This is a genomic window from Microbacterium sp. MAH-37 (assembly GCF_009758255.1).
Classification (GTDB): domain Bacteria; phylum Actinomycetota; class Actinomycetes; order Actinomycetales; family Microbacteriaceae; genus Microbacterium.
The window spans coordinates 341,610-397,030 of the sequence record NZ_WSEN01000010.1 but is presented as its reverse complement, the minus strand read 5'-3'; the positions used below and the strand labels follow the sequence as shown (position 1 = coordinate 397,030).

Genomic DNA, 55,421 nt, shown 5'->3' with positions numbered 1-55,421 from the left:
TCGTCGAACAGCGCCTCGACGTCACCGTGATCGTCGTCGACAACGGCGGCTACGCCGAGATCCGCCAGAACGAGGCGGATGCCGGGATCGCGCCGATCGGCGTCGACCTGGTGCAGCCCGACTGGGCCGCGCTCGGCACCGCGTTCGGCGGCACGGGGCGTCACGTCGCCTCAGCCGCAGAACTCGTCGAGGCCGTGCAGCAGGCGCAGGCCGACGGCGGCCTGCAGGTCATCCACCTCGACCAGTCCACCTTCGCCCTCTGAGACAGGAACACCCATGAGCAGCACACCGATCGGGCCGGCGGACGCCTCGAAGACCCCGCGCTACGCGGGCCTGTCCACCTTCGCCCGCCTGCCTCGCATCGAGGATGTCGGCGACACGGACATCGCCGTGGTCGGCATCCCGTTCGACAGCGGCGTCAGCTTCCGCCCCGGCGCCCGGTTCGGCCCGGAGCACGTGCGCGCGTCCAGCCGCCTGCTGCGGCCGTACAACCCGGCGCAGGACTTCTCCGGCTGGGAGGCTGTGCAGATGGCGGATGCCGGCGACATCGCCGCGAACCCGTTCAACATCCACACCGCCGTCGAGCAGATCGCCGAGGCCGCGACGGAGCTCGGAGAACGCGTCGACCGGATCCTCTCGATAGGCGGCGACCACACGATCGCCTACCCGCTGCTCAAGGCGATCAGCGCCAAGCACGGTCCCGTCGCCGTGGTGCACTTCGACGCGCACCTCGACACCTGGGACACGTACTTCGACGAGCCGATCACGCACGGCACGCCGTTCCGCCGCGCCTCCGAGGACGGCTTCATCGACCGCACCGCGTCGATGCACGTCGGCACCCGCGGCCCGCTGTACGGCAAGGGCGATCTCGAGGACGACGAGCGCTTGGGCTTCTCGATCATCACCAGCGAGTACGTGGAGGAGCACGGCGTGCCCGCGGCGATGGAGCGCCTGCGACAGCGCATCGGCGACAGGCCGCTCTACGTGTCGGTGGACATCGACGTGCTCGACCCTGCTCACGCGCCCGGAACCGGCACCCCCGAGGCGGGCGGACTCACCAGCAGGGAGCTGCTGCGCATCATCCGCGGCCTGGCCGATCTGAACATCGTCGGCGCCGACGTCGTGGAGGTCGCTCCGGCCTACGACCACGCGCAGATCACCGGCATCGCCGCCAGCCACGTGTCCTACGAGATCCTCACCGCCATGGCGCGCGCGATCGTGCGCGGACGCGGCGAATGAGTTCCGGGAGAGAAAAGCAGATGACCACCGCACGACCGCTCGCCGTCTACACCGATGTCGAGGACACGGATCCCGCGCCCGGGATCGCGCTGCTCGAGGCGCACGGCTTCGAGGTGCGTGTGCTCGGAACGCGTGATGCCCAGGAGATCGTCGAGGGCGCGCGCGACGCCGTCGCGCTGCTGCCCGGCTACGCCTCCGTCACGCGCGAGATGATCGAGCAGCTGCCGAACCTCGAGATCATCGCCCTGATGTCGATGGGCTTCGACTACGTCGACCTCGACGCCGCCACCGAGCACGGGGTGTGGGTGACGAACGTGCCGGGCGCCGCGACCGAGGAGGTCGCGACCCATGCGCTGGCGATCATGCTGCACAGCCTGCGCCAGCTGCGCTTCTATCTCGCCAGCGCGAACCCCGCGGACTGGAACGAGAGGGCGCCGAAGGCGCCGCCGCGGCTGAGCGAGAGGACGCTCGGGGTCATCGGCCTCGGAAAGATCGGCCGCGAGCTCGTCCGTCAGGCGGGACCGCTGTTCGGCCGGGTGCTGGGCTACGACCCGCTGATGCCGGACACCGCGGAGGTGCGGGCCGACCTCGACGCGCTCGGCGTGCGGCGCACGAGCCTCGAAGAGGTGCGGGGTGCCTCCGACGTGCTGTCGCTGCACCTGCCGCTCACGCCCGAGACCGAGCACATGGTCGACGCGGAGTTCCTCGCCGGGATGCCACAGGGGTCGCTGCTGGTGAACGTGTCCCGCGGTGCGCTCATCGACGACGACGCGCTCGCCGCATCGCTCGACGCCGGGCATCTCGGCGGCGCCGCCCTGGACGTGCTCGCCACCGAGCCACCGCAGCCTGGCCATCCGCTCGTCGGCCGCGACGACGTCGTGCTGACGCCGCACATCGCCTACTTCTCGGAGCGCACCGAGATCGAGTACGTGCGCATCCAGGCGCAGAACGCGGTGACGCTGCGCGAGACGGGCGCGCCGGACTCGCCGGTCAACCACCCGGAGGACGCCCGCGTCAGCCGGTGACGGTGATCACGGCCTGTTCGCTGCCGCCGTCCTCCGCCCAGCGCAGGGACGCGGTGAGGATGTCGCGCAGCACGTCGAGGTCGACCTCCTCGAGGTCCTTGATGTACAGGCATCCGACGCCAGTGGAGTGCGGGCCGAGGCGGGCGAGGTCGTCTGCGTGCGCCGTGGTCGACTCCAGGTAGATCGTCGACGCCGTCTTGCGCGGCGCGAACGCGAGCAGAGGCATGTCGCCCTCGGTGCCGGTCGGATAGCGGTAGTGACAGCCGCCGAAGCCGACGATCGTGCCCCACAGCTCGGGTTCGCGGCCGGAGATCTCCTGCAGCAGAGCCGTCAGCGTCTCGGCATCCCTCCGCCGCTTCACCGGGGTGACGCCCGCGACGAAGGTCGCGACGCTGCCGCCGGTCGGTCTCACTTCGCGGCCTTGGCGGCGGCCTTCATCGCGCGCTTGTGCTCGCGCACCTTGGTCAGCGACTCGGGCGAGACGATGTCGGCGACGCTGCGGAACGAGCCGTCCTCGCCGTACGGGGCGGATGCCTCGCGCCAGCCCTCACCGGTGAACCCGTACTGCTTGCCCAGCAGCGCCAGGAAGATCTTCGCCTTCTGCTCGCCGAATCCGGGCAGGGCCTTGAGCCGCTTCAGCACCGTGGGGCCGTCTGGCCCGGTTCCTGAGCCCGACGAAGGGGCAGTCCACAGCGCCGACGCGTCGCCGCCCCAGTCGTCGACCAGCGTCTGGCAGAGCGACTGCACGCGCGTCGCCATCGAGCCGGGGAAGCGGTGCACGGAGGGGGACTGCTTGAACGCGGCGAGGAAGTCGTCGGGATCCATCGACGCGATCGTCGCCGCATCCGCGGCTCCCGTGCGCTGCTCGATCTTGAGCGGACCGGCGAACGCGGTCTCCATCGCGACCTGCTGATCCAGCAGCATCCCCACCAGCAGGGCGAGCGGGTTGTCGGTCAGCAGTTCGTCTGCGGCGGTGTCTCCGGTGATGTGAAGGGCCATGCCCTCAGTATCGCAGGGCCGCCGCGGTATCTCAGGGCCATCTCAGCGCGCCCGAGGGTGTCAGGAAGGCCACGAGCGCGGCGATGACGAGTGCGATCGCGATCACCGTCGAGAGCAGCCCGATGACGATGCCGTGCCAGCGCGAGCGCTTCAGGAACAACCCGTTGAGCAGCGCCCCGATCGCCACCGTGACGAGCAGTGCGGGAAGCCCGAAGAGGAAGCCGAACAGCAGCAGGCCGTCGTGCGGAGAGGGGGTGCAGCCGAACCCGATACCCGTGCACGAGCCGTCCGCGTGCACCGTCGGCGCGGCGTTCACGGCGATCGCGAACGCGACGATGGGAAGGGCGAGGAGGACGAGCATCGTGAGGAACGCCGTCAGACCGCGATGGCTCGGCCCGGTTCGCTGCGCTTCCGATGCGTCCATGGTCATCGCCCACTATGAGCACGCGTGTGGGGAGCGAGTCAAGCCTGCATCCCAGGGGTTCCGTCGGGAGTGCCTGCGCGAGAGGATCGTCGGGACGAGAGGAGCGCGACCATGGGCCGACTCATCTACTCGATGATCACCTCGCTGGACGGATATGCGGAGGCGGAGGAGGGCGGGCTCGGCAGGGCGGCCGACGACCCCGAGGTGCACACGTTCGTGAACGACCTGTTCCGTCCGGTGGGCACGTACCTGTACGGGCGGCGGATGTACGAGACGATGGTGTTCTGGGAGACGGTCGAACCAGGCCCGGACGTGCCGGCGCACATCCTGCAGTACGCCGAGGACTGGCGGGCAGCCCAGAAGGTGGTCTATTCGACGACGCTGCCCGCGCCGTCGAGCGATCGCACCCGCATCGAGCGGTCCTTCGACCCGGATGCGGTGCGGCGCCTCAAGGAGGCGTCCGATCACGACCTCACGGTGGACGGTCCGAACCTCGCCGCACAGGCGATCCGCGCCGGATTGGTCGACGACTACCACCTCTTCATCACGACCAGCGTCGTCGGTGGCGGCAAGAGGTTCTTCCCCGACGGCGTGCGGCTCGACCTGGACCTGGTCGAAGAGCGCTCGTTCTCGGACAGCGGCGTGCTCTACGCGCGCTATCGGGCGCGGGCCTAGCCTGCGGCATCCGTTCAGATCGCAGTTCGTCCCGCTCTCAGCGCGCGAGAGCGGGACGGACTGCGACCTGGGCTCAGCCGGCTCAGGCGGTGTCCGGCGGAGTCCGAGGCGTTCCGTTCGATCCTGTCGCGCATCGGCGACAAGTGGAGCGTCATGCTCATCGGCATGCTGCACGAGGGTCCGCTCCGTTTCACCGAACTCAAGCAGATGACGCCGGGCATCTCCGGTCGGATGCTGACGCACACGCTGCGCCAGCTGGAGCGCGACGGACTGGTCGAGCGGGAGGTCTTCGCAGAGATCCCGCCGCGCGTCGAGTACCGGTCGACACCGCTGGGCAAGGGCCTCGCCGGCCCCGTGCTGGCGATCGCGGAATGGGCATCGGCCCACCAGGGTGAGATCACGGCGAACCGCGACCGGTACGACGAGGCTGCCGACTAGTTGAGGATCTCGCCGCCACCTTCGGCGCGCATACGGGCGAGGTTGTCGCGCCAGGTCTGCAGGGCCTCCGGCGTCAGCCGTGTCCAGTCCTCGACCACGGCGAGCACACGCAGCGGCTCAGTGCTGCGATAGGAGCGGGTCGGGTTGCCGGGGAACTTCTTGTCGGTGACGTTCGGGTCGTTCTCGAAGTCGCCGGTCGGCTCGACGCGGTAGACCCGCGGCTCGCCGTCGCCGGCCGCGAGCTCGGCGGCGAGTCCGGCGCCGTCGCGCAGCGCCGTGAAGTAGATGTGGTTCATCACGATCTCGGGCCGGTAGTTCGAACGGAATCCGGCAGTGAGCAGGTCCCCCGGCTGCAGGTCTGCCTTCGTACCGTGGAAGAACGGTCCGTCGTCCAGCGTCTCGGTCATCGGTTCAGGCTACCGACAGGCCATCCGCTCCGCTCGGGTCGCAGTTCGTCCCGCTCTGGTGCGACGTAAGCGTGACGAAGCGCGACCTGAGCGGGGGAGGCGGCACCGTTCCGGGACGAAATGCGACCGGGCGGGAGGGAAACGTCAGGCGGTGGCGGATCCGGATGCCTCGGATGCCGGAGCATCCGGCGTCAGGCCGTAGAGCGTCTCGAGGGCGTCGAGGAACTCATGCGCCCGACCGGCGTCGGCCAGGTCGTGCGCACGGGTCGTGGGCGTGTGCAGCAGCACACCGGCGAGGTGGCGCATCGCCTGCTCGACGCGGCCGTCCTCGTCGCCTCGGCGGCGAGCGCGCTCGATCTCGTCCTCGAGCAGGCCGAAGATGTGCGAGCGCAGGGCGACCACGGCGGGCGTGACGCTCTGCCTTGCGCCGACCACGTGGAAGTCCGCGGCGGCGGCGCGCACGATCGAGCGTGCGGCATCCGTCGCCTGCAGCTCCTCCAGCGGGGCGTGCAGCCGGATCGTCTCGAGGTCGAGCAGGGCGACGCCCTCGAGCTGCGCGACGGCCGGGTCGACGTTGCGCGGCATCCCGAGGTCGATCACGAGCTGGCCGGCCGCCTGGTGCCCGACGGGGCAGCCGGCGGCCGAGGCGGATGCGGGCCGCTGCAGCTGCTCGGGTCCGAGCACCGGCTCGGCGGCGGCGGTGCAGGTGATCAGCAGCGTGGACCTTCTCGCGACGTCGGCGTACTCGTCGGCGGTGATCGCACGGATGTCGTGCTTCTTCGCGAAGGCTGCGGCGCGGCCGGAGGGGGAGTGCACGGCGATGTCGGTCGCGCCGCGCTCGCGGAGGGTCGCGAGGGTCACGGCGGCGTAGGCTCCCGTGCCGACCAGCAGCACGCGCTCCGCACCCCAGTCCGCGATGCGGCTGTCGGCCAGATCGAGGGCGAGGCGCACCAGCGAGCGGCCGGCACGCGACAGCGCGGTGTCGTTCTTGACCTTGCGCTGCGCCTGGCTGGCGCGCTGGAACAGCCGCTCGAGCTCGGGGGAGGTGGTGCCGCTCTTGCGGGCGGTGGTGAGCGCGCGCCGCACCTGGCCGGCGATCTCGCCCTCACCCGAAACGACCGACTCCAGACCGGAGGCGACGGCGAACAGATGCTCCGGCACGCGACGGTCGCTGAGCACCTGGTACGAGCCGTCCAGGTCCTCCGCGGGGATGCCGGTGGCTGCCACCACTGCATCGCGCACGGCGCCTGCGGCATCCGCCGGCTCGGCGTCGATCTCGACGTACGCCTCGAAGCGGTTGCACGTCGCCAGGACGACCGCACCCTCCGCGCCGCCGGCCATCAGAGCGGGGGCGACGGAGTCGGGAGTGCGGCTGAGGCGTTCGAGCAACTCGAAGGAGGCGGTTCGATGACTCGCCGAGACGCAGACCAGCACGGGGGGATTCTACGCCGCGCTCCTATGTGACCCCTGACGCCCGTCACGATCCGCCCTCCGCTCAGCCGAACGACTCCGCGACCAGTTCGGCGATCAGCTCGTCGGCGTCGGCCTCGACACCCCGCCGCGCGAACCACTCGCACACGTTCACGCAGTCGCGGTGCAGCAGATCCCAGGCCTGCGGATTCGCGGCCAGATCGACGATCTGCGGCAGGTCGATCACCACCACGTGGCCGTCGTGCACGAGCAGGTTGTACGCGGAGAGATCGCCGTGCACGAGGCCCGCCCGAGCGAAGATCCGCAGGATCTCGGCGACCTGCGCGAAGCAGTCGTCGAGCCCGTCGCGCACCTGCGCGAGGCGCGGAGCGGCGATGCCGTCGTGGCCGATGAACTCCATCAGCACCTCGGTGCCGTCCACCTGCACCGGATAGGGGACAGGGGCGCCGAGCTCATACATGCGGCAGAGGGCCTCGAACTCGGTGAACGACCACTGCGCGGCGGCGACCGCGCGGCCATGTGCGGATTTCTTGGCGAGCGCCCGGGTGTCGCGGGTGTTCCGGGTGCTCCGCCCCTCGGTGTACACAGCGGAGCGGTGGAAGCTGCGGTGTTCTGTGGACCGGTACCGCTTCGCGGCGAGCAGCGAGCGCTGCGACGGATCGAAGGGCACGGCGCGCTCGATGAGGAAGACATCGGCCTCCTTGCCCGTCTTGAGGATGCCGAGCTCGGTGTCGACGGCGTCGGCCGAGGTGACCACCCAGTCGGGGCGCGGCTCGGGGCCGCGCTCGGAGGGCGTCACCGCCTGCCATGTGCTCCAGCGCTGGTTCTCGACCAGGCTCGTGTCGGCGAAGGAGAGTGTGATGTCGAAGGGGGATGCGTCGAAGGACGGCTTGTTCACGGTGATGTGCTCCAGGGGAGGAGGCCACCGCGGGGTGTCAGTGGCGGGCGGCCTCAGATGAGTGGATGTCGAGGGAAGGCACGACGACAGAGACGTTCATCAGGCTCTCCTTCCCTCAGGCATCCGGGTCGCTCCCGGCGCGCATCCGAGACTAGGGGGTTCCCGGCGCCATGTCCAGCATCCGTCCCGGGCGCACTCATAGGCGCCGGTGCCAGGATGGCCGCATGAGTGACCTGCTGCGTGCGCTGGCCGGAGAGACCGTCGACCGAACCCCCGTCTGGTTCATGCGACAGGCGGGACGCTCGCTTCCCGAGTACCGGGAGCTGCGCGTCGGTACGCGGATGCTGGACGCCTGCCTGACTCCTGACCTCGCGGCCGAGATCACGCTGCAGCCCGTGCGCAGGCACGGCGTCGACGCGGCGGTGTTCTTCAGCGACATCGTCATCCCGCTGCGGCTGGCCGGCGTCGAGGTCGAGATCGTGCCCGGTCGCGGGCCCGTCTTCGCGAACCCGGTGCGCACGGCCGACGACGTCGAGAAACTGATCGCCATCGATCCCGCATCTCTCGACGGCGACGCGATCGCTGCAGCCGTGCGCATCGTCACGGCCGAGCTCGGCGAGACGCCGCTGATCGGCTTCGCAGGGGCGCCGTTCACCCTCGCCGCCTACCTCGTCGAAGGCGGACCGTCCAAGGAGCACCTGCGCGCCCGCGCCATGATGCACGCCGACCCCGTGTCGTGGCATCGGCTGGCCGGCTGGCTCGCCGCCGTGTCGCGGCGCTTCCTCGAGACCCAGCGCGACGCCGGAGCCTCCGTCGTGCAGCTCTTCGACTCCTGGGCAGGATCCCTGTCCACCGACGACTACCGCACCTACGTCGCGCCGCACTCGCGCGAGGTCATCGACGGCATCGGCGTGCCCGCCATCCACTTCGGCGTCGGCACGGGCCCGTTCCTCACGGACATGCGCCTGGACGGCGCCGCCTCGGCGGTCGGCGTCGACTGGCGGATGCCGCTCGACGAGGCCATCGGCATCCTCGGCACGGACGTCGCCGTGCAGGGCAACATCGACCCCGCGCTGCTGCAGGCGCCGTGGCCGGTGCTCGAGGCGCATGTGCGCGACGTGATCTCGCGCGGCCGGGGTGCGAAGGGCCACATCCTCAACCTCGGCCATGGTGTCCCGCCGGAGACCGACCCCGACCAGCTGACCCGCATCGTCGCCCTCGCGCACGGCGAGCTGTGAGGTGACGCCCATGGGGAGTTCTCCCCATGGGCGTGCACCCACCGGTCGGCTACCGTGACAGGGAGTTGAATCCGGGGGAGTGCCGAATGGTCGCCGAAAAGGTCAAGATCGACTACGACCTGCTGAGCAGTGTCCGCGAGTCGATCACGCAGATCATCGCGGAACTGGAGGACGCGCCGGAGCGCACCGGTGATGTGGCGGGTGCCATCGGCGCGCCGTACGAGCGTCCGCAGCTCGGCTCGCTGGCATCCGACTTCCGCGGCTCATGGGAGCCGAAGCGCGACGACCTGATCGCAACGCTCGACGGCATCGGCACGCACCTCGACGTCGTGATCGAGTCGTACAGCGACCTGGACGAGGGGGCCTGACCATGGCGCACGAGCAGGTGGACGCCGGCACTGCAGGCGAGGCGTTCGGCGTCGGCGAGCAGATCCGCACCATGACCGGTGAGCCGCAGACCGTGCGAGCGAACGGGCATCGGATGGAGACCTACGGCAGCCTGATGGGCTCGGTCAGCGCTCAGCTGAAGATGCTCGCCGAGGCCGAGATGTCGCAGTGGGCTGTATCGGGCGAAGCGGTGGACAAGCTGCGTTCCGCGATCGGCGACTCCGCCCAGATGCTCGCCGTCGCCGGTGCGATCTACTGGCCGGTCGGCGCTGCCCTGCGCGCCTATGGCGAGGCGACGGAGGATCACCAGAACGCCCTCAACGCGCTGGCCGTGTCGTGCAAGGAGGCCTGGCAGGCGAAGAACGCCGCCGTGGCGGCGGCGAGGGGTGCGGATGAACCCGACCCGGCAGCCGAGGACTACGACGACCAGAACGCCGCCTATAACAGGCTGCTCTCGGCCTCCCAGGATGCGCAGTCGGAGTGGGACGCCGTCGCCGTGCAGTGGAACAACCGCTTCGTCGACTGGCGTGACTGCTACGACACGGCGGTCGCTTCGCTGACCGACCCGCGTCTCGGGAGGATCCGCGATGGCGAGGAGCTTCCGCCGGTCGGCGACCCGGCGCTCTATCCGAACGGCTTCCCGTGCCCCGATGATGTGCGTCAGGGCGGCATCGGGGACTGCTACCTGCTCGCGACCCTGGCCGGCATCGCGAACGTCGACCCCGACAAGATCATGGAGATGATCACAGACAACGGTGACGGCACGTACACCGTGCACTTCGCCGACGGGGACGTGGTCGTCACGCAGGACCAGATCTCCGACACCGATCAGGCGCTGTGGGTGCGGATCATGGAGGGCGCCTACGAGAACAGGATCGGCTACGAAGACCTGAACGACGGCGGCTGGGCGCGCGACGTCATGGAGGACATCTACGGCGAGGACGCCGACGTGAAAGACCACGACGGCGGCATGTGGGACTGGCTCACCGGCGGGAACGATGTCGCCGACAGCTACGAAGACATCGACGAGGCGCTGGACGACGGACGCCCTGTGGTCGCGAGCGCGCAGCACGGGCAGCTCGGCTTCGAAGACGGCGGACACGCCCTCACCGTGCTGGACGCCTACGAGGTGAACGGCGAGAAGATGGTCGTCATCCGCAATCCGTGGGGTCACAACAATCAGCACGAAGCCGAGATCCGCGCCGCGGGCGGCGAGCTGGCCGACCCGCCGGACGGCACGTTCACCATGAGCATGGACGAGTTCACGAAGTCGTTCAATGTCGTCGAGGTCGGGAAGAGATGATCGCGAAGAGAGCGGGCCTCGTCGTCGTGGCGTCCGTCGCCCTGACGCTGACCGCGTGCAGTGCCGTCCCAGAGGAGGATCCGATGCCCACCCCCCGTTCGTCGTCCACTGCAGAGGTGCAGGATCCGAATCCGTCAGAGCCGATCGGCCAGCTGGTGTCCGACGCCGACCTCATCGTGTACGGCGAGGTCGAGTCCGTCGACCCCCAGATCACGGACGTCGACCAGGATGCCTTCCCCGAGCAGACGGCCACGGTGCGCGTCAGCAAGGTCATGAAGGGCGATGCGCCGGAGAGCATCACCGTCACGAAGCCCGAGGGCACCTATTACGCCCTCGTTGATGAGGTGAACGACTCCTACGACGCCAAGCACGAGGGAGTCCTCGTGCTGAAGAGCACCGGTGAGGGCTACGAGCTGCTGGGGCATGTCGGCCTGCACGACGACTCCGGTGCCCAGCGGGCCTTCGCGCGCGTGCTGGCCGGGCAGTCGGACCGCATCCCGAACGCGACCAGGGCGCAGCTCGCGGAGTGGGCCGATGAAGCCGACATCATCGTGTTCGCCGGCGTCGAAGGCGATCCGGATGCGGTGATCTGGCGGACGCCGCGGGTCGACTTCTCCTCGGCAGCCACCCTGACGCCCATCGAGGTGATCAAGGGGCAGATGCCGGAGCCCCTCGACGTGGTGCAGGGCCCGCAGCCGGATGTGCCGGGCGGCACCTGGGCGTTCCCGATCAGCGAGGGCCAGACCGGGGTGTTCTTCATCGACACCTCGAGCGGGACGCCGACGGTCATCAACACCACCGAACCGAGTCAGATCAACCGCCGCCAGATCCCGAAGGGCGACTGAGCGCCGGCATCCGCCCTTTCTCCCGGCTCGTGCATCGGATGCGGGTGTGAGGATGGATGCATGACCGACCACACTCCTGAACTCGCGGCCCGCGCGGCCGAGCAGCACGTCGTCGTGATCGGTGGCGGCATCGGCGGGCTGGTGGCCGCCCGCGAGTGCGCGAAGGTCGGGATGTCCGTCACACTGCTCGAGGCCTCCGAGCAGCTCGGCGGTGCGATCCGCCGCGCCGAGGTCGAGGGGCTCGTCGTCGACGCCGGCGCGGAGAGCTACGCGACCCGTGGCGGACACGTGCGCGCCCTCGTGACCGAGCTCGGCCTCGGCGGCAGCATCGTCACGCCCGAGGGCGGCGGAGCCTGGATCGACGGCATCCCCGGCGTGGGAGCCGCACCGATACCGAAGGGCGGCATGCTCGGCATCCCCGAGAACCCGTTCCAGGAGGGCGTGCGGCGGGTCATCGGCACCCGGGGGGTGTGGCGCGCCTACGTCGACCGGCTTCGGCCGCCGCTCACGATCGGGCATGAGAAGAGCCTCGGCAAGCTCGTCGCCACGCGGATGGGGGAGAGGGTGCGCGACCGGCTGGTCGCGCCCGTCACCGCGGGCGTGTACTCCGCGCATCCGGACGACGTCGACGTCGAGGCCGTCGCTCCGGGCCTGAGCGCCGCGCTCACACGCGCCGGATCGCTCTCTGGAGCCGTGGCGCTGCTGCGTGCCGACCGGGAGGAGAAGGGAAAGGCGCCCGGTTCCGCCGTCGAGGGACTCGTCGGCGGGATGAGCACGCTGGTCGACGCGCTGCGTGCCGATCTGGAGGACCTGGGGGTCCGGATCCGCACCGGCGTGCACGCCGAGCAGCTCACTCGCGACGGCAAGGCCTGGACCGTGCGGGGGGAGAGCTTCGCGGAGGACGACGAGTCGGCCACCGAGGAACTGCGCGCGGATGCCGTGATCGTCGCGACCTCAGAGCCCGCTGCGCGCACACTGCTCACAGGGCACGCTGACCTGGGCGCGCCGGCCGTCGCGCCGGAGATCGAGATCGTCACGCTGGTGCTGGACGCTCCCGAGCTCGACGCCGCTCCGCGCGGCACCGGAGTGCTCACGGTGCCCGGCAGCCGCGTGGCGAAGGCGCTGACGCACTCGACGGTCAAGTGGGGCTGGCTGCGCGAGGCGGCGGCCGGCCGGCACGTCGTGCGGGTGTCGTTCGGAAGCCAGGGCGAGACCCCGGCGACCGCCGCACTGGACGACGCGGATGCCGCGCAGCTGGCGCTCGCCGAGGCATCCGCGATGCTCGGGATGACGCTGCGCCCTGAGCAGCTCGTCGGCGCGCATCGCGCGCGCCATGTGCAGGCGCAGCCGGCATCCGTCATCGGCTCCGCCCAGCGGCGCACCGCGGCGCGGGCGGCCGTGCGCGCCGTCCCCGGTGTGGCGGCAGTGGGCGCGTGGCTCGCCGGGACCGGACTCGCACAGGTCGTTCCGGACGCCGTCTCCGAGACCGACAGGCTGCGACGGGCGCTGCTGTTCGGCTGATGTGACGTCAGTGTGACGCGGGTAGATGCCGAAAACGGAATACAGCGTTACGCTGGGAGTCCTGGTCGGCCGCCGCCGCCAGCCGCAACAACAGTCAGGAGGCCCCCGATGAAGGGGAAGATCGGACTCGTCGTCGGACTCGGCGTGGGTTATGTGCTCGGCACTCGTGCGGGGCGGGAGCGCTATGAGCAGATCAAGACGCAGTGGCTGAAGGTCTGGCACCTCGACCCCGTGCAGCAGCAGGTCACCAGGGTGCAGGACTTCGCCAAGGCGAAGGCCGCGGCGGTGCCGCAGGCGCTGTGGGACGGTGCGGTGCGCGTGGTGCGCTCCGCGTCGACCTCGGGCACGCCCGGCCAGAAGCTCGACTCCGTGATCGACACCGCGAAGGATGCGGTCGACGACGTCGCCGATGCCGCGGAGGATGCGGTGCGCCGTGCTGAGCGAGCGGAGCGAGACGAAGTGAAGCAGGCGAAGGCCGCCAAGCCTGCCGCCAGGAGCAAGGGCGACTGAGATGGCCCGGGGGTATCGGGATCGCGCCGACGACAGCCTGCTGACGCTGCTCGGCGACATGCCGGACCTGGTGTCGAACCTGGTCAAGGCCGAGATCGACGCCGGCAAGGCGTGGGTGCGTAAGACCTCCAAGGACGCCGGCATGGGCGGCCTCTGGTTCGTCGTCGCGCTGTTCTTCCTGTTCTGGGCGATCCCGGTCATCCTGACGTTCGCGATCGCCGGTATCGCCTCGTGGATGCCCGTGTGGGCCTCGGCGCTCGTCGTGTTCGGCATCCTGATCCTGGCCGTCCTCGTCTTCGGACTGCTGGGCGTGCTGCGATTCCGCAAGCTGACGAAGCGCGAGAACCCTGCGCAGGCCGTGTCCGAAGACATCCGCCTCGTCCGCGAGGCCGGCGATGAGCGCCCCCGGGAGGTCGCTGATGACGAATTCTGATCAGACTCCGCTGCCCCGCACGGCCGTGGCCTACGGCATCACCGACCCGGTGGCATCGGCTCGCGCCGAGCTGAAGGCGGCCTTGGCCGCGATCGAGGTGAAGGCCAATGTGCCGCGCCGGGTCGAGCAGGCCTCGCAACGCGGCATCGCCAAGGCGCGCGTGTTCGCGAAGAAGAACCCCGTCGGAGCCGTCGCCGCCGTGATCGGCGTCGCAGTGACCGTGGGCGGCATCGTCTGGGTGATCGCGCGCGCGGCATCCAAGTAGCGGGTTCGCCGTCTCCGCCCCGAAGGGGCAGACTGGATGCATGTCCGATGAGACCGAATCCTCCCCTTCCGGCTTCACCCTCTGGGCGGTGTGGGGTCGCAACCCCGACGCTCCGCAGGCAGACCCCGACTCGACCGAGCTCGAGACCATCGTCGGCCACATCGAGGACTCCGGCGTCACCGTCCGCGGCTTCTACGACGTCAGCGGGCTGAAGGCCGAGGCCGACCTCATGGTGTGGCTGCACGGCCCCACCGCGGAAGAGCTGCAGCGCGCACTGCGCCGCCTGCGCCGCACCGAGCTGCTCCGGCCGCTGCTGCCGGTGTGGAACGTGATGGGCGTGCACCGCGACGCCGAGTTCAATCGTCAGCACGTGCCCGGCTTCCTGCGTGGCATCGAGCCGAAGCAGTGGCTGTGTCTCTACCCGTTCGTGCGCACGCCCGAGTGGTACCTGGCCGACGAGGCCGAGCGTCGCAAGATGCTCGCCGACCATGGCCGGAAGGGCGCGGCGTTCACCGGCGTCATCGCGAACACCGTGGCGGCGTTCGCGCTCGGCGACTACGAGTGGCTGCTGCCGCTCGAGGCTGACGACGTCACCGAGCTCGTCGACCTGATGCGCGACCTGCGCTACACCGACGCTCGACGGTACGTGAAGGAGGAAGTGCCGTTCTACACCGGTCGCCGACTCCGCCTCGACGAGATCGCCGACGTGCTGCAGTGATCCGATGAGCACCGTCATCCGTCTCGGAACCCGCCGTAGTGCGCTGGCCCAGGCCCAGTCGGGTCACGTCGCCGCAGCGCTGCAGAAGATCTCCGGGCATCCGGTCGAGCTGGTCCCCGTCGTCTCCGAGGGCGACACCAACCGGGCGTCCCTCTCCGAGATCGGCGGGCAGGGGGTGTTCGCCACCCGGCTGCGCGAGGCGCTGCTGCGGGGCGAGTGCGACCTGCTGGTGCACTCGCTGAAGGATCTGCCGACCGCGCAGCCGGCCGGCCTGGTGATCGCGGCGACGCCGGCGCGGGTCGACGCCCGCGACGTCGTCATCACGCGCGACGGCACTCCGCTGGCCGAGCTGCCGGCCGGAAGCAGGGTCGGCACCGGCGCCCCGCGCCGGATCGCGCAGGTGCGCCGCCGCAACCCGGGCGCTGAGGTCGTGGACATCCGCGGCAATGTCGACTCGCGGCTGGAGCGCGTGGCATCCGGCGAGCTGGATGCCGTGATCCTGGCCGCCGCCGGCCTCTCCCGCCTCGGCGCAGACAGCCCGCTGCACCGCGAGGACCTCGAGCTGGCGGACTGGCCCACCGCGCCGGGGCAGGGCGCCCTCGCGGTCGAGACCACGGAGATCGCGCCGGATGACCTGCGGGGCTGGCTGGCCGAGCTCGACGATGAGGCCACCCGTATCGCGGTCACCGCGGAGCGCGCGGTTCTCGCGGGGCTCGACGCCGGATGCCAGGCGCCGATGGCCGCGCACGCCGTGCAGACCGATGCCGGACTGCACCTGCGGGCAGCGGTGTTCGCACCCGACGGCGGGCGCCGGTTGGACATCGACGTCACAGAGATCCTGGACGAGGGGTATATTCGTCGGAACGGCAGCGGCAACGGCGCGGATGCTGCCGATGGTGCAGACCCGATGCACGCGGCGCGCGTGTTCGGCATGTCTGCGGCTCATCGGCTGCTCGAACAGGGGGCGGCCGACCTCCTCCCGCGAGAGTGATGCTGAATGACTTCTACCGATTCGATCCCGGCCCCGCCGGACAAGCCCCTGAGCGGCTGGCGCGTCCTCGTGCCCCGCGGCGGTCCCTGGGGTGACGGGGTCGCGGCGAGTCTGCGGGCGCAGGGCGCCGTCCCGGTGGTCGCGCCGCTGATCAACTTCGCCCCGACGACCGACCAGCAGGCGCTGGACGACGCACTGGCCCGTCTCGAAGCCGGCGAGTACGACTGGCTGACGATCACCAGTGCGACGACCGTCGATGTGCTCTTCGCCCATCGCGTCACGATCCCTCGCAGCACCAAGGTCGCGGCGGTCGGAGAGACCACGGCGACCGCTCTGCAGGCGGTCGGCTACGAGGTCGAGATGATCCCCGAGTCGGACAACTCCGCCGCCGGCATGGCCGAGCAGATCATCTCGCTCGAGGCCGAGCCCCGCCGCATCCTGACGCTGCGCAGCGAGATCGCCAAGCCGGTGCTCACCGACATGCTGGCGGACGCGGGGCATCTGGTCGACAGCATCGTCGCCTACCGCACCGTGGGCGTCCCGGTCACGGATCGCATCCACCGCGACGTGCTGAACGGTCGCATCAATGCCATCCTCATCACCAGCGGTTCCGTGGCACGGCAGGTGCGAGAGCAGTTCCCCGAGATCCCCGACACCACCCTGCTCGCAGCGATCGGACCGCGCACCGCGACCGACGCGCGCAAGGTCGGTCTGCCGATCTGGGCGATCGCCGACAAGCAGACGGTGGACGCCCTGATCGAGGTGGTCTCGCACTTCACCCTGCCGCACGCCGCCGACGAGTTCGCGCCGTGATCCTCCCGGCCGTCCACGGTGGGAGGATTTCGCGGGTACGAAGGGGAGCGGACCCGAGTTCGGCTCCCACGCCCCGGTTCGATGAGGTGATGAGATGAGCTTTCCCGAGACCCGTCTGAGGCGGCTGCGGCAGTCCGCGCCCGTGCGCGCGCTGGTGCGCGAGACCTCGCTGGAGCGGCGGCAACTCGTGCTGCCGATGTTCGTGCGCGAAGGGCTGACCGATGCCGCCCCGATCGGCTCCATGCCCGGGGTCGTGCAGCACTCGCTCGACTCGCTGCGCGCGGCAGCCTCGGAGGCGGCGGAGGTGGGCGTCGGCGGCGTCATGCTGTTCGGCGTGCCCGCTGTGCGCGACGCCACCGGATCAGGGGCGGACGATCCGCGCGGCATCCTCAACGTGGCGACCGAGGCGATCGCCGCCGAGGTCGGCGACGCCCTGGTCGTGCAGACCGACCTGTGCCTGGACGAGTTCACCGATCACGGCCACTGCGGCGTCCTGGCCGCCGACGGCTCGGTCGACAACGACGCGACGCTCGACCGGTACGCGGCGATGGCGCTGGCACAGGCCCGCGCCGGATCGCAGCTGCTGGGACTCAGCGGCATGATGGACGGCCAGGTCGCGCACCTGCGCGCCGCGCTCGACGCCGAGGGATTCCAGGACGTGCTGCTGCTGGCGTATGCGGCCAAGTACGCCAGCGCCTTCTACGGACCGTTCCGCGAAGCCGTCGACTCGCAGTTGCAGGGCGGCGACCGCCGTACCTACCAGCTCGACCCCGGCAACCGCCGCGAGGGTGTGCGCGAGGCCGTCGTCGACCAGCAGGAGGGCGCGGACATCGTCATGGTCAAGCCGGCGATGGCGTTCCTCGACGTGCTGCGCGAGGTGCGCGACGCCGTCGACATTCCGGTGTGGGCATACCAGGTGTCCGGCGAGTACGCGATGATCGAGGCGGCCGCGGGGAACGGCTGGATCGACCGGCGGGCCGCCGTGCTGGAGTCGCTGCTGTCGATCCGTCGCGCGGGGGCGGACGCAGTGCTGACGTACTGGGCGGTGGAAGCCGCGCGCTGGCTGCGTCCCGGGTCCTGAGTTTTTCCGGGTCCTGAGCGAGCGGAGCGAGACGAAGGACGTCTCCTGCGTGGGTCGCTCCGCGATGCCGTTCTGCAGGTGGGTCGCTCCGCGATGGGCACATCCGGGGAGACATGCCCCCGCCCTCCGCTGGCGCTCCGGGCTCCCGCCAGACCCGATGCCAGCTCCCCGGATGTGCCCATCGCTGCGCTCGGGTGAGTGCGCCGGGTCGCCTTGGGAGGTCAGGATGCGTTCGGCATCCCATCGAGGGATGCTGAACGCACTGCCGAGGGAAGTCTGACTCTCTTCCGGTCGTTGATCGAGCGACGAAGGAGCGAGACGAAGCGCCTTCAGATCCGCTCATAGGTCGACGGCGTAGCCTTGATCGGCAGCATCCGCGACCGGAGGAGAACACTGTGACCGACCGCAACGACGACCTGTTCGACGCCGCACGCGCGGTGATCCCCGGAGGGGTGAACTCGCCGGTGCGGGCGTACGGCTCGGTCGGGGGAACACCGCGCTTCCTCGCATCCGCCCGCGGCGCGCGCGTGACGGACGCTGCCGGCACCGAGTACGTCGACCTCGTCGCGTCGTGGGGGCCCGCACTGCTCGGGCACACGCATCCGATCGTCGTCGAGGCCGTGCAGGAGGCCGCCACCCGCGGCCTGTCCTTCGGCGCTCCGACCGAGGGCGAGGTCGAGCTCGCCGAGCTGATCGCCGACCGCGTGCGCTTCGGCGAGACGCGACCCGTCGAGCGCGTGCGTCTGGTGTCCACCGGCACCGAGGCGACCATGACCGCCATCCGCCTCGCTCGCGGCGCCACCGGTCGCGACCTGCTGGTGAAGTTCGCCGGCCACTACCACGGCCACTCCGACGGTCTGCTCGCCGCCGCGGGCTCCGGCGTCGCGACGCTGGCGCTGCCCGGCTCGGCCGGCGTGCCCGCGCCGATCGCCGCGCAGACCCTGGTGATCGACTACAACGACCCCGACGCGCTCGCGACGGTCTTCGCCGAGCACGGCGAGCGCATCGCCGCGGTGATCGTCGAGGCGGCATCCGCGAACATGGGCGTCGTCCCGCCGCTTCCCGGGTTCAACGCGCTGATCGCCGAGACCGCGCACGCGCACGGCGCGCTGATGATCCTCGACGAGGTGCTCACCGGTTTCCGGGTGCACCCCGCCGGCTTCTGGGGACTGCAGCAGGCCGCCGGCGAACACTACCTGCCCGACATCATCACGTTCGGCAAGGTCGTCGGCGGCGGGATGCCGCTGGCCGCGCTCGGCGGCCGCGCCGAGGTCATGGACCTGCTGGCGCCGCTCGGCCCGGTGTACCAGGCGGGCACGCTGTCGGGGAACCCGCTCTCGGTCGCCGCCGGACTCGCCACCCTGCGGCTCGCGACCCCCGAGGCCTACGCGCTGGTGGACGGCGCCGCCGACCGCATCGCGACCGCGCTCGACCGTGCCCTGACGGATGCCGGTGTCGTGCACGTGGTGCCGCGCGCGGGCAGCCTCTTCGGCGTCGCGTTCGCTCCTGAGGTGCCGCGCGACTACGCGCAGGCTCAGGCTCAGGAGTCGTTCCGGTACGCGCCGTTCTTCCACGCCATGCGCGAGCAGGGCGTGGCGCTGCCGCCGAGCGTGTTCGAGGCCTGGTTCCTCACCGCGGCGCACACCGACGACGACCTCGCGGTGATCGAGCGGGCCCTTCCCGCGGCGGCGGCCGCCGCGGCATCCGCCACTGCCTGAGCGAAGCGCGGACGCCGCGGCCGGAACAGGACGACAGAGGATTTCGCCCTGTCCTCGTCGGATCTCCTGTCGTCGTTCACGGCGTGTCGGCTGATCAAACGCGGGGAACGCGGCGACACGCCGCGTTCTCCCGGCGAAGCGCTGGCAGACTGTACGTCATGGTGACGTTGCTTCTCGATCAGTCTCAGCTCGAGATCGTGCTGTCACCGATCGAACGCGCGGTGACGTTCCACCGTGAGAACCTGCGCGTCGAGCGTTCGACGATCCGGCGGGTGCAGCTGACCGAGGACGTCTGGACCTGGCTGCGGGGAGTGCCCGGGCCGGGTACGCATATCCCCGGTGTGCTCGCCGCCGGCACCTGGAAGGGTGCCGCGACGACCGACTTCGTGATGATCCGCCGGCATCGCCCCGGTGTCGTGATCGATCTCGAGGGTGACGAGCAGTTCCAGCGCCTGATCCTGACGACCAAGCACGGTCCCGCGCTCACGCAGGCGCTGCGCCTGGAGGTCAGCGAGGAGCAGGCCGACGTCGTCGAGATCGCCTCCACCGCCCCGGTGCCGGTGCCGAAGGGCAGCAAGCGCCCGGTCATCCGCCCGCGTCCCGCCTGACCTGCGCCTCGCGCGCAGGGCGTGCCTCAGCTCACGTGAGGCAGCGGCCTGTTCACCTGCGCATGCCCACGCCTCAGGGGAGGAGAGGGCGAGGAGCGTCAGGCCTTCTCGTCGGGGTCCTCGGCGGCCTCGGATGATTCGGGCTCGGGTGCCTTGCCGTAGGGCCAGGCCGGAGCCGGGTCCTCGAAGTAGGCACGGCGCGCGGCGGCCAGCGAGTTCCGCATCGACGAGAGACGCGGATCCTCATCGTCGTCAGCGGCAGCACCCGTCGGCGCGCCCTCCGCAGGCTGTCCCTCGGGAGCATCGTCGATGTCACGGCTCAGCAGCGGAGCGAACACCTCGTGCGCCTCGACCGGCACATCGTCGACGGCGTCGTCCACGGCATCGTCGATCTCCTCCTCGTGGCCGAGGTCGATCGCGCCCGTCGCCGGCAGGCCGGTGATCAACTCGGTGAACGTCGGCTCGATCGTCTCACCGGGAAGGGAGATCGCCGAGGTCGCGAACGGCAGCGGAACGTGCGAGATGGGTGCCCGGCTCGAGATCTCGGGCTCCGCGTCCTCGAGCATGTCGGCGTCGTCGTTCAGCCCGGTGTCGGCAGGCACGTGGTCGGCCGCCGAGCCGGATGCCGGCTGAGCGGCGCCCTCGGCGTTCGCGTCCTGATCCGCGTCAGCGTCCGTGGCCGCGCCGGTCGCGGCCTCGTCGTCGGATGCCCGGTCATCGGCGTCCTCGGAACCTGTGGCCGGCTCGACGCCGGCCTCGGCGGCCGCCGACTCGGCGGCCGAGTGGTCAGTCGCGGCTTCCGCCGCACCCGCCTGCTCGGCGTTCTCCTGCGCGGCGTCGTCGGATGCCGGAGCGACATCCTCCGTGGCGTCGGTGTCCTGCGGGGCGTCGAGGCTCTCGTCGGAGGTCGCGTCCTCGGCAGCGCCGTCGGTCGCACCCTCGGCGGCCGCATCTTCGGCAGCATCGGATCCCTCGGCCTCCGTCGACGGTGCTGCCGCATCGGGGGCATCCTGTCTGGGCTCGAACGCCTCCGCCTCCAGCGCGGCCGTCGCGGCGAGGGCCGTGTCGGGACCTGCGTTCTCGGCCGTGTCCGCCTCGCCGGATGCGTCGTGCGGAGCGTCCGCACCGGCCTCGGCTTCGGCGCCGGCGTCCTGCGTCACGTCAGCATCATCGGCGCCGGCGTCCTGGCTCAGCTCCGCGTTCGCCGCGTCGGGGTCCTGCGTCATGTCAGCAGCGGCATCGCCGTCGGCGCTCGCGTCCCGGTCCGCATCCGTGTCTCCACCCGCGTGAGCGTCGTCCGAGTCGGTATCGGCGTCGCCACCCGCGCCAGCGTCATCCGCATCCGCATCCGCATCAGCGTCGTCCGGAGCCGCTTCCGCATCCGCATCGTCAGCGGCGCCCGCGTCCTGCGCAGCATCCGCGTCGACGTTCGCGTCATCGCCCGCATCATCCCGCAGAGGCGCCTCGGCGCTGTCGCCCGTGGCGATGACCGCGGCCGCCGCGCCGGCGGCCGCGACTGCGGTCTCACCGGGAGCGCCGAAGGCCGGCGCCGCGGCGATCGCCGCGCCGAACTCATCGACGGGAGTCTCTTCCGCGGCCTCCGCCGGAGCCTCGTCCGTGCCGTCGCTGTCATCGTCGTTCCCGGCGGTCTCAGCGGCGACGGCGGCGGCGACCTCGAGCTCCTCGGCATCCGAGTCGCCGACGACGGGCTCCGCGAGGTCCGAGAGCAGCACCGGTTCGGTGCGGCGGCCGTACACGAGGTCGAGGAAGACCTCCTCAAGGCTCGGACCGCGCTGCTGCAGCACGGTCAGGGCGACGCCGGCACCCGCGGCGAGGGCGCCGATCGCGGCGGCATCCGATCCGCGCACGGTGACACCGGAGCGGAGCACGTCGAATTCGAGGCCGGCGGCAGCCAGCGCTGCGGTGAGAGGAGCGCGGTCCTCGGCGTCCACGATCACCGCACCCGTCGTCGGGTCGGAGAGGGCGTCGATGCCGCCGGTGTACACGGCCTGGCCCTTCGAGAGCACCACGACGTCGTCGGCGACCTGCTCGACCTCGCTGAGGACATGCGACGAGACCAGCACGGTGCGTCCCTCGTCGGCCAGGCGGCGCATGAGCAGGCGCATCCAGCGGATGCCCTCGGGGTCGAGTCCGTTGGCTGGCTCGTCGAGCACGAGCACACCGGGGTCGCCGAGCAGTGCGGTCGCCAGGCTCAGGCGCTGACGCATGCCGAGCGAGAAGGTGCCGATGCGGGTGTCCGCGTCGCCGTGCAGGCCGACCAGGTCGAGCACCTCGGTCACGCGCGTGAGGGGGATGCCGTTGGCCTTCGCCGCGATCTGCAGTTGACGAGCCGCCGTACGACGCGGCCGGTATGCGGTCTCCTCGAGCACGCTGCCGACGGTGCGCAGCGGCTGACGCATGTCGAAGTACGGAACGCCGCCGATCGTGGCGGTTCCCGACGTGGCGCGCACCTGACCGAGCAGGATGCGCAGCGACGTGGTCTTGCCGGCGCCGTTCGGGCCGAGCAGACCGGTGACGGCGCCCGGCTCGATGCGAGCCGAGAAGTCGGACAGCGCCGTGACGTCACCGAATCGTTTCGTCACGTGCGCGAACTCGAGCACCTGTCCTTCGGGCATAGCAAGGCCCCTCTCCTACGACTACCCCTCCATTCTGTCTGAAAAGCCGGTTCCGCCCCACATTTCGCGCATCCCGGCGGGCCTCGGAGGCGCTCTGCGGCGGAGTACGCTGACAGTCGTGACAGCGTCGCCCGAAGCATCCCGTGTCCTCGTCCGCACCGAATACTCCCTCGGGCGGATCACCCTGAACCGGCCGGAGGCGATCAACGCCCTCGATCTGGGCATGGTCCGGCAGGTGCTCGCGGCGCTGAACGCCTGGCGCGACGACACCGACATCCAGACGGTGCTGATCGACGGCGCCGGTGACCGGGGGCTGTGCGCGGGAGGAGACGTGCGATCGCTCTACGACGCGATCGTCTCCGGCGACCCGGGCCACGCCGGCGAGTTCTTCCGCGCCGAGTACGAGATGAACGCGGCGATCGCGGAGTACCCCAAGCCGATCGTCGCCTTCGCCGACGGCATCACGATGGGTGGCGGCATCGGCCTCGCCGGGCATGCGGCCATCCGCGTCGTCACCGAGCGCTCGCGGCTGGCGATGCCCGAGACGCGGATCGGCTTCACGCCTGACGTCGGGGGCACCCTGCTGCTGGGCCGAGCACCGGCCCGGCTGGGGGAGTACTTCGGCCTGACGGGCACGCAGATGGATGCCGCCGACGCGATCCACAACGGCTTCGCCGACTACTACGTGCCCTCCGATCGGCTCGACGCGCTGCGCGACGCTCTCGCCTACCGCGCGGACCCCGGCAGCCCCAGCGAGCTGGTGATGCTGTTCGACGAGACCCCGGAGCCGTCCGCCCTGGCCGGCATCCGGTCGTGGGTGGACGATGCGTTCTCCGCGCCCACCGTCGGCGAGATCGTGCAGCGGCTGCAGGACTCCGGCGATCCGGATGCCGCGGCCGCGGCATCCGTGCTGGCGGGACTCGCGCCGACCGGCCTGGCCGTCACCCTCGACGCCGTGCGCGAAGCGCGCGAGATGGGCTCTGTGCGCGAGGCGCTCGAGGGCGAGTACCGCCGCGTGCTGTGGTTCGTGCACCACCACCCGGACCTGGTCGAGGGCATCCGCGCGCAGCTGGTCGACAAGGACCGCAACCCGCGCTGGAACCCTGCGACGATCGCCGACCTGCCCGCGGATGCCGGACGTCCGGCGCGGGAGTACGTGCCGGACGTGCCGCTGTTCGGTTAGTCGGTGCCGGGTCGCAGTTCGTCACGTAACGACTGTGCCTCCGGCATCCACGTCGCGGTTCGCCACGCTCGCGGTGGGCGAGAGCGGGACGATTCGCGACCTGAGCGGTGCGGGCGATGCCGTTGCCGGACGAATCGAGACCTGAGCGGGGTGCCGCACCGCGCGGCCGGGTCGCGAGTACCCTGAGCGCATGACCGGGATGCCGGGTTCGCCCGCGTCGGCGGAGGATCCGTCGGCGCCCGATGACGACCTCGCGCGGCGGATGGCCGATGCGCAGCGGCAGGACGCCGCGATCGGCCCGCGCGACTGGGCGGCCTGGCCTGCGGAGGCGGAGCACACCACAGTCGACGCTCCGAGCGGACCGCTCGCTCACGTCGCGATGGGACCACCGGACGGTGCGCGCGTGCTGCTCGTACCGGGGATGACCGGGTCGAAGGAGGACTTCGCGCTGATGCTGCCGTTGTTCGCGGCATCCGGGTATCGAGCCTCGTCCTACGATCTCGCCGGGCAGTACGAGTCGTTCCGCGCCGGACCAGAGCGACTCCGTCCGCCGCAGGCGCGCTATTCGCTCGAGCTGTTCGTCGCCGACCTCATCGCCGTGCTGGAGCGCGGAAGCACGCCGGTGCACGTACTCGGATACTCGTTCGCGGGCACCGTCGCATCCGCCGCCCTCGCCGCGCGACCGGAGCTCTTCTCGAGCCTGACGCTGCTGTCCGCCCCGCCGCTCGCCGGGCAGGCGCTGCGCGGATTCAAGATACTGGGCCCGGTCAGCTGGGTGGTTCCGGGACGTGCGCTCGGCCCGGTGTTCATCACGGCGCTGCGGCGCAACGTGCACGGCGCCGCCGCCGATCGCGCCGCGTTCGTCACCGCGCGCTTCGCGCTGACGCGACGCAGCAGCGTCGGCGACATCCTCGCGCTGATGAAGGCGACTCCCGACCTCGACGAGCGGCTGCGCGCATCCGGCATCCCGATGCTGGTGGCGGCCGGCGCGCGGGATGTCTGGCCGGATGCCGCGCACCGCGCGTTCGCGGAACGCATCGGCGCGCGGGCGCTGCTCCTGCCCACCGGGCACAGCCCCTGCGAGACCGCGCCGCATCAGCTGACCGTCGCCATGCTGGATCTGTTCGGCGACGGTCGGTGAGGAAGCTCAGCCGCCGGAGCGCGAGCGCCGCCGCATCCGCCGGCCACGGGCGCACGTGATGATCCGGTGCCCCCAGCCGATCTCGCGCAGGTTGACCGCGAGCATGTGGAAGGCCCACGTCGCCCGGCGGCGGAAGCCGGCGAAGTCGTCGAACGGGCGGGCGGACACGCGCACCCGCAGCCCGTGGTCGAAGTCGACGCCGGTCTCGGGGGAGAGCACGGCGGTGATGTCGAGATCGTCGTGCGCGCGCGGATCATCCAGGTGGAGCCGCGGACGGAGCTCCTGCCACACCTCGCGGCGCAGTGCGAAGTTCGAGCCGAACAGGGGCAGCCTGCCGAGCACGAGACGCATCGTCAGGAAGTAGCCGCCCAGGTAGACGTACCGCCCGATGAACCGCCACACCGGTCCGCGCCCGTAGAACTCGCCGGTGCCGGTCAGCCCGCCGAGCGTCGGATCGGCGTCGAAGCGCCGCACGACGCGCGCCGCCCAGTCCGGCGCCGGTCTCGAGTCCGCGTCCAGCCGGCCGAGGATCGAGCCGGATGCCGCATCGAAGCCCGCCGTCGTCGCGTGCAGCACTCCGCGCTGGGGCTCGACGACGACGGTCGCGCCGAACTCCTGCGCGACGGCCGCCGTGTCATCGTGCGATCCGTTGTCGACCACGATCAGCTCATCGGGCTGCCGGGTCTGCCCGGCGAGTGCGCGCAGGCATCCGCGCAGCAGCACGGCGTCGTCGTAGGACGGGACGATGACGCTCAGCACGATCGGCGGGTCTGGGCTCATGGCGCGCCCAGCCTATGACGCACGGTGCGGTGCACCGGCGAGGCGCGCTTCCCGCATCCGCGTCGCAGTTCGTTATGGTCTGAGCGAGGCACTGCGTGGCGAATCACGACCTGAGCGACGGGGACGGAGCCACAGCGTGACGAACCGCGACCGGTCGGCGTGCCCGTGACCGCCAGGGTCAGCGCGCAGAGGCGATGATCTCCTGCAGCTTCGCCACGTGCGCAGCGGGCTGACGGTCGCGCGCGTAGGCGAGCGCCGCCTCGCGGTGCGGGGCGAGGATGCCGCGGTCGGCGGCGAGCTCGCGCACCAGGGCGGCCAGCCCTGCGGCATCCGGGGTCGGGGTGAGCAGAGCGGCATCGCCGAACTCGCCGGCCAGCACCGGGTCGCTGACGATGACGGGGCGCCCGTGCGAGAACGCCTCGAGTGCGACCATCGGCTGGTTGTCGAAGCCGAGCGAGGTGATGAGCACCGCGTCGGCGGCGTCCATCAGCTCGCCGACGCGCTCGCCGGGCACCGAGCCGTGGAATGTCACGCCCGGCACGGGGCGCGCGGTGCCGCCGGCGACATCGAGGTGCACCCTGTCGCCGAGGGATGCCGCGACCTGACGCATCGCGTCGAGTGCGACATCCACGCGCTTCTCGGGTGCGAAGCGCGCCACCCAGAGCAGCCGCAGCGGGCCCTCCGTCACCGCCGGAGCCTCGGCGAGCGGCTGCGCGACGTTCGAGAACGCCTCCACACGGCCCGCGCCCGCGGCTCGCAGCGCGTCGGCCTGGTGGCGCGACGGCGAGAGCACCACGTCGGCGCGCTCGGCGATGCGCAGCGTCATGGTGCGCAGGGCGTTGTTCAGCGCATGGCTGCCGGTCGCGCGGCCGCCGTCCCGGATGCCGGTCAGCGAACGGTGCACGCGCCCGACGACTGGCGCGAACGGGGCAAGCGGGGCCGGCGCCGTCCAGAAGAAGGTGTGCACCGTGTGCAGCACGGGGATGCCGAGGTCGCGGCCCACTGCGAGGGATGCCGCCGCGAGGGCGAACTCCGAGTGCGCGACGATCGCACCGACGCCGTGCCGGCGGACCGTCGCGGCGACCAGCGGCTCGAGGTTCTTCGCACTGCCGAGCAGCGGCAGATCGAGCACCGGGATCGTGCCGCGGCGCGGCGGGGCGACGAGGGTGATGCCCGGCACCTCGGCGACCTGATCGGCGTCCGGCGCCAGCACGATCACCCGCACGCCCTGCGATGCGAGCGCCTCGGCCTGCCGGAGGAATGCGGTCTGCGCCCCGCCGAGGTAGCGGAGCGAGTAGTCGCAGACCAGCAGCACGGCGTCGTCTCGCATGGGGTCCCTTCGGCGGCGGATCGTCCCTGAAAGTCTAGGAGGGGGCATCTCGCCGATTCTTCGATGGCGTCCAGAAAGCGGGCGTCACCCGGCATTCGTTTCGCTGTCAGCGAAGGTTCCGGCACTCGCCTACCGATTGTCGGAGGCCCGTGGCACGCTTTCATGTGGCCGATTATCGATCGACCCCAACACCTTAAGGATTCCGCCTGTGCTGGGAAAGCTCCTCTTCCGATATCTCAAGAAGTACAAGTGGCTTCTGCTCGGCGTGCTGGTCTTCCAGTTCGCCAGCGCGCTGGCCACTCTCTACCTGCCCACACTGAACGCCGACATCATCAACTACGGTGTGGCCAAGGCCGACACCGGCTACATCTGGACGCACGGCGCGTTCATGCTGCTCGTCTCGCTCGGGCAGATCCTGTGCGCGATCATCGCGACGTTCTTCGCCGCCCGAGCGGCCATGTCGCTGGGCCGTGACATCCGCGCCGACGTGTTCGCGCGCGTGAGCGGCTTCTCCGAGCGCGAGGTGTCGCAGTTCGGCGCCGGTTCGCTCATCACCCGCAACACCAACGACGTGCAGCAGGTGCAGATGCTGGCGATGATGGGCGCGACCATGTTCGTCACCGCCCCGCTGCTGGCGATCGGCGGCGTCATCATGGCCGTCCGGCAGGACGTCGGCCTCAGCTGGCTGATCGCCGTGGCCGTGCCAGTGCTGCTGGTGGTGGCCGTGCTGATCATCGGCCGCATGGTGCCGCTGTTCCGCACCTATCAGGGCCGGCTCGACACGATCAACCGCGTCATGCGCGAGCAGCTCACCGGCGTGCGTGTCGTGCGGGCGTTCGTGCGCGAGCCCATCGAGGCGGAGCGGTTCCGCGCCGCGAACACCGACATCATGACGGTCGGCCGCAACGTCGGCTCGCTGTTCGTGCTGCTGTTCCCGCTGTTCATGCTCATCCTGAACGTGACCGTGGTCGGCGTGATCTGGTTCGGCGGCGTCGAGGTCAACGCCGGCAACGTCGAGATCGGCACGCTGTTCGCGTTCATGCAGTACGTCGGACAGATCATGGGCGGCGTCATCATGTCCAGCTTCATGGCGATGATGATCCCGCGCGCCGCGGTCTCGGCCGATCGCGTCGGCGAGGTGCTCGACGCCGAGTCGAGCATGACCCGTCCCGAGAACGGCGTGACCGAGTTCGCCGCCCCCGGACAGGTCGTCTTCGACGGCGTCGAGTTCACCTACCCCGGAGCGGATGCCCCGGTGCTGACCGGCATCGACTTCCGCGCAGAGCCGGGCGAGACCGTCGCGATCGTCGGTTCGACCGGTGCGGGCAAGACGACGCTCGTGTCGCTGATCCCGCGCCTGTTCGACGTCACCGGCGGTTCCGTCCAGGTCGGCGGCGTCGACGTCCGCGAGGCCGATGTCGACGAGCTGTGGAAGGGCATCGGCCTGGTGCCGCAGCGCCCGTTCCTGTTCACCGGAACCGTCGCATCCAACCTGCGCTACGGCCGTGAGGATGCCACGGACGAAGACCTGTGGAAGGCGCTCGAGATCGCGCAGGGCAAGGACTTCGTGTCCGAGATGCCCGACGGCCTCGAGTCGCACATCGCCCAGGGCGGCACCAACGTCTCCGGCGGGCAGCGGCAGCGTCTCGCGATCGCCCGTGCGATCGTGCACCAGCCGCGGATCCTCGTCTTCGACGACTCGTTCTCGGCCCTCGACCTCACGACGGATGCGAGGCTGCGGCAGGCCCTCTGGAGAGAGCTGCCGGATGTGACGAAGATCGTGGTCGCGCAGCGCGTGTCCACGATCACCGACGCGGACCGCATCGTGGTGCTGGACGGCGGCACGATGGTCGGCGTCGGCACGCACGACGAGCTGCTCGCATCGAACGACACCTACCGCGAGATCGTCGAGTCGCAGCTGGGGGTGGACGCATGAGCGAGCAGAACGCACCCCAGACCCGGCGCGAGCGCGCCCTGGCCGCCCGCGCCGCCAAGGGCGGAGCCGCTGTGGCCGAGCCCGAACTGACCGAGGCGCAGAAGGCCGAGGAAGAGGCCGCAGAGAAGGCGCGCCTCGCCGGCGGCGGCATGTTCGACGGCCCCGCCCCGGGTAAGGCCGACCACTTCGGGCCCAGCTTCAAGCGCATGATCGGACTGCTCAAGCCGTCCGCGCTGTGGTTCGTGCTGGTGTCGCTCTTCGGCGCCATCGGCGTCGTCCTCGCCGTGATCGCGCCGAAGGTGCTCGGCGAGGCGACCAACGTCGTCTACGAGGGCTTCATCTCGAAGATGCTCGGCGACAACGGCTTCCCGCAGGGCATGCCGCAGGATCAGGTGGTCGAGGCGCTGCGCGCCGCCGACCAGGGAACCTTCGCCGACATGGTCGCCGCGATGGACACCTTCACCGTCGGCGCCGGCGTCGACTTCGATCGGCTGCGGTACATCATCGTCGCCGTGCTGGCGATCTACGTGGCATCCGCGTTCCTCAGCTGGATCCAGGGCTACGTCATCAACGTCATCATGGTGCGCACGATGTGGCGCCTGCGTGAGGACGTCGAGGCGAAGATCAACCGCCTGCCGCTGTCGTACTTTGACAAGGTGCAGCGCGGTGAGCTGATCTCGCGGGTCACCAACGACATCGACAACATCACCCAGACCATGCAGCAGTCGCTGTCCGGAGCGCTCACCTCGGTGCTCACCGTGGTCGGCGTGCTGGTGATGATGTTCTCGATCTCGTGGCAGCTGGCCCTCGTCGCCCTCGTCGCGCTGCCCCTGATGGGTGTCATCTTCGGCGTCATCGGCCCGCGCTCGCAGAAGGCCTTCGGCATCCAGTGGCGCAAGGTCGGCAGGCTCAACGCCCGCGTCGAGGAGGCCTTCTCGGGCCACGCTCTGGTCAAGGTGTTCGGTCGCGAGAAGGACGCTCTGGACAGCTTCCAGGAGGAGAACGAAGAGCTCTTCCAGGCCAGCTTCAAAGCGCAGTTCCTGTCCGGTGTGATCATGCCGGCGATGCAGTTCATCGGCAGCCTCACCTACGTCGGCATCGCGGTGCTCGGCGGCCTGATGGTCGCCAACGGCAGCCTGCGACTCGGCGACGTGCAGGCGTTCATCCAGTACTCGCAGCAGTTCACTCAGCCGCTCAGCGAGCTGGGCGGCATGGCCGCGGTCGTCCAGTCCGGCACCGCATCGGCGGAGCGCGTGTTCGAGTTCCTCGACGCCGACGAGCAGGATCCGGATGCCGAGGACGCACCGACCGTGCAGGACGGCAAGGGCGTCATCGAGTTCGAGCACGTCGCGTTCTCGTACACGCCGGATCGTCCGCTGATCACCGACCTGTCGTTCCGGGTGGAGCCGGGGCAGACCGTCGCGATCGTCGGCCCGACCGGTGCGGGCAAGACGACGCTGGTGAACCTCATCATGCGGTTCTACGAGCTCAGCGGCGGGCGCATCCTGCTCGACGGCCAGGACATCGCGGAGATGACCCGCGAAGACCTGCGGTCGCGCACCGGCATGGTGCTGCAGGACCCGTGGCTGTTCGCCGGGAGCATCCTGGAGAACATCCGCTACGGTCAGGCATCCGCCACCGACGAAGAGGTGCTCGCAGCGGCCAAGGCCACCTACGTCGACCGCTTCGTGCACGCCCTCCCCGAGGGCTACGAGACGGTCCTCGACGAGGACGCCTCGAACGTGTCGGCCGGTGAGCGCCAGCTGATCACGATCGCCCGTGCGTTCGTGTCCCAGCCGTCGATCCTCATCCTCGACGAGGCGACGTCGGCGGTCGACACCCGCACCGAGCTGCTGCTGCAGCACGCGATGGCCGCGCTGCGCGAGGGACGCACGTCCTTCGTGATCGCGCACCGTCTGTCCACGATCCGTGACGCCGACCTCATCCTGGTGATGGAGCACGGTGACATCGTCGAGAAGGGCAACCACGACGAGCTGATCGCGGCGCAGGGCGCCTACTGGCGGCTGTACCAGTCGCAGTTCGAGCAGGCAGCGTCCGACATCGACGCCGAGGAGGCCCTCACCGACTCCACTCCGGTGATCGTCACCGGCGAGGCGGAAGAGGTCCCGGTCCCCGGCACGGGCGCAGCTCCTGTGCTGCCGGTGTCCGAGTTCGTCGCCGAGGTGGCCGAGGGGGAGGCCGGCCCGGCATCCGAACCCGACGACCGGGTCTGACCCGCGAAGCGAAGAGCGCCCGTCCCCGGAAGGGGGCGGGCGCTCTCGCATTGCGGAGGCTCAGGCCGCCGCGCGGGTCGTGTTCAGCCGTCGAGGCCGAACAGCTCCAGCGGATGCGTCAACCGCCACCACGCGGACGGTGCGGACATCGAACTCTTCAGCGAGACGTCGGTCTTCGCCGTGTCGATGGCACCTGCGACGGAGAGCGAGCCCACCTTCGTGCCCGCCTTCTGCGCGTCGCCCAGATCGAGCGACGACGTGGCCTCGGCGGTCGAGCCGTTCCACATCACGACCTTGGCGTCGGAATCGGTGATGACGTCGCTGCTCTCGCCCCAGATCGTGTCGACCGTGCCCACCACGGTGCCCTTCGGAACCGTCGCCGCCTGGTCGGCCAGGGTCTTCTCGACCTGGGCGTAGAGCGCACGGTTCGCATCGACACGTTCCTCGTTGCTCTCCTGACCGAGCGCGACCGCGTACAGGTGCACGGTGGCGTCGCCGACCTTCACGTCCTTCGCGGTGAGCAGGTTGTAGTCCTCACCGAGGGTGCCGGTCTTCAGGCCGGTCACACCCGGGTCCTCATGAAGCATCGTGTTCGAGTTCTTCACGACACCCGCGCCGGGGATGTCGGCCGACTTCGTGCCGACGATCTCGGCGAACACGGGGTTGCGCATCGCCAGCTCCGCGAGGTCGATCATGTCGGAGCTGGTCGACCTGTTGCGATCGTCGCGTCCGGACGGCGAGATGATCGTGGTGTCGTCCAGTCCCTGCGCCGAGAGCCACTGCGCCGCGGCGTCGGCGAACTCGCTCTTCGACCCCCAGATCTCGTCGGCGAGCCGGTCGATGTAGTTGTTGGCGGAGCCCAGCAGGATGCCCTGGAGCATCTGGTACTCGGTGAGCGATCCGCCGACGGGCACGTCGAGCGCCGACTGGTTCGATCGCACGTACTGCCAGTACTCGCGCCCGTCGCTGCGGTCGAAGTCGAACGACGGACCCTGTTCGCCGAGTTCCAGTGGCATCTTCTCGAGCACCATCAGCACGGAGGCGACCTTCGAGACGCTCGCGATCGGGATCCTCTCGCCGCTCGAGGTCGCGGTCGCGAAGCCCAGCACATCCACCGCCGAGGTGCCGTTCTCCGGCCAGGTGACCGCCGCCACCGGAGCAGGAGCGATCTGCACGGCCACCGGTTCGATCGTCGGAGCGACGTTGTCGAGCGGCGCGAGCAGTGTCGAGGCGCAGTACGTGCCGACGAGGGCGACGACGACACCGCAGGGGATCAGCACGCGCGGGCGCAGCCAGGCACGCGTCCTGCGCATTCCGCTCAGCAGATCGGGCTCGTCATCGGCGAGCGTGCGCACCTGGAGCGTCGAGGGCCGCGTGCGCGCCTGCACGGCAGCGGTGTCGACCCAGGTCAGAGCGGTCGCCGGGCGCGTGCTGTCGGCCCAGGCGACATGCGTCCCGATCGCCGGCTCGACGTCGATGCCGGTGTCGGTTTCGACCTCGACGTCGAGGCCGAGACCCGCAAGCTCGACAGGAGCAGTGGCCGTGGGGGAGACGGGCGACGCGACGGCGGATGCTGTCGATGCAGGGTCCGCGAGGTCCGATGTCGTGCCCGCGACGCCCGCGGCTGCCGCCCCCGCGATGACCGCGGATGCCGTCCCCGTCATGCCGTCGGCGGTCACGTCGGCGGATGCCGCTGATGCGGTCCCCGCAGCGCCGGGAACTGTCCCGGCGAGGCCGGTCGCGGTGTCCGCGAGGCCGGATGCCCCGCCTACGACGCCGGACGTCGCGCCCGAAGCGCCGGACGTCGCGCCCGCGGTCCCCGCAGCGGCGGCAGCATCCGCCGCAGCGAAGAACGCCAGGCTGGCGGACAGCCGTGCATCGTCGTCGTCCGCCGGGCCCGAAGACGCATCCGAGGACGGAGTCGGCGACGTGTCCACGGTGTCGAAGAGCGGCCCGCGTGCGGCCGTGCCGTCGTTCCATCCAGGCACTCCGGTGATGACCGGAGCCTCTCGGGTCGTGTCATCGGCGGCGTCGAAGGGCGCTGACTCTGGCACTCCGGTCTCGGCCGGGGCGCCGCCGAACACCGCGGCCAGCCCGGTGGCCGCACCAGCACCGGAGGCGGATGCCGGAGCAGGTACCGGCTGAGCAGGTGACACCGGCGCCGTGCTGTCCTGCGCAGCGGGCGCACCGAACATGGCGCGGCTGAAGGCGTCGCTTCCCGCGGGCGCCGCGGGCTCGGGCTCGTCCTCATCGTCGGGCTGCGCGAACAGCGTGCGCAGCATAGCGGTGCTCGTCAGCGGCTCCTCGGGGCCGTCCACGTCGTCAGGGGTCGCCTGGCCGCCGCCGGGCAGTTCCGTGGCACCTCGGTGTCCGGCGTCATGAGGAGCGCCGCCGGCGCCCTGGAGGAAGGCGTCCATTCCAGTCGAGTCGACGCCTCGGTGGGAACCGGTCTGCGCCCGCGCCTCGCGGCGGGTGCGCGGCGGCGAGGAGGGATCGTCGATGGTCACCCGCCTACGCTACCCAAAGAGTCTGAGACTCACCCCCTTGGTGTCGGCGGACGGCTATGATCAAGGCACAACCACGGGAGTCCGGCGTGCCGGGCTGAGAGGAAGCGACCCGCGCTTCGACCGTCGAACCTGATCCGGATCATGCCGGCGCAGGGAGGAGTTCCATATGAGTGCGTCCACATCCGTCTCGAAAGACAAGACCGTTCCGTCGCGCAACCTGCGCTGGCGCGTCGTCGACATCGTCGTCGCCGCCGTCCTCGGTGTCGCCGTCGGCCTGCTGTTCTGGGCCTGGAACATCATCGGAGGAGCCTGGTTCGGCGCCGCCGACGCGCTGACCCCCGGACTGGGCGGCATCGCCGTCGGCATCTGGCTGATCGGCGGCGTCATCGGCGGACTCGTCATCCGCAAGCCCGGCGCCGCACTGGTCGTCGAGGTCGTCGCCGCGATCATCTCGATGCTGATCGGCAACGTCTGGGGTATCGGCACGGTGTTCTCCGGCATCGTGCAGGGCATCGGTGCCGAGGTGGTCTTCGCGCTGTTCGCCTACCGGCGCTTCGGCATCGGCGTCGCGATGCTCTCGGGCATCGGTGCGGCGCTCGGCGCGTGGGTGTGGGAGCTGTTCTACGGCAGCTCGCCGAACATCCTGAAGTCCGTGGAGTTCAACATGATCTACCTCGGCACACTCGTCGTCTCCGGCGCGATCCTGGCGGGCGTCGTCGGCTGGCTGCTGGTGCGCGCGCTCGCATCCACCGGTGCGCTGAGCCGGTTCGGCGCCGGGCGAGAAGCGCGTCGCGAGGTCTGACCGTGCGGTCTGGTCCCGCTCGCGTCACCGCGGAAGGCTGGGGCTGGCGATACGCCGGGCGCCGCCTTCCCGCGGTCAGCGAGACGTCGTTCACGGTCGAGCCCGGCGAGCGCGTGCTGCTCCTCGGCGCGTCCGGCGCCGGGAAGTCCACGCTGCTCGCCGGCCTCGCCGGCCTGCTCGGCGACGCCGACGAGGGGGAGCGCTCCGGCAGCCTGCTCGTCGACGGCGCGCCTCCCGAGCAGAGCCGCGGGCGCATCGGCCTCGTGCTGCAGGATCCGGATGCCGGCGTCGTGCTCTCCAAGGTCGGCGACGACGTCGCCTTCGGATGCGAGAACCTCGGCGTTCCGGCATCCGAGATCCCGAGTCGCGTGACGGAGGCGCTGCGCGCCGTCGGTCTCGACGTGCCTCAGGAGCGTGCGACGAAGGCGCTGTCCGGCGGGCAGAAGCAGCGCCTGGCCCTTGGCGGGGCGCTGGCCATGCGCCCCGGGCTGCTGCTGCTGGACGAGCCCACGGCCAACCTCGATCCGGCGGGTGTCGCCGAGGTGCGCGAGAGCGTCGCACGTGTGGTCGCCGAGACAGGGGCGACGCTGGTCGTCGTCGAGCACCGCACCGAGGTGTGGTCCGACCTGATCACCCGGGTCATCGTGCTCGCGGCCGATGGCGGCCTGCTCGCCGACGGCGCGCCGGCCGACGTGTTCGGGCGGTATGCGCAGACGCTGGCGGATGCCGGTGTGTGGGTGCCGAATCATCCGATCGATCTTCCGGTGCTGCCGCGCTCCGAGGGCGCCCCTGTGCTGGAGACGCACGGGCTCGCCATCGGCCGCGAGCGCCGCACGATCGTGCAGGAGGGACTCGATCTCGTCGTGCCGCAGGCAGCGGCCACGGTGATCACCGGGCCGAACGGCGCGGGCAAGTCCACGCTCGCGCTCACCCTGGCGGGCCTGCTGCCGGAGCTGGCCGGATCGGTGACCGCGGCCGAGCGGCTGCGCAGGAAGAGCGGTCTGCGGCCGTTCCGCTGGTCGTCGCGCGAACTGCTGACTCGCATCGGCACGGTGTTCCAGGAGCCGGAGCACCAGTTCCTCGCCCAGACGCTGCGGGAGGAACTCGCGGTCGGGCCCCGCGCACTGGGCTGGTCGGACACGCGCACGGCGTCCGTCGTCGAAGGCCTGCTCGAGCGTCTGCACCTCGACCACCTTGCCGAGGCCAACCCGTTCACGCTATCCGGCGGCCAGAAGCGGCGCCTCTCGGTCGCCACCGTTCTCGCCGCGACGCCACAGGTGATCGTGCTCGACGAGCCGACGTTCGGGCAGGACCGGCGCGGGTGGATCGAACTCGTGCTCCTCCTGCAGGAGGAGGTCGCGCGGGGCACCGCGATCGTCGCGGTCACGCACGACGAGGCGGTGGCCCGGCATCTCGGCGACCGGCGCATCGCGCTGGGGCAGGAGGCGCGGGTATGAACGCCGTCGTCGCCCCCGCGCCGACCAGGGGCGCGTGGCTCGACGGGGTGAACCCGGTCACCCGCATCCTGCTCGCGCTGCTGCTGTCGATTCCGCTGTTCGCGTCGATCGACGTCGTCAGCGGACTGGTCGCGATCGCGCTGCAGCTGCTCTGCCTCCCCCTCACAGGCCTGTCGCTGCGCACCGTGCTGGGCCGGATGGCGCTGCTCGCCGCGATCTCGCCGATCGCGGGCCTCAGCATGCTGCTCTACGCCGAGCCCGCGGGCCAGGTGTACTGGAGCTTCGGCGTCGCCACCATCAGCGAGGAGTCCGTGCGGCTCGCGATCGCCGTCAGCCTGCGCGTGATCGCGCTCGGGCTGCCGACGATCCTGCTGTTCGGTCACGCCGACCCGACCGAGGTCGCCGACGCGCTCGCCCAGGTCGCGCACCTGCCCAGCAGGTTCGTGCTGGGCGTGCTCGCCGGCACGCGGATGCTCGGGCTGTTCCTGGACGACTGGCGCACGATGGGTCTCGCTCGACGTGCGCGGGGTGTCGGCGACCATGGCGCCCTCCGCCGGTTCTTCTCGATGGCGTTCGTGCTGCTGGTGTTCGCGGTGCGCCGCGGATCGAAGCTGGCGATGGCGATGGAGGCGCGGGGCTTCGGCTCCGACATCCCGCGCACCTGGGCGCGACCGTCCCGGCTGCACCGGCGCGACGCGGTCGCGCTGCTCGGCGGCATCCTCATCATGGTGGCCGCTCTCGCCGCGGCCGTCGCGGCGGGGACGTTCCGCTTCATCTGGTCCTGAGCTTCGTCACCCACCGCGAGGTGGTCCCCTTCTCGCTCCGGTCTCACTCGTTGCGGGTGTTCCGGCTCTGACACCCGCAACGAGTGAGACCGGAGCAACGGAGGCTGACAGAATAGGAGTCGTGCGCCCATCCAGGAGACCCGCGGTCATCCGCGGGTTCGCCGCCGCCTCGACGGCGACGTTCGTCGCCCTCGCCGCGCACGTCACCGCCGGCGGGGCCATGCCCGGCCCACTCGGGATCCTGGTGCCGTGGATGCTGTCGCTCATGGTGTGCGTCCTGCTCGCCGGGCGCAGACTCTCGGCGCTCCGGCTGTCGATCTCGGTGCTGGTCAGCCAGTTCCTGTTCCATGTGCTGTTCGTGCTGGGCATGCTCACCCCGGCCGGCGTCACGGGAGGGCACGTGCACGGCGCACCGCTGCAACTGCCAGAGACCACCGGCCTCACGGTGCAGGTGATCGCCGACGGCGGGATGTGGATCGGCCACGCGGCTGCGGCGCTGCTGACGATCCTGGCGCTGCACCGAGGCGAGCGGATGCTGCTGGGGCTGCGCGACCTGGCCGTGCAGGCGGTGCGCTGGCTGCGCAGTCGCCTGGACGACGCGACTCCGGTGGCCCGCCCCCGCGCGACGGCGCCGCGCTGCGCCTCGCGCGCGGCCGAGCGTCTCCCCGCCGCCCCGTTCCTCTCTCTGCTCCGCGGCCGCGCGCCGCCGCTGCATCCGGCGATCTGACTCGCGCCGGCGGCCGTAATCGGCCTGCCGGTGATCTCCGCGCGGGTGCCTCTGCGGTGCCCGGCGCTTCCGTATGCACGTTCGGCGTCGTACGACGACGCCCGACGAGAGGTCTTTCTCCATGTCTCCCATCCGCACTTTCGCGGCGGGGGTGGCGGCTGCCGCCCTCGTGATCCTCGCGACCGCAGTCCCCGCATCCGCGCACGACGAACTCATCTCCAGCGATCCCGCCGCAGACGCGCGCCTCGACGTACCGCCGAAGGAGGTGACCATGGTCTTCTCCGGCGAGCTGCTCGTGCTGGACGACTCGGATGCCGGCGCGCGTGCCGCCGTCGTCGACGCCGCGGGCAAGGACTGGATCGACGGCGACATCGTCGTGAACGGCGACACCGTGACCATCCCGCTCGATCCGGCGATGCCCGAGGCCGGCTACCAGGTGCGCTGGCAGGTCGTCTCGGAGGACGGGCACCCGATCGCCGGTGTCATCCCGTTCACGATCGGCGATGCGAAGCCGATGACGACGGATTCGCCGGCATCCGCCAGCCCGTCGCCCGCCGCGGTCGACGCGCAGGACGAGGGTGCGGCCGCCGGCCCGCCGCGTGCACTCTTCATCGGTCTGGGCGGAGCGGTGATCGCCGCCGCGGCCTACGTGCTGTACCTCGTCATCCGGCGCAAGAAGAAGGCAGCTGCGTCCACCGGCGCGGCAGAAGAACTGTGAAAGGCATCACCATGAAGACCAGCATCCGATTCAGTGCCCTCCTCGCCGCCTCCTTCCTGCTGCTGACCGGCTGCGCGGCGGCCGGCACCGAGGAGCCGGCAGCACGCACCGCAGGTCAGACGGTCACCATCGAGGACGCGTGGGCCAAGGCCGCCGACGACGGCATGACCGCCGTGTTCGGCACGCTCGTCAACAATGGCGGCGACGACACCACCGTCGTCTCGGCGCAGACCGACGCGGCCGAGATGACCGAGCTGCATGAGACCGTGCAGAACGATGCCGGCGAGATGACGATGCGCCCGATCGAGGGCGGACTGTCGCTCGCGCACGACGCCCGGGTGGCGCTCGAGCCGGGCGGGAACCACATCATGCTGATGGGTCTCACCGCGCCACTGAAGGCGGGCGACGAGGTGACGGTGACGCTCACCTTCTCGGACGAGTCCACCTACGAGTTCACCGCCCCGGTGAAGGACTACTCCGGGGCCAACGAGAACTACGAGGAGAGCGGTGAGTGATCGTTCCGGTGCCACCCGGCGGCAGCTCCTGATCGGAGGAGCCGTCGCCGGCCTCGGCGCCGCCGCCGCGGTCGGTGCCGATCTGATGCTGAACAGGGCGGATGCCGCGGACACGCCTCCGTCTCCGCCGATGAACGGCGAGCAGGTGGTGCCTTTCCATGGCAGGCACCAGGCCGGGATCGACACCGCCGCGCAGGCGCACGGGGTGTTCCTCGGACTCGACCTGCACGATGGGGTGGACCGCGAGGCGCTGGTTCGGCTGATGCGCATCCTCACCGACGACGCCGCACGGCTCACCCAGGGGAAACCGGCGCTCGCCGACTCCGAGCCCGAACTGGCGGGGGCGCCGGCGCGCCTCACGGCGACGTTCGGCTTCGGCCCCGGCTTCGTGGCGAGGGCGGCGGGGACGGTGCCGGCCTGGCTCGCGCCGCTGCCCGCGTTCGGCGTCGACCGGCTCCAACCCGAGCTGTCCGATGGCGATCTGCTGATCCAGGTCGCCGGCGACGACCCGCTGACCGTCGCGCACGCCGTGCGGATGCTGCTGAAGGATGCGCGCGGCTTCGCCGCGCTCCGGTGGACGCAGCGAGGGTTCCGCCGCGCCTACGGCACCGAGCGACCGGGCACGACGATGCGCAACCTGTTCGGGCAGGTCGACGGCACCGCGAATCCCGAGCCGGGGACGAAAGACTTCGACCGGGTGGTCTGGTCGGACGACGGCTGGATGGCCGGCGGGACGGGTGTCGTGATTCGCCGCATCCGGATGGATCTGGACAAGTGGGACCGGCTGGATCGCGGGGGACGGGAGTCGTCCGTGGGCCGTACGCTCGCGAACGGCGCGCCGCTGACCGGGTCGGACGAGTTCGACGAACCGGACTTCGAGGCGACCACCTCGATCGGATTCCCGGTCATCCCCGCGTTCGCTCACATCCGCCGTGCCCGCGGCGAGGACGGTGAGCGCATCTTCCGGCGCGCGTACAACTACGACGAGCATCCGGGCGGTGAGGGCGTCTCGGAGTCCGGGCTGATCTTCGTGGCCTTCCAGGCCGATGTGGACAAGCAGTTCACGCCGATGCAGCGCCGGCTGGACCAGCTCGACCTGCTGAACGAGTGGACCGTTCCGATCGGCTCCGCCGTGTTCGCCGTGCCACCCGGATGTGCGGAGGGCGGGTTCATCGGGGAGACGCTGCTGGGTTCCCGAGCCTGAGCGCCCTTCGTCTCGCTGCGCTCGCTCAGGGGCCGGGGTCGGACGTGGGTACCGGCCTCTGAGTGAGGAGCGCCGGCGACGAGACGAAGGGGCGGCATTCGGCGAGGATGGATCCATGACCATCCCCGCCGACCCTGTTCCCGTACCCGATCGCGTTCGCGAACTCGCCCGCGGTGCCGCGCTGGAATGCGTCTGGCTGAATAACATCGGGGGGCTGACCTTCCGGGCGACGCCGACGACCGGTGACGTCTTCTTCGTCAAGTGGGGTCCGCGCAACGCCGAGTCCAGCCTGCGCGACGAGGCCGAGCGGATGACGTGGGCCGGCCGCTTCATCCGTGCTCCGCGGGTGCTCGACCAGGGCGAGGACGATACGCACGAGTGGCTCGTGACCGCCGCGATCGACGGTGAGAGCGCAGTCGCGCCGCGCTGGATCGCCGACCCCGCCACGGCGGTGCGTGCCGTCGGCGGGGGGCTCCGGATGCTGCATGACGCACTCCCGGTCGCGGAGTGCCCCTGGGACTGGGGTGTTCCGTCGCGGATAGCGAACGCCGCGGACCGCGGCATCCGGGTTCCGGAGCGCCTGCACGACGCGCCGCCGGTCGAGAGGCTCGTGGTGTGCCACGCCGACGCCTGCTGCCCGAACACGCTGATCGGCGACGACGGGCGGGCGCTCGCACACGTCGATCTCGCCGCCCTCGGGGCTGCTGATCGGTGGGCCGACATCGCCGTCGCGTCGATGAGCACCGAGTGGAACTACGGGCCGGGGTGGGAGGACGCGCTCATCGAGGCGTACGGTGTCGAGCCCGATCGGGAGCGCCTCGCCTACTACCGCGACCTGTGGAACGCGACGTGAGGAACCGCCTGTCGTAGGCTCGCTTCGACGGGTTCCTCGCGGTAGTACTCAGAACCACATAAGCTGGAACTCAGTCGCACGCCGCCGTTCGAAGGAGAACAAGATGCAGATCAGCGGAGCCGGCGCCCTCGTGACGGGCGGCGCCAGTGGACTCGGGCTCGCCACAGCCCGTCGACTCGCCGCCGCAGGCGCCCAGGTCACGATCGTCGACCTGCCGAACTCGGCCGGTGCGGAGATCGCAGCCGAACTCGGCGGATTCTTCGCTCCTGCTGACGTCACCGACGTGGACCAGGTGCGCGCCGCGGTCGCAGAAGCGCTCGACCCGCTGCGCATCGTGGTCAACTGCGCAGGCATCGCCCCGCCCGCGAAGGTTCTCGACCGTGACGGCAACCCGGCCGATCTCGCGGCCTTCGAGCGGATCATCCGCATCAATCTCGTCGGCACCTTCAACGTGATCTCGCAGGCCGCCGCCGTCATCTCGAAGGCCGAACCCACCGAGAGCGGCGACCGCGGTGTGATCATCAACACCGCCAGCGTCGCGGCGTTCGACGGTCAGATCGGTCAGCCCGCCTATTCGGCGTCGAAGGGCGGCGTGCACGCGATGACGCTGCCGATCGCCCGCGAACTGGCGCGCTACGGCATCCGCGTCTGCACGATCGCCCCCGGCATCATGGAGACCCCTATGCTCGCCGGCCTGCCCGAGGCAGCGCAGGAGTCCCTCGGTCAGCAGGTGCCGTACCCGGCTCGCCTCGGCCGGCCCGACGAGTACGCCGCCCTTGCGCAGAACATCGTCGAGAACGGCTACCTGAACGGCGAGACCATCCGACTCGACGGTGCCATCCGCATGGCGCCGAAATGACCCACGACCAAGGAGCATCCATGAGCCTCGCAGGCAAGACCATCCTGATGTCCGGCGGCAGCCGCGGCATCGGCCTCGCGATCGCCCTGCGGGCGGCGGCCGACGGCGCGAACATCGCGCTGATGGCCAAGACCGACACCCCGCATCCGAAGCTCGAGGGTACGGTGCACTCCGCCGCCGAGCAGATCCGTGCGGCGGGCGGCCAGGCGCTGCCGATCGTCGGAGACGTGCGCAACGACGACGACATCACCGAGGCGGTGATGAAGACCGCGGGTGAGTTCGGCGGCATCGACGTCGTGATCAACAACGCCAGCGTGATCGATCTGTCGGGATCGCTCGACCTCGCGGCGAAGAAGTACGACCTCATGCAGGACGTCAACGTGCGCGGCACGTTCATGCTGTCCCGCGCGGCCGTGCCGGTGCTCCGCGAGTCGGCGAACCCGCACATCCTGTCGCTCTCGCCGCCGCTGAATCTCTCGCCCCGCTGGCTCGGCGCGCACACCGGCTACACGATGGCGAAGTACGGGATGACGATGGCGACCCTGGGGTTGGCGGCCGAGTTCGCGGATGCCGGGATCGCTGCCAACACGCTCTGGCCGCGCACCACCATCGCGACCGCCGCCGTGCAGTTCGCCCTCGGGGGTGACCGCATGATGAAGGTCAGCCGCATACCGGAGATCTACGCGGATGCCGCATACGCCGTCATCTCCGCACCGTCCGCGCAGCGCACCGGCCAGACGCTCATCGTCGAGGATGTCCTCGAAGAGGCAGGCGTGACCGACTTCTCCGGCTACGCCGCGGTGCCGGGCACCCCCGACGACGCGCTCTTCCCGGACATCTTCCTGGACTGAGTCCGAACCCGGCCTCGACCGTTCGGTCGGCATGCCTTGCAGGTGGCGGAGAATTCTGCGGATGGCGGACGGCTTGCCGACCGATCGTCCGCCATCTGCGGGATCGTCCGCCATCCGTCGGCGTCGCCCGTCAGAACAGCAGGTACACCGCGCCCAGCACCGTGAACACGATCACGATGCGGTCGAACAGCTGCTGCGGCATCCGCTTCGCGAGCGCGATGCCGGCGAGAGCGCCGACGACGACCAGCGGTGCGAGCACGAGGTCCATCAGCAGCACCTGCGGCGTGAACAGGCCGAGCCCGGCGAGGAACGGCACCTTCATCACGTTCACGATCGCGAAGAACCAGGCCGAGGTGCCGAGGAACACCTGCACCGGCGTTCGCGTCGCGAGGAAGTACATCGACATCACCGGCCCGCCGGAGTTCGCGACCATCGTCGTGAACCCGGCGAGCCCGCCGTACGACAGGCCGAGCAGCGGACCGGCCGGCTTCTGGTCGGCGTGCCGGCGCCGCCACAGCGTGACGGCGATCATCAGCAGCAGGATGACGCCGATCGCGCGCCGCACCGTGGCGTCGCCCGCGAGCATCAGGAACAGGAACCCGGCCAGCAGGCCGACGATCACGGCCGGCGCGAGCCGCAGCAGGGTCGGCCAGTGCGCGTGCCGCCGGTAGGCGATCAGCGCGAACACGTCCCCGACCATGAACAGCAGCAGCATGGTGGCCGTCGACGTGCGTGCGGGCAGCACCGCCGCCAGCAGCACGACCGAGATGGTCGCGGCGCCGGGCACGGCGGTCTTTCCGAGCCCGGCGATCAGGGCTGCGGCCGCCAGCAGCCCCCAGGCGAACGGGGCGAGCTCCATCATCCTGCGGCGTCGATCACGGCGACGATGTTGCGGTAACCGCGCTGCGCCGCCATCTCACGCGGCAGGTCGCCGTTTCCGTCGCGGATGCTCAGGTCGGAGCCGCCCTCGATGAGCACGCGTACGACCTCGGCGTAATGGTCGGATCCGTCGCCGAGCTCGATCGCCTCGTGCAGGGCCGTCCAGTGCAGCCGGTTGATGTGGTTCGGGTCGACGCCCGCCTCGAGCAGGATTTCGATCGTCGGGATCAGGCCGCGCTCGGATGCCGGGATCAACGCCGTGCCGCCGAAGCGGTTGACGCTCTTCAGATCGGCGCCGTGGTCGAGCGTCAGGCGCAGGATCTCATCGTGACCGCGGGCGCCGGCGTAGAGGTACGCCGAGTCCTGGATGTCGTCCTTCGCGTTCACGTCGGCGCCCGCGTCGATCAGTGCGCGCGCCGCCTCGACGTTGTTCGCCTTGGTCGCGGTGATGAGCGGCGTCATGCCGCCGCGGCCGCGGGCCTCGATGTCGGCGCCGGCTGCGAGCGCGGCGCGGACGGCGTCGGCGTCACCGGCGGAGGCGGCGGCGAGAAGGTCGGCGGATGCTGCGGACATGGAAGTCTCCTGGAGTGCGAAGGGCAGGCGAGGCGCCGGCCTCCTTCTGGTATACCAAAGCGGCGGAGCGTCGTCAGGTGCGTGGCCCCCACGCGTCGATGGCGCGCTTCGCCTCGGCGAGGCCCACGCCGGTGCGCTCGCGGTAGAGCTTGATCGCGCTGATCGGCTGCCCCGCGGCGATGAGACGGTCGATCTCCGCCGCGGCCTCCGCCGGCAGTTCCGCGGCCTGCACCGGCGCGGCCGGCGCCGGAACGGTGATCGCCCCGGTCTCCCAGGCGTCGATGCGTTCCTTCGCGTCCTTCAGCGACATCGGCGACAGCTCGCGCAGGCGCTTGATCGCCGCGACCTTGTTCCCCGATGCGACGAGGGCGTCGATCTCCGACAGGGAGCCGGCCGCAGCCGGGTCCGGGGGCGGAGCCGGCACCGAGGGGCGCATCGACTTCAGCGACCAGCCGACGACGAGGAAGAGCACGATCAGGCCGACGGCCCACATCCAGATCTCCATCGCCGGCCTCAGCGCCCGCGAACCGCGGTCAGCGCCGCGGCGAACCGCGCCGCGCGCGCCTCGAGGTCGGCCCAGTCGCCCGCCGTGATGGAGGCTCCGTTCGCGAGGTCTCCTCCCGCGCCGACGGCGACGGCGCCCGCCGCGAACCAGGCGGCGAGGTTGTCGGGGTTCACGCCGCCGGTCGGCATCAGCGGAGCATCCGGGAACGGGCCGCGCAGCGCCCCGAGATAGGACGGGCCGCCCAGCGAAGCCGGGAAGATCTTCACCACGTCGACGCCGAGCTCGAGCGCCGACATCACCTCGCTGGGTGTGAGTGCGCCGGTCATCACGACTCGTCCGGTGCCGAGCATCGCGCGGGTGAGATCCGGCAGCGTGCCGGGGCTGACCAGGAACTCGGCGCCGGCCTCGGCGGCGGCATCCGCCTGCGCAGCCGTGGTCACGGTGCCCGCGCCGATCACGGCCGCATCCCCGTACCGGGCGATCAGCTCGCGGATCACGGCCGGGGCGTCCGGCGTCGAGTAGGTGACCTCGATGCCCGGGACGCCGCCGCGGATGATCGCCCCGGCAGCGTCGATCGCGGCCTCAGGCGAGGGGGCGCGCAGCACGGCGAGGACGCCGGCAGAGCGGGTGCGGGCGAGGCGGTCTGTCATCGTGGCTCCTCATCGACGGCGTGCATCTTCGATTCTGCCGCATCCGGATGCGGCATCCCGGGCCTTCTCAGGGCGGCTCCCGTACCCTTGGGGGTATGACCGAATCTCCCCGCACGCGCCAGACGCGACCCGTTTCCGCGTCCACCCCGGGGAAGATCCGGGAGACGAGTGCCCCGCAGGTGCGTCCTGCGACAGAGGGCTGGACGCAGAAGAAGGATGCCGAGGGGCGGCCCCTGCTGCAGTTCGCGAGCCCGCGCCGCGGCAAGCCGCCGGTGCACTTCGCCGACTTCACGTCCGCCGAGCGCATCGAGAAGGTCAAGGAGCTGGGCCTGCCCGGCTTCCGCGCCAAGCAGCTCGCGACCCACTACTTCACGCACTACACCTCCGACCCCGCCGAGATGACCGACCTGCCGGCCGCGCGCCGCGAAGAGCTCGTCACCACGCTGATGCCGCCGCTGCTCACCGAGGTCCGCCGCCTCGAGACCGACCGTGGCGACACGATCAAGTTCCTCTGGCGCCTGCACGACGGTGCCCTCGTCGAGTCCGTTCTCATGCGCTACCCGGGCCGCATCACGCTGTGCGTGTCGAGCCAGGCCGGCTGCGGCATGAACTGCCCGTTCTGCGCCACCGGTCAGGCGGGGCTGACCCGCAACATGTCGACGGCCGAGATCCTCGACCAGATCGTGCGCGCCAACCGCCTGATCGCCGAGGGCGGCCTCGGCGACCCGCGCAAGGTGGGCCACGAGGGCGAGCGCGTCACCAACATCGTCTTCATGGGCATGGGTGAGCCGCTGGCCAACTACAAGCGCGTGATGGACGCCGTGCGCACCATGGTCGCGCCGCAGCCCGAGGGGCTCGGCATGAGCGCCCGCGGCATCACCGTGTCGACCGTGGGACTGGTGCCGGCGATCCGCAAGCTCTCCGACGAGAACATCCCGGTGACCTTCGCGCTGTCACTGCACGCGCCCGACGACCAGCTGCGCGACGAGCTGATCCCGGTGAACTCGCGCTGGAAGGTCGACGAGGCGCTCGATGCCGCGCGCGAGTACTTCGAGAAGACCGGTCGCCGTGTCTCGATCGAGTACGCGCTGATCAAGGACATGAACGACCACGCCTGGCGCGCCGACCTCCTCGCCGAGAAGCTCAACGCGCGGGGCCGCGGCTGGGTGCACGTGAACCCGATCCCGCTGAACCCGACGCCCGGCTCGATCTGGACCTCGTCCGACAAGGACGTGCAGGACGAGTTCGTGCGACGGCTCAACGAAGCCGGCATCCCGACGACCCTGCGCGACACTCGCGGCAAGGAGATCGACGGCGCCTGCGGCCAGCTGGTCGCCACGACCGAGGACGAGGCCGCCGCAGCCGCGATGGCCTGAGCCGCGGTCCGGCGCGGTCGCTCCGTTCGCGGGTGCGCGGCCCGTCGGACCGGCCGAATGCGCGCCCGATCGCCCTGGGTCTCGATTCGTTCCGAAATGCGCGTCTCTGCTGCACCCAAGTCGCGATTCGTCCCGGATACGCCCGCGGTTTCCCGGATGAACTGCGACCCGAGCGACCGGATGCCGGCGCCGGGTGGCTCGGGCATCCGTTCTTTACGCCCGTGTCGCGATTCGTCCCGGAACTGGCCGGGGACTCCGGGAAGAGCTGCGAGCCGAACGAGGAGTGCGCGGTTCGTCCAGCAGTCGGCTGATCCGGATGCCGCCCTTCGCGGGCTCGGCATGCACCTGCATCACGAGCGAGCGGACGAGCGCCTCGGTGCGCGCCTGGTGGTGCCACCGGATGCCGGGGGAGAGCGCCTCGTCGATCCGGCGGAGCAGTTCGGGCTCGAGCCCGGCGGGAAGCGCATCGTGCACGGCGTAATGGTCGAGCACGTCCGCGATGGTCCAATTCGGCGTGAAGCGGCCGGAAAGCGGTCCGATGGTGGTGTTGTCGTGTCTCATTGGACCAGAATGTGACGGTATGAGCACCGTCGACAGGGCCAATCCCCGGCTGGTGGACCAGCGAACGGCCACTGTGGACTCCGCTGTGCTCGCCTCGCGGCTGGGGCGCTGGTCGCAGGGCGACGGAACGCTGTCCGCGCAGCTGTCGTCCCGCATCCGCGCCCTCGTCGACACCGGCGAGCTGCGCCCTGGCGACCGGCTCCCGGCGGAGCGGTCGCTCGCCGCGGCCGTCGCGGTGTCGCGCGGCACCGTGGTCGCGGCCTACGCCGACCTCGCCGAGCGCGGCGCGGTCGAGCGCCGGCAGGGCAGCGGCACTCGCATTGCCGGGACCGCGGTATCGCAGCCTGGCCGCACCGCTCGCGGGGAGGCGCTGTTCTCGGCGCTGCCGAACTCGATCGACCTGCTGCGCACCGTGCCGCAGATCCCGGAGCTCGGGGTGCGGCTCATCCGCGAGCATCAGCCCGACCTCGCGCTCGCGCTGCTGCCCGAGACCGACCCTGCCGGGCTTCCGGACCTGCGCGAGCTGATCGCGGGTCTGTACACGGCGGAGGGTGCGCCGACCACGTCGGAGCAGATCCTCGTCACTCACGGAGCGCAGCAGGCGATCAGTCTGGTCATCCACGCGCTCATCGAACCCGGCGACGTCGTGCTCGCCGAGGAGGTCACGTGGCCGGGCGTCACCGACACGGTGAGGCTGCGCGGCGGGGTCGTGCACGGCATTCCGATGGGTGACGACGGACTCGACGTCGTCGCCCTCGAGGTCGCGATGGCGCGGATGCGCCCGGCGCTGGTCGCACTGAATCCGCACCACCAGAACCCGACCGGAACACGGCTGCCTGCCGCTGCCCGCCGCCGAGTGGCCGAGCTGGCCGCCGAGTACGGAGTGCCGGTCATCGAGGACCGGGTGGTCGCGGGGATTGCGTTCGACGGCGTCGTGCCGCCGCCGCTGGCCGCCGAGCGACCGGATGCCCCGGTGATCGTCGTCGAGTCGGTGTCGAAGTGGGTCTGGGCGGGGCTGCGGATCGGGTGGCTGCGCGCGGACCCGGTGCTCGTGCGCCGCCTGCGCGGGGCTCGTCAGCTGGCCGACCAATCCACGAGCGTGCCTGCGCAGCTGCTCGCGATCGACCTGCTCGCACACGCGAACGAGCTGCGGCGCGAGGTCGCCCGCACCCATCAGGCCCGGCTCGATCTGCTGCTCGAGCTGATGGCGGAGCACCTGCCGGAGTGGACCTTCACACCGCCGCGCGGCGGCCTGTCGCTGTGGACACGGATGCCGGCTGGCTCCGCCGACGCACTCGCCCGGGTCGCCGCCGTGCACGGCGTCTCGGTCGCCGGCAGCGGCGAGTTCGCCGCCGCGCCCTCGCCGGATGATCACATCCGGATCCCGTTCACGGCGCCCGACGAGGTGCTGACAGAAGGCATCCGGCGCCTCGGCGCCGCCTGGGCGGAGTACCGCGCCACGCTCTGAGTCGCCGCTCAGGCCGCCACCGTGACGAGTTCCTTCACGACGGCCTGCTGATCACGGGCGCCGTCGGAGGCGCCGAGGCGCGAGGTGCGCTCCAGCCAGCCCTCGATCCTCGCCGAGGACGCGGTCTTCACTCCCAGCATCCGATGCGTCTTCACCGAGCGGATGCCGCACAGCTTCATCGTGTTGCGGGCGACCTGCGTCTGCGCGGGCAGACCGGTGATCGGGGCGAAGAACCACGGCGTGTCCGCGAGCAGCAGCAGACGGCCGCGGTCGGCGCCGACCATGCCTACCGGAAGCCCCGCCGGCGTGTAGCGGTATTCCTGCTGGGGGAGCAGGGCGCGATCGAAGAATCCTTTCAGCACGGCGGGAACCGACCCCCACCACAGCGGGGTCGCGACGACGACGTTCGTCGCTTCGTGCAGCAGCGCCTTCGCCTCGACCAGGTCCGGCTCGAGCGGCATCCGCTCGCGGTAGCCGAACCGCAGGTGCGGGTCGAAGTCGAGGTCGCGCAGCGCGAGCAGCCGCGCGTCGCCGTGTGCGGCGGCGTATCGCCGGGCGAGTTCCGCGGTGAGCGACTGGGAGTCGGGGTGGCCGTCGATGACGAGTGCAGTGGGCATCGGATGCTCCTATCTTGACAGTGTCTACTTGGTGGACACTGTCAAGATAGGGAACAATGTTGCTCGTGTCAAGTTCTCGTTCCGGCTATCACCACGGAGATCTCGCGCACGCGCTCGAGACGGCTGCGATGCAGCTGCTCGCCGAGAAGCCCGCGCAGGAGATCAGCCTGCGCGAGGTGGCGCGCGCGGCCGACGTGAGCCACAACGCGCCCTATCACCACTTCGCCGACAGGCGCGGGCTCCTGAAGACGCTCGCCGAGCGCAGCATGGCCGACCTCGTCGCCGAGGTGCGCGCCGCGCTGGAGAGTGCGCCCGAACCCGTCGGCGCGCTCATCGCCGGCGGACAGGCGTACGTCCGCTTCGCCGTCGAGCGCCCGAATGCCTTCGACGTGGTCTACGACCCGGCGGTGTGCATCCCGGGGTCTCCGACCGAGACCATGGCGCCGCTCATCGACGAACTCGAGTCGCTGCTCGGCGGAGCGGTCGTCGCCGCGGGCCTCACCGAGGACGACGTCACCGCCGCCTGGGGGCTCGTGCACGGCCTCGGCACGCTCGCCGCGGCCGGACACTTCCCGCTCGAGACGGCGCTGATCTCCTGCGATTCGGCGATCAGGCGGATGCTGCCCGCCTGACGGTCAGTCGCCGGGCGTGCGCACCCGGACCAGCCGTCCTGAACCCTCGATCAGCTCCGCCCACGAGTCCACGTCGACCGCGCACTCCACGACCGCGCAGGTCGGCAGCTCGACGAACTCACCGGTGAGCTCGCCCACGGCGTCGCTCATTCCTGGATTGTGCCCCACCAGCATCGCGACGGCGCTGTCGTCCGGCAGGCCGGACGCGACCTGCAGGATCGAACGAGCGGATGCCGCGTACAGCAGCGGCTCCTCGGCCACGGCCAGTCCGAACGCGGCGGCGTACTCGTCGGCCGTGCTGCGCGCGCGGGTCGCGGTGCTCGACACGATCCGGTCCGGTGCGACGCCCTCCGCGACGAGGCGCCGCGCCATCGCCGGGGCGTCCCGGCGACCACGGGCGTTGAGCGGCCGCTCATGGTCTGAGTAGCCCGGCATCCCCCAGTCCGACTTGGCGTGGCGGGCGAGCAGCAGGGTCTTCATGCCTCCAGAGTGGCACTCGATGACCTGGGCCGCACCCCGAACCTGGGAGCGCTCGCAGGATTCGTCGGGCCGCTCCACAGGCGTGTTTCCCTACCGTGGAAGGATGTCCTACTCTGCTCACCGCCCTGGACGGATGGATTCCCAGGGCCGTATCGAGTTCGACGTCGACGATCCGAACGCTGCTGCCGACGTCCCCGAGTACTTCACCCGCGAATACCGCCCGGCCGGTCCAGACGCCGAAGCAGGGGTCGACGCGACCGCTTTGAACGACGTCGTGGAGACCACGACCCGGCCCAACCCCGTCGTGCACGACGAGCAGGAGACCGAGTCGTACGACCTCGACGACTTCCCGTTCGTCGACGAGCCCGTGCAGGTGGACGCTCAGGCGGAGACGCAGGTGATCGCCGACGAGCCGCAGGTCGCAGCATCCGAACCGGCGCCGGAACCGGCGCCGGCCCGCGCGCCGCGCACGCCCAGGCCGAAGCGCGAGAAGCGTCCGCGCACGCCCGGCTCGCGTCTGCGCACGCTCGCCATCCTCGGCGGCGCCGACGGTGAGATCCTCGACCGCGTGCCGGGCGAGACCCCCCGCTTCGTGCAGATGTTCTTCGTACTGCTGGGCACCGCCCTGGTCTCGGCACTGTCGATGATGTTCGCACTGATGACCGGCGTGCAGGTCGCCGTCTGGCTGGCCGTGCCGCTCGCGATCGTGTGGGCCGCCATCATCTTCAACCTCGACCGCTTCCTCACCTCGACCATGACGGCGACCCGCAGCGTCGGGAAGCTGATCGCCCTCGCCATCCCGCGTGTGCTGATGGCCGCGTTGATCGGTTTCGTCGTCGCCGAGCCGGTCGTGCTGCAGGTGTTCCACAACGACATCGCCCGCGAGGTCGCCTCGACGAACATCACGCAGGCGCAGTCCGACCAGGACGGTCTCGAGAAGGGGCCCGAGAAGAAAGCCCTGGATGCCGCGACCAAGCGCGTCTCCGACCTCGAGAACCAGGCTGCGACGGGCATCGTCGCCGGAACGTCGAACTCCTCGGCATCCGAGACGGCCGCGCAGGGAACGGTCGACGATCTGACCGCGAAGATGGCGGAGCAGCAGAAGACCATCGACAGCGCCCGGGCGCTGTACCAGTGCGAGCTGACCGGCGAGGGCGCGGGCACCGTGCCCGGCTGCACCGGCGTGCACGGCCAGGGCACCAGCTCGGATGCGGCGAAGGCTCAGCTGACGGAGGCGCAGCAGACCTACGACGCGCTCGCCGCCCAGCTGCGCACCGCGAACGACGAGCTGGAGAGCGCCGGCACCGCCGCGAAGGGCGAGCTGTCGGCCTCGGAGTCGGCCAACCGCAAGCAGGCGCGCGCCGAGCTGCCCGCCGCGAAGCAGACCTACGAGACCGCGCTCGCCGCGTACAACGCGCGGGCCGACGCTGTCGCGCAGGGCAATGCCGGCGCGATCGGACTGCTCAGCCAGATCAGCGGGCTGAACCGCCTCGGCGAGAAGGAGCCCACGATCTTCTGGGCGCACTGGCTGATCGCCGCGCTGTTCTTCATGATCGAGCTGCTGCCCGTCCTGGTGAAGGTGCTCACCAGCTACGGGGACCCGTCGCTGTATGAGAAGACTGCCGCGATCCGCAAGCAGGTCGAGGAGGATCGCGTCTCGGCAGAGGGCTACCGCGACCGTGCTGCGATCGTCGCGACGGGCTCGCTCCCGCCCGCCGAGCCTCCCGCACCCGCTCCCGCGCCTCCTGCCGCGGGCGATGCCCCGACCGTGCCGCTCACGCGCGCCGACCTCCGCGAGGGCGCGTCGGTCTGAGCAAGAGGCACTCGAGACGGATGAACGGATGCCGGTGGCCCATCTGGGCGCCGGCATCCGTCGTCGATCGATGACGCGAACGGAGCCGTGACCGGTCCCACGGCGCTAGCGTTGAGACATGGTCAACTATCGCTATCTGGGCAACAGCGGATTCAAGGTCTCGGAGATCACCCTCGGCAACTGGGTGACGCATGCGTCGCAGGTCGGCGACGACGCCGCGATCGCCACGGTGCACGCCGCGCTGGACGCCGGCATCACCACTTTCGACACTGCGGACACCTACGCCAACACGGCCGCAGAGGTCGTGCTCGGCAAGGCCCTCGAGGGGCAGCGCCGCGAGAGCCTCGAGATCTTCACGAAGGTGTACTTCCCGACCGGCCCGAAGGGCCCGAACGACACCGGCCTCAGCCGCAAGCACATCCGCGACTCGATCGAGGGCTCGCTGCGCCGCCTCGGCGTCGACTACGTCGACCTGTACCAGGCGCACCGCTACGACTACGAGACGCCGCTCGAGGAGACCATGCAGGCCTTCGCCGACGTCGTCCGCCAGGGCAAGGCACTGTACATCGGCGTCTCGGAGTGGACCGCCGAGCAGCTGCGCGAAGGACACGCGCTCGCCCGCGAGCTCGGTGTGCAGCTGATCTCGAACCAGCCGCAGTACTCGATGCTGCACCGTGTGATCGAGGGCAAGGTCGTGCCGGCATCCGAGGAGCTGGGCATCTCGCAGATCGTCTGGTCGCCGATGGCGCAGGGCGTGCTGAGCGGCAAGTACCTGCCCGGTCAGCCGGTGCCGGAGGGGTCGCGCGCGACCGACCCGCACTCGGGTGCGGACTTCATTAAGAGCTTCCTGCGTGACGACATCCTCACCGCCGTGCAGAACCTGAAGCCGATCGCCGAGCAGGCCGGGCTCACGATGCCGCAGCTCGCGATCGCATGGGTGCTGCAGAACCAGAACATCGCCGCCGCGCTCGTCGGCGCTTCGCGCCCGGAGCAGCTCGCCGACACCGTGAAGGCGTCCGGCGTGGTGCTCGACGCCGACACTCTCGCCGCGATCGACACGGCTCTGGCCGGTGTCGTGAACGACGACCCGGAGGACACCTACACGGTGTCGCCGAAGAAGCGCCTCGTCTGAGACATCCCGCCTCCGCACTTGAGGGGCCAGAGGACGCGGCATCCGGGCATCCGGACCGACGTCCCTGGCCCCTCTTCGTCTGTCGCGGCAGCGTGGTTCGTCCGGGTCGCAGTCCGTCCCGGTTCACGGCGCCCAACCAGACTCAGGTCGCAGTTCGTCCCGGTGTCCGGCGGTCAGAGCGTGACGAAGTGCGACCTGGATGCCGCGTGACGGGACAACGCGCGTCGCGAGCGATGTCCCGAGAGTTGCGGGCTGGCGATTCGTCCGGGTTGCAGTTCGTCCCGGTTCACGGCGGCCAACCAGACTCAGGTCGCAGTTCGCCCCGGTATCCGGCGGTCAGAGCGTGCCGAATTGCGACGTGGATGCCCGGGATGCGCCGGAAGCGGGACGATTCGCGACCTGAACGGCGGTGGCCGCGGTCAGAGGTTCCCGAACACCGCGCCGGGGTTGAGGATGTTCTGCGGATCGAGTGCCTTCTTGATGCGCAGGTTCAGGTCGAGCACGTCCTCGCCGAGGTAGTCGCCGAGCCAGGGCTGCTTCAGCCGGCCGACGCCGTGCTCGCCGGTGATCGTGCCGCCGAGACTGATCGCCAGGTCCATGACCTCGCCGTAGGCGACGTCGGCGCGCTCCTTCTGACCGGGATCCGACGGGTCGAGCACGAGCAGCGGATGCGTGTTGCCGTCGCCCGCGTGCGCGACGATCGAGATCTCGGTGCGGTGCCGCGCGGCGATCTCCGCGACGCCGAGCACCAGATCGCCGAGGCGGGGGAGCGGCACGCCGACGTCCTCCAGCAGCAGGGCGCCGCGCTTCTCGACAGCGGGGATCGCCTGGCGGCGGGCCTCGATGAGGGCCTCGCTCTCGTCAGGGTCGTTGGTGGCGTAGCACTCGGTGGCGCCGTTCGCTCCGCAGATCACCTCGACGGCCGCGATCTGCTCCTCAGCCAGGGCGTCGGGCTCGTCGGACTGCACGATCAGCATCGCCGCCGCGCTGCGGTCGAGCTCCATCCGGGTCATGTCCTCGACGGCGTTGATGGCGACCTGATCCATGAACTCCAGCATCGAAGGGCGCATCGCGCCCTTGATGTCGAGCACGGCCTGGATGGCGCCCGACAGCGTCGGGAACATCGCGACCAGCGTCGTGGGAGTGCGCTGCGCCGGTACCAGCCGCAGCACGATCTCGGTGATGATGCCGAGCGTGCCCTCGCTGCCGACGAACAGCTTCGTCAGCGACAGGCCGGCGACGTCCTTCAGCCGCGGGCCGCCGAGCTTCACGACCTTGCCGTCGGCGAGCACCACAGTGAGTCCGAGTACGTAGTCGGTGGTCACGCCGTACTTCACGCAGCACAGGCCGCCGGCGTTCGTCGCGACGTTGCCGCCGATCGAGCAGAACTCCTGCGAGGACGGGTCCGGCGGGTACCAGAGGCCGTGCTCGGATGCCGCGGCCTTGACCTCGACGTTGAAGGCACCCGGCTGCACCGTGGCCATCTGCACGAGCGGATCGATCGTGATCTGCCGCATCCGGTCCAACGAGATGACGATCGCGTCGTCCTGCGCCGAGCTGCCGCCGGACAGACCGGAGCCCGCGCCGCGCGGGATCACGGCGACGCCCTCGCGGGCCGCGATCCTCATGGCGGCCTGAACGTCTTCCGTCGACGTCGCGCGCACGACGGCGAGCGGCACCCCCGCATCCGGGTCGTTGGCGCGGTCCCAGCGGTACGCGTCGAGCGAGTCGCGGTTGGTGACGAGCACGCCCTCGGGAAGGTCAGCGGTCAGAGCGGCGAGCACGCGCTCACGGCGGTCGGGTTCCATCCTTCGAGCGTAGTCCGGCGGACTATTCCTTCACGGCGCCGGAGGTCAGCCCGGCGACGATCCAGCGGCTGGCCAGGGCGAACAGCACCATCGTCGGGAGGATCGTCAGCACAGCCGCGGCGGACATCGATCCCCAGTCGATGTTGAACGTGGAGATGAAGCCGTTCAGCGCCGACGGCACCGTGCGCTTCTCATCGGAGTTGATCAGGACCACGGACAGGAACAGCTCGTTCCAGCAGTTCACGAAGTTGAAGATGAACGCCGCGATGATGCCAGGCGTCATCACCGGGACGAGCACGCGGAACAGCGCGCCCAGCCGAGAGCATCCGTCGATCATCGCCGCCTCTTCGAGCGCGTTCGGCACGTTCTCGAAGAACCCGCGCAGCATGACCGTCGAGAACGGGATGCACACCGCGATGTACACCAGCACGAGCCCGGGGCG

Annotated in this window: 57 protein-coding genes and 1 riboswitch (2 of these 58 cut by a window edge); of the genes, 38 read left to right on the top strand and 19 right to left on the bottom strand. The window is 70.6% G+C overall.

Annotated elements, in window-relative coordinates:
- The 3 genes in view from GON06_RS16075 to GON06_RS16065 are tightly spaced (at most 20 nt apart) and all read left to right on the top strand, a layout consistent with a single transcriptional unit that may run on beyond the window.
- Positions 1-263 carry the 3' end of a thiamine pyrophosphate-binding protein gene (locus GON06_RS16075; RefSeq protein ID WP_157313330.1) on the top strand. The gene continues 1,357 nt to the left of window position 1, outside the view, so the window shows 263 of its 1,620 coding nt (coding positions 1,358-1,620); its start codon lies beyond the left edge, outside the window; the stop codon is at positions 261-263.
- 13 nt (positions 264-276) lie between these two features.
- Positions 277-1,239 (top strand): agmatinase, encoded by a 963-nt coding sequence (gene speB / locus GON06_RS16070; RefSeq protein ID WP_157313329.1) that lies wholly within the window; start codon positions 277-279, stop codon positions 1,237-1,239.
- Between the two features lie 20 nt (positions 1,240-1,259).
- Positions 1,260-2,264 carry a C-terminal binding protein gene (locus tag GON06_RS16065; RefSeq protein WP_157313328.1) on the top strand — a complete coding sequence of 335 codons (1,005 nt, stop codon included), beginning with the start codon at positions 1,260-1,262 and terminating at the stop codon, positions 2,262-2,264.
- Here GON06_RS16065 and GON06_RS16060 read toward each other — a convergent pair.
- From GON06_RS16060 to GON06_RS16050, 3 genes are read right to left on the bottom strand one after another with little or no spacing between them, the layout of a single operon-like run.
- Positions 2,254-2,676: a DUF1801 domain-containing protein gene (locus tag GON06_RS16060; protein WP_332837637.1), complete on the bottom strand. Its 423-nt coding sequence runs from the start codon at positions 2,674-2,676 to the stop codon at positions 2,254-2,256. The two genes, GON06_RS16065 and GON06_RS16060, sit on opposite strands and share 11 nt — an antisense overlap.
- On the bottom strand, positions 2,673-3,263 hold the full coding sequence (locus tag GON06_RS16055; RefSeq protein ID WP_157313327.1) for an HhH-GPD-type base excision DNA repair protein: 591 nt from the start codon (positions 3,261-3,263) through the stop codon (positions 2,673-2,675). The genes GON06_RS16060 and GON06_RS16055 overlap by 4 nt, the downstream gene beginning before the upstream one ends.
- A 31-nt stretch (positions 3,264-3,294) precedes the next feature.
- Positions 3,295-3,687 (bottom strand): hypothetical protein, encoded by a 393-nt coding sequence (locus GON06_RS16050; protein WP_157313326.1) that lies wholly within the window; start codon positions 3,685-3,687, stop codon positions 3,295-3,297.
- A 111-nt stretch (positions 3,688-3,798) separates the two neighbouring features.
- Here GON06_RS16050 and GON06_RS16045 point away from each other — a divergent pair, with 111 nt between their 5' ends.
- Complete coding sequence (locus GON06_RS16045; RefSeq protein ID WP_157313325.1) at positions 3,799-4,362, top strand: dihydrofolate reductase family protein; 564 nt, start codon at positions 3,799-3,801, stop codon at positions 4,360-4,362.
- Between the two features lie 60 nt (positions 4,363-4,422).
- A complete protein-coding gene (locus GON06_RS16040) occupies positions 4,423-4,800 on the top strand; it encodes a winged helix-turn-helix transcriptional regulator (RefSeq protein WP_269778464.1) in 378 nt (125 codons plus the stop codon).
- Here the strand turns inward: GON06_RS16040 and arr are convergent.
- From arr to GON06_RS16025, 3 genes are all read right to left on the bottom strand, one after another.
- Complete coding sequence (gene arr / locus GON06_RS16035; RefSeq protein WP_157313323.1) at positions 4,797-5,207, bottom strand: NAD(+)--rifampin ADP-ribosyltransferase; 411 nt, start codon at positions 5,205-5,207, stop codon at positions 4,797-4,799. The genes GON06_RS16040 and arr overlap by 4 nt on opposite strands.
- Positions 5,208-5,351: 144 nt before the next feature.
- Positions 5,352-6,641 (bottom strand): glutamyl-tRNA reductase, encoded by a 1,290-nt coding sequence (locus tag GON06_RS16030; protein WP_332837636.1) that lies wholly within the window; start codon positions 6,639-6,641, stop codon positions 5,352-5,354.
- A 61-nt stretch (positions 6,642-6,702) separates the two neighbouring features.
- Positions 6,703-7,542 (bottom strand): serine protein kinase RIO, encoded by an 840-nt coding sequence (locus GON06_RS16025; protein ID WP_378735385.1) that lies wholly within the window; start codon positions 7,540-7,542, stop codon positions 6,703-6,705.
- 218 nt (positions 7,543-7,760) lie between these two features.
- On the opposite strand from GON06_RS16025, the gene hemE reads away from it, so the two are divergent.
- The 14 genes from hemE to GON06_RS15955 all read left to right on the top strand — a co-directional run bounded on the left by hemE (position 7,761) and on the right by GON06_RS15955 (position 19,967).
- Positions 7,761-8,774 (top strand): uroporphyrinogen decarboxylase, encoded by a 1,014-nt coding sequence (gene hemE, locus GON06_RS16020; RefSeq protein ID WP_232528513.1) that lies wholly within the window; start codon positions 7,761-7,763, stop codon positions 8,772-8,774.
- Between the two features lie 86 nt (positions 8,775-8,860).
- Positions 8,861-9,142 carry a hypothetical protein gene (locus tag GON06_RS16015; protein ID WP_157313321.1) on the top strand — a complete coding sequence of 94 codons (282 nt, stop codon included), beginning with the start codon at positions 8,861-8,863 and terminating at the stop codon, positions 9,140-9,142.
- Between the two features lie 2 nt (positions 9,143-9,144).
- Positions 9,145-10,464 (top strand): C2 family cysteine protease, encoded by a 1,320-nt coding sequence (locus tag GON06_RS16010; protein WP_157313320.1) that lies wholly within the window; start codon positions 9,145-9,147, stop codon positions 10,462-10,464.
- 83 nt (positions 10,465-10,547) lie between these two features.
- Complete coding sequence (locus GON06_RS16005) at positions 10,548-11,309, top strand: hypothetical protein (protein WP_157313319.1); 762 nt, start codon at positions 10,548-10,550, stop codon at positions 11,307-11,309.
- 60 nt (positions 11,310-11,369) lie between these two features.
- A complete protein-coding gene (locus GON06_RS16000) occupies positions 11,370-12,830 on the top strand; it encodes a protoporphyrinogen/coproporphyrinogen oxidase (RefSeq protein ID WP_157313318.1) in 1,461 nt (486 codons plus the stop codon).
- A 108-nt stretch (positions 12,831-12,938) separates the two neighbouring features.
- Positions 12,939-13,340 (top strand): hypothetical protein, encoded by a 402-nt coding sequence (locus GON06_RS15995; protein ID WP_157313317.1) that lies wholly within the window; start codon positions 12,939-12,941, stop codon positions 13,338-13,340.
- A 1-nt stretch (position 13,341) separates the two neighbouring features.
- Positions 13,342-13,773, top strand: coding sequence for a phage holin family protein (locus tag GON06_RS15990; RefSeq protein ID WP_157313316.1), 432 nt, complete (start codon positions 13,342-13,344; stop codon positions 13,771-13,773).
- Positions 13,760-14,038 (top strand): hypothetical protein, encoded by a 279-nt coding sequence (locus GON06_RS15985; protein ID WP_157313315.1) that lies wholly within the window; start codon positions 13,760-13,762, stop codon positions 14,036-14,038. The genes GON06_RS15990 and GON06_RS15985 overlap by 14 nt, the downstream gene beginning before the upstream one ends.
- Positions 14,039-14,078: 40 nt before the next feature.
- Positions 14,079-14,756, top strand: coding sequence for a hydrogen peroxide-dependent heme synthase (hemQ, locus tag GON06_RS15980; protein WP_157313314.1), 678 nt, complete (start codon positions 14,079-14,081; stop codon positions 14,754-14,756).
- A gap of 4 nt (positions 14,757-14,760) precedes the next feature.
- A complete protein-coding gene (gene hemC, locus GON06_RS15975) occupies positions 14,761-15,747 on the top strand; it encodes a hydroxymethylbilane synthase (protein ID WP_157313313.1) in 987 nt (328 codons plus the stop codon).
- A gap of 6 nt (positions 15,748-15,753) precedes the next feature.
- Entirely contained in the window at positions 15,754-16,560 is an 807-nt protein-coding gene (locus GON06_RS15970; RefSeq protein ID WP_157313312.1) for a uroporphyrinogen-III synthase, read from the top strand.
- A gap of 94 nt (positions 16,561-16,654) precedes the next feature.
- Positions 16,655-17,641, top strand: a complete 987-nt coding sequence (gene hemB, locus GON06_RS15965; protein ID WP_157313311.1) for a porphobilinogen synthase — start codon at positions 16,655-16,657, stop codon at positions 17,639-17,641.
- A 395-nt stretch (positions 17,642-18,036) separates the two neighbouring features.
- The gene (gene hemL, locus GON06_RS15960; RefSeq protein WP_332837634.1) at positions 18,037-19,359 is read left to right on the top strand and encodes a glutamate-1-semialdehyde 2,1-aminomutase; all 1,323 of its coding nucleotides are present in this window, start codon (positions 18,037-18,039) and stop codon (positions 19,357-19,359) included.
- A gap of 158 nt (positions 19,360-19,517) precedes the next feature.
- Positions 19,518-19,967: a hypothetical protein gene (locus GON06_RS15955; RefSeq protein ID WP_157313310.1), complete on the top strand. Its 450-nt coding sequence runs from the start codon at positions 19,518-19,520 to the stop codon at positions 19,965-19,967.
- A 98-nt stretch (positions 19,968-20,065) separates the two neighbouring features.
- On the opposite strand, the gene GON06_RS18560 is transcribed toward GON06_RS15955, so the two are convergent.
- Positions 20,066-22,603 carry an ATP-binding cassette domain-containing protein gene (locus tag GON06_RS18560; RefSeq protein ID WP_198346733.1) on the bottom strand — a complete coding sequence of 846 codons (2,538 nt, stop codon included), beginning with the start codon at positions 22,601-22,603 and terminating at the stop codon, positions 20,066-20,068.
- Between the two features lie 118 nt (positions 22,604-22,721).
- Between GON06_RS18560 and GON06_RS15945 the strand changes: the two genes are divergently transcribed.
- Complete coding sequence (locus GON06_RS15945; protein ID WP_332837633.1) at positions 22,722-23,786, top strand: enoyl-CoA hydratase/isomerase family protein; 1,065 nt, start codon at positions 22,722-22,724, stop codon at positions 23,784-23,786.
- Positions 23,787-23,976: 190 nt separating this feature from the next.
- Positions 23,977-24,927: an alpha/beta fold hydrolase gene (locus GON06_RS15940; protein WP_232528512.1), complete on the top strand. Its 951-nt coding sequence runs from the start codon at positions 23,977-23,979 to the stop codon at positions 24,925-24,927.
- A gap of 6 nt (positions 24,928-24,933) precedes the next feature.
- Here GON06_RS15940 and GON06_RS15935 read toward each other — a convergent pair whose 3' ends face one another.
- Positions 24,934-25,707 carry a glycosyltransferase family 2 protein gene (locus GON06_RS15935; RefSeq protein WP_157313308.1) on the bottom strand — a complete coding sequence of 258 codons (774 nt, stop codon included), beginning with the start codon at positions 25,705-25,707 and terminating at the stop codon, positions 24,934-24,936.
- Between the two features lie 178 nt (positions 25,708-25,885).
- Positions 25,886-27,037, bottom strand: coding sequence for a glycosyltransferase family 4 protein (locus GON06_RS15930; RefSeq protein ID WP_198346732.1), 1,152 nt, complete (start codon positions 27,035-27,037; stop codon positions 25,886-25,888).
- Positions 27,038-27,245: 208 nt separating this feature from the next.
- On the opposite strand from GON06_RS15930, the gene GON06_RS15925 reads away from it, so the two are divergent.
- Positions 27,246-28,973 carry an ABC transporter ATP-binding protein gene (locus GON06_RS15925; protein ID WP_332837632.1) on the top strand — a complete coding sequence of 576 codons (1,728 nt, stop codon included), beginning with the start codon at positions 27,246-27,248 and terminating at the stop codon, positions 28,971-28,973.
- Positions 28,970-31,207 (top strand): ABC transporter ATP-binding protein, encoded by a 2,238-nt coding sequence (locus GON06_RS15920; RefSeq protein ID WP_157313306.1) that lies wholly within the window; start codon positions 28,970-28,972, stop codon positions 31,205-31,207. Before GON06_RS15925 ends, GON06_RS15920 begins: the two co-directional genes overlap by 4 nt.
- An 83-nt stretch (positions 31,208-31,290) precedes the next feature.
- On the opposite strand, the gene GON06_RS19125 is transcribed toward GON06_RS15920, so the two are convergent.
- Positions 31,291-33,714 carry a D-alanyl-D-alanine carboxypeptidase family protein gene (locus tag GON06_RS19125; protein WP_157313305.1) on the bottom strand — a complete coding sequence of 808 codons (2,424 nt, stop codon included), beginning with the start codon at positions 33,712-33,714 and terminating at the stop codon, positions 31,291-31,293.
- Between the two features lie 63 nt (positions 33,715-33,777).
- Positions 33,778-33,887, top strand: a riboswitch (TPP riboswitch).
- Between GON06_RS19125 and GON06_RS18845 the strand changes: the two genes are divergently transcribed.
- From GON06_RS18845 to GON06_RS15865, 10 genes are all read left to right on the top strand, one after another.
- Positions 33,881-34,516 carry an ECF transporter S component gene (locus GON06_RS18845; RefSeq protein ID WP_157313304.1) on the top strand — a complete coding sequence of 212 codons (636 nt, stop codon included), beginning with the start codon at positions 33,881-33,883 and terminating at the stop codon, positions 34,514-34,516. Its footprint overlaps the riboswitch before it by 7 nt.
- Before the next feature lie 2 nt (positions 34,517-34,518).
- Positions 34,519-35,973 carry an ABC transporter ATP-binding protein gene (locus tag GON06_RS15905; RefSeq protein WP_332837631.1) on the top strand — a complete coding sequence of 485 codons (1,455 nt, stop codon included), beginning with the start codon at positions 34,519-34,521 and terminating at the stop codon, positions 35,971-35,973.
- Entirely contained in the window at positions 35,970-36,758 is a 789-nt protein-coding gene (locus GON06_RS15900; protein ID WP_157313303.1) for an energy-coupling factor transporter transmembrane component T family protein, read from the top strand. The genes GON06_RS15905 and GON06_RS15900 overlap by 4 nt, the downstream gene beginning before the upstream one ends.
- A gap of 121 nt (positions 36,759-36,879) precedes the next feature.
- Complete coding sequence (locus GON06_RS15895; RefSeq protein ID WP_157313302.1) at positions 36,880-37,485, top strand: hypothetical protein; 606 nt, start codon at positions 36,880-36,882, stop codon at positions 37,483-37,485.
- Positions 37,486-37,606: 121 nt separating this feature from the next.
- On the top strand, positions 37,607-38,203 hold the full coding sequence (locus GON06_RS15890) for a copper resistance CopC family protein (RefSeq protein ID WP_157313301.1): 597 nt from the start codon (positions 37,607-37,609) through the stop codon (positions 38,201-38,203).
- Positions 38,204-38,214: 11 nt separating this feature from the next.
- Positions 38,215-38,718 (top strand): copper chaperone PCu(A)C, encoded by a 504-nt coding sequence (locus GON06_RS15885; protein ID WP_157313300.1) that lies wholly within the window; start codon positions 38,215-38,217, stop codon positions 38,716-38,718.
- Complete coding sequence (locus tag GON06_RS15880; protein WP_332837630.1) at positions 38,711-39,922, top strand: Dyp-type peroxidase; 1,212 nt, start codon at positions 38,711-38,713, stop codon at positions 39,920-39,922. The genes GON06_RS15885 and GON06_RS15880 overlap by 8 nt, the downstream gene beginning before the upstream one ends.
- A 115-nt stretch (positions 39,923-40,037) precedes the next feature.
- Positions 40,038-40,775, top strand: coding sequence for an aminoglycoside 3'-phosphotransferase (locus tag GON06_RS15875; RefSeq protein WP_157313299.1), 738 nt, complete (start codon positions 40,038-40,040; stop codon positions 40,773-40,775).
- Between the two features lie 103 nt (positions 40,776-40,878).
- Entirely contained in the window at positions 40,879-41,634 is a 756-nt protein-coding gene (locus tag GON06_RS15870; protein ID WP_157313298.1) for an SDR family NAD(P)-dependent oxidoreductase, read from the top strand.
- Positions 41,635-41,654: 20 nt separating this feature from the next.
- The gene (locus GON06_RS15865; RefSeq protein WP_157313297.1) at positions 41,655-42,485 is read left to right on the top strand and encodes an SDR family oxidoreductase; all 831 of its coding nucleotides are present in this window, start codon (positions 41,655-41,657) and stop codon (positions 42,483-42,485) included.
- A gap of 130 nt (positions 42,486-42,615) precedes the next feature.
- On the opposite strand, the gene GON06_RS15860 is transcribed toward GON06_RS15865, so the two are convergent.
- The 4 genes from GON06_RS15860 to GON06_RS15845 form a co-directional block, all read right to left on the bottom strand.
- On the bottom strand, positions 42,616-43,347 hold the full coding sequence (locus GON06_RS15860) for a sulfite exporter TauE/SafE family protein (protein WP_157313296.1): 732 nt from the start codon (positions 43,345-43,347) through the stop codon (positions 42,616-42,618).
- Positions 43,344-43,937, bottom strand: coding sequence for an ankyrin repeat domain-containing protein (locus tag GON06_RS15855; RefSeq protein ID WP_157313295.1), 594 nt, complete (start codon positions 43,935-43,937; stop codon positions 43,344-43,346). The genes GON06_RS15860 and GON06_RS15855 overlap by 4 nt, the downstream gene beginning before the upstream one ends.
- 73 nt (positions 43,938-44,010) lie before the next feature.
- The gene (locus GON06_RS15850) at positions 44,011-44,442 is read right to left on the bottom strand and encodes a hypothetical protein (protein ID WP_157313294.1); all 432 of its coding nucleotides are present in this window, start codon (positions 44,440-44,442) and stop codon (positions 44,011-44,013) included.
- Positions 44,443-44,450: 8 nt separating this feature from the next.
- Entirely contained in the window at positions 44,451-45,092 is a 642-nt protein-coding gene (locus GON06_RS15845) for a bifunctional 4-hydroxy-2-oxoglutarate aldolase/2-dehydro-3-deoxy-phosphogluconate aldolase (RefSeq protein ID WP_157313293.1), read from the bottom strand.
- 95 nt (positions 45,093-45,187) lie between these two features.
- Between GON06_RS15845 and rlmN the strand changes: the two genes are divergently transcribed.
- Positions 45,188-46,468: a 23S rRNA (adenine(2503)-C(2))-methyltransferase RlmN gene (rlmN, locus tag GON06_RS15840; RefSeq protein ID WP_157313292.1), complete on the top strand. Its 1,281-nt coding sequence runs from the start codon at positions 45,188-45,190 to the stop codon at positions 46,466-46,468.
- 213 nt (positions 46,469-46,681) lie between these two features.
- On the opposite strand, the gene GON06_RS15835 is transcribed toward rlmN, so the two are convergent.
- A complete protein-coding gene (locus tag GON06_RS15835) occupies positions 46,682-47,029 on the bottom strand; it encodes a hypothetical protein (RefSeq protein WP_157313291.1) in 348 nt (115 codons plus the stop codon).
- Positions 47,030-47,048: 19 nt separating this feature from the next.
- Between GON06_RS15835 and yczR the strand changes: the two genes are divergently transcribed.
- Entirely contained in the window at positions 47,049-48,497 is a 1,449-nt protein-coding gene (yczR, locus tag GON06_RS15830) for an aminotransferase-like domain-containing protein (protein WP_157313290.1), read from the top strand.
- Between the two features lie 8 nt (positions 48,498-48,505).
- On the opposite strand, the gene GON06_RS15825 is transcribed toward yczR, so the two are convergent.
- Positions 48,506-49,114: an NAD(P)H-dependent oxidoreductase gene (locus GON06_RS15825; RefSeq protein WP_157313289.1), complete on the bottom strand. Its 609-nt coding sequence runs from the start codon at positions 49,112-49,114 to the stop codon at positions 48,506-48,508.
- Positions 49,115-49,170: 56 nt separating this feature from the next.
- Here GON06_RS15825 and GON06_RS15820 point away from each other — a divergent pair, with 56 nt between their 5' ends.
- On the top strand, positions 49,171-49,746 hold the full coding sequence (locus GON06_RS15820; RefSeq protein WP_157313288.1) for a TetR/AcrR family transcriptional regulator: 576 nt from the start codon (positions 49,171-49,173) through the stop codon (positions 49,744-49,746).
- 3 nt (positions 49,747-49,749) lie between these two features.
- Here the strand turns inward: GON06_RS15820 and GON06_RS15815 are convergent, their stop codons facing one another.
- The gene (locus tag GON06_RS15815) at positions 49,750-50,226 is read right to left on the bottom strand and encodes a SixA phosphatase family protein (protein WP_157313287.1); all 477 of its coding nucleotides are present in this window, start codon (positions 50,224-50,226) and stop codon (positions 49,750-49,752) included.
- Positions 50,227-50,329: 103 nt separating this feature from the next.
- Between GON06_RS15815 and GON06_RS15810 the strand changes: the two genes are divergently transcribed.
- Together GON06_RS15810 and GON06_RS15805 are read left to right on the top strand one after the other, a co-directional pair.
- Complete coding sequence (locus GON06_RS15810; protein WP_198346730.1) at positions 50,330-52,039, top strand: DUF4407 domain-containing protein; 1,710 nt, start codon at positions 50,330-50,332, stop codon at positions 52,037-52,039.
- A gap of 118 nt (positions 52,040-52,157) precedes the next feature.
- Positions 52,158-53,171: an aldo/keto reductase family protein gene (locus GON06_RS15805; RefSeq protein WP_157313286.1), complete on the top strand. Its 1,014-nt coding sequence runs from the start codon at positions 52,158-52,160 to the stop codon at positions 53,169-53,171.
- A 419-nt stretch (positions 53,172-53,590) separates the two neighbouring features.
- Here the strand turns inward: GON06_RS15805 and GON06_RS15800 are convergent, their stop codons facing one another.
- A complete protein-coding gene (locus GON06_RS15800; protein WP_157313285.1) occupies positions 53,591-54,979 on the bottom strand; it encodes an FAD-binding oxidoreductase in 1,389 nt (462 codons plus the stop codon).
- Positions 54,980-55,001: 22 nt separating this feature from the next.
- Positions 55,002-55,421 carry the final stretch of a carbohydrate ABC transporter permease gene (locus GON06_RS15795; protein ID WP_157313284.1) on the bottom strand. The gene runs 468 nt beyond the window's last position, so 420 of the gene's 888 nt are visible here — the last part of the coding sequence; its start codon lies beyond the right edge, outside the window; its stop codon occupies positions 55,002-55,004.

Coding starts and splice junctions, on each gene's coding strand:
- speB (WP_157313329.1), top strand. CDS start 277: ATGAGCAGCACACCGATCGGGCCGGCGGACGCCTCGAAGACCCCGCGC.
- GON06_RS16065 (WP_157313328.1), top strand. CDS start 1,260: ATGACCACCGCACGACCGCTCGCCGTCTACACCGATGTCGAGGACACG.
- GON06_RS16055 (WP_157313327.1), bottom strand. CDS start 3,263: ATGGCCCTTCACATCACCGGAGACACCGCCGCAGACGAACTGCTGACC.
- GON06_RS16050 (WP_157313326.1), bottom strand. CDS start 3,687: ATGGACGCATCGGAAGCGCAGCGAACCGGGCCGAGCCATCGCGGTCTG.
- GON06_RS16045 (WP_157313325.1), top strand. CDS start 3,799: ATGGGCCGACTCATCTACTCGATGATCACCTCGCTGGACGGATATGCG.
- arr (WP_157313323.1), bottom strand. CDS start 5,207: ATGACCGAGACGCTGGACGACGGACCGTTCTTCCACGGTACGAAGGCA.
- hemE (WP_232528513.1), top strand. CDS start 7,761: ATGAGTGACCTGCTGCGTGCGCTGGCCGGAGAGACCGTCGACCGAACC.
- GON06_RS16015 (WP_157313321.1), top strand. CDS start 8,861: ATGGTCGCCGAAAAGGTCAAGATCGACTACGACCTGCTGAGCAGTGTC.
- GON06_RS16010 (WP_157313320.1), top strand. CDS start 9,145: ATGGCGCACGAGCAGGTGGACGCCGGCACTGCAGGCGAGGCGTTCGGC.
- GON06_RS16005 (WP_157313319.1), top strand. CDS start 10,548: ATGCCCACCCCCCGTTCGTCGTCCACTGCAGAGGTGCAGGATCCGAAT.
- GON06_RS16000 (WP_157313318.1), top strand. CDS start 11,370: ATGACCGACCACACTCCTGAACTCGCGGCCCGCGCGGCCGAGCAGCAC.
- GON06_RS15995 (WP_157313317.1), top strand. CDS start 12,939: ATGAAGGGGAAGATCGGACTCGTCGTCGGACTCGGCGTGGGTTATGTG.
- GON06_RS15990 (WP_157313316.1), top strand. CDS start 13,342: ATGGCCCGGGGGTATCGGGATCGCGCCGACGACAGCCTGCTGACGCTG.
- GON06_RS15985 (WP_157313315.1), top strand. CDS start 13,760: ATGACGAATTCTGATCAGACTCCGCTGCCCCGCACGGCCGTGGCCTAC.
- hemQ (WP_157313314.1), top strand. CDS start 14,079: ATGTCCGATGAGACCGAATCCTCCCCTTCCGGCTTCACCCTCTGGGCG.
- hemC (WP_157313313.1), top strand. CDS start 14,761: ATGAGCACCGTCATCCGTCTCGGAACCCGCCGTAGTGCGCTGGCCCAG.
- GON06_RS15970 (WP_157313312.1), top strand. CDS start 15,754: ATGACTTCTACCGATTCGATCCCGGCCCCGCCGGACAAGCCCCTGAGC.
- hemB (WP_157313311.1), top strand. CDS start 16,655: ATGAGCTTTCCCGAGACCCGTCTGAGGCGGCTGCGGCAGTCCGCGCCC.
- GON06_RS15955 (WP_157313310.1), top strand. CDS start 19,518: ATGGTGACGTTGCTTCTCGATCAGTCTCAGCTCGAGATCGTGCTGTCA.
- GON06_RS18560 (WP_198346733.1), bottom strand. CDS start 22,603: ATGCCCGAAGGACAGGTGCTCGAGTTCGCGCACGTGACGAAACGATTC.
- GON06_RS15940 (WP_232528512.1), top strand. CDS start 23,977: ATGACCGGGATGCCGGGTTCGCCCGCGTCGGCGGAGGATCCGTCGGCG.
- GON06_RS15935 (WP_157313308.1), bottom strand. CDS start 25,707: ATGAGCCCAGACCCGCCGATCGTGCTGAGCGTCATCGTCCCGTCCTAC.
- GON06_RS15930 (WP_198346732.1), bottom strand. CDS start 27,037: ATGCGAGACGACGCCGTGCTGCTGGTCTGCGACTACTCGCTCCGCTAC.
- GON06_RS15920 (WP_157313306.1), top strand. CDS start 28,970: ATGAGCGAGCAGAACGCACCCCAGACCCGGCGCGAGCGCGCCCTGGCC.
- GON06_RS18845 (WP_157313304.1), top strand. CDS start 33,881: ATGAGTGCGTCCACATCCGTCTCGAAAGACAAGACCGTTCCGTCGCGC.
- GON06_RS15900 (WP_157313303.1), top strand. CDS start 35,970: ATGAACGCCGTCGTCGCCCCCGCGCCGACCAGGGGCGCGTGGCTCGAC.
- GON06_RS15890 (WP_157313301.1), top strand. CDS start 37,607: ATGTCTCCCATCCGCACTTTCGCGGCGGGGGTGGCGGCTGCCGCCCTC.
- GON06_RS15885 (WP_157313300.1), top strand. CDS start 38,215: ATGAAGACCAGCATCCGATTCAGTGCCCTCCTCGCCGCCTCCTTCCTG.
- GON06_RS15875 (WP_157313299.1), top strand. CDS start 40,038: ATGACCATCCCCGCCGACCCTGTTCCCGTACCCGATCGCGTTCGCGAA.
- GON06_RS15870 (WP_157313298.1), top strand. CDS start 40,879: ATGCAGATCAGCGGAGCCGGCGCCCTCGTGACGGGCGGCGCCAGTGGA.
- GON06_RS15865 (WP_157313297.1), top strand. CDS start 41,655: ATGAGCCTCGCAGGCAAGACCATCCTGATGTCCGGCGGCAGCCGCGGC.
- GON06_RS15860 (WP_157313296.1), bottom strand. CDS start 43,347: ATGATGGAGCTCGCCCCGTTCGCCTGGGGGCTGCTGGCGGCCGCAGCC.
- GON06_RS15855 (WP_157313295.1), bottom strand. CDS start 43,937: ATGTCCGCAGCATCCGCCGACCTTCTCGCCGCCGCCTCCGCCGGTGAC.
- GON06_RS15850 (WP_157313294.1), bottom strand. CDS start 44,442: ATGGAGATCTGGATGTGGGCCGTCGGCCTGATCGTGCTCTTCCTCGTC.
- GON06_RS15845 (WP_157313293.1), bottom strand. CDS start 45,092: ATGACAGACCGCCTCGCCCGCACCCGCTCTGCCGGCGTCCTCGCCGTG.
- rlmN (WP_157313292.1), top strand. CDS start 45,188: ATGACCGAATCTCCCCGCACGCGCCAGACGCGACCCGTTTCCGCGTCC.
- GON06_RS15835 (WP_157313291.1), bottom strand. CDS start 47,029: ATGAGACACGACAACACCACCATCGGACCGCTTTCCGGCCGCTTCACG.
- yczR (WP_157313290.1), top strand. CDS start 47,049: ATGAGCACCGTCGACAGGGCCAATCCCCGGCTGGTGGACCAGCGAACG.
- GON06_RS15825 (WP_157313289.1), bottom strand. CDS start 49,114: ATGCCCACTGCACTCGTCATCGACGGCCACCCCGACTCCCAGTCGCTC.
- GON06_RS15820 (WP_157313288.1), top strand. CDS start 49,171: ATGTTGCTCGTGTCAAGTTCTCGTTCCGGCTATCACCACGGAGATCTC.
- GON06_RS15815 (WP_157313287.1), bottom strand. CDS start 50,226: ATGAAGACCCTGCTGCTCGCCCGCCACGCCAAGTCGGACTGGGGGATG.
- GON06_RS15810 (WP_198346730.1), top strand. CDS start 50,330: ATGTCCTACTCTGCTCACCGCCCTGGACGGATGGATTCCCAGGGCCGT.
- GON06_RS15805 (WP_157313286.1), top strand. CDS start 52,158: ATGGTCAACTATCGCTATCTGGGCAACAGCGGATTCAAGGTCTCGGAG.
- GON06_RS15800 (WP_157313285.1), bottom strand. CDS start 54,979: ATGGAACCCGACCGCCGTGAGCGCGTGCTCGCCGCTCTGACCGCTGAC.